Annotated in this window: 48 protein-coding genes (2 of these 48 cut by a window edge); 25 read left to right on the top strand and 23 right to left on the bottom strand. The window is 52.1% G+C overall.

Annotation, left to right across the window (positions count from 1 at the left end; all coding sequences use genetic code 11):
• The 7 genes from GBK04_RS23645 to GBK04_RS23615 all read right to left on the bottom strand — a co-directional run.
• Positions 1–1915, bottom strand: the 5' portion of a protein-coding gene (locus GBK04_RS23645; protein ID WP_373331278.1) for an FAD-binding and (Fe-S)-binding domain-containing protein. It extends 1391 nt beyond the left edge of the window; 1915 of the gene's 3306 nt are visible here — the first part of the coding sequence; the start codon lies at positions 1913–1915; its stop codon lies beyond the left edge, outside the window.
• A gap of 10 nt (positions 1916–1925) precedes the next feature.
• Positions 1926–3014 (bottom strand): enolase C-terminal domain-like protein, encoded by a 1089-nt coding sequence (locus GBK04_RS23640; RefSeq protein ID WP_152763994.1) that lies wholly within the window; start codon positions 3012–3014, stop codon positions 1926–1928.
• 2 nt (positions 3015–3016) lie between these two features.
• On the bottom strand, positions 3017–3427 hold the full coding sequence (locus GBK04_RS23635; protein ID WP_152763992.1) for a DUF6841 family protein: 411 nt from the start codon (positions 3425–3427) through the stop codon (positions 3017–3019).
• Positions 3428–3542: 115 nt separating this feature from the next.
• A complete protein-coding gene (locus tag GBK04_RS23630) occupies positions 3543–5360 on the bottom strand; it encodes a thiamine pyrophosphate-requiring protein (protein WP_152763990.1) in 1818 nt (605 codons plus the stop codon).
• A 247-nt stretch (positions 5361–5607) separates the two neighbouring features.
• Complete coding sequence (locus GBK04_RS23625; protein WP_152763988.1) at positions 5608–7032, bottom strand: cytochrome b N-terminal domain-containing protein; 1425 nt, start codon at positions 7030–7032, stop codon at positions 5608–5610.
• A gap of 156 nt (positions 7033–7188) precedes the next feature.
• Positions 7189–7641: an SRPBCC domain-containing protein gene (locus tag GBK04_RS23620; protein ID WP_152763986.1), complete on the bottom strand. Its 453-nt coding sequence runs from the start codon at positions 7639–7641 to the stop codon at positions 7189–7191.
• Between the two features lie 91 nt (positions 7642–7732).
• Complete coding sequence (locus GBK04_RS23615) at positions 7733–9190, bottom strand: alkaline phosphatase D family protein (RefSeq protein ID WP_152763984.1); 1458 nt, start codon at positions 9188–9190, stop codon at positions 7733–7735.
• 310 nt (positions 9191–9500) lie between these two features.
• On the opposite strand from GBK04_RS23615, the gene GBK04_RS23610 reads away from it, so the two are divergent.
• From GBK04_RS23610 to GBK04_RS23585, 6 genes are all read left to right on the top strand, one after another.
• The gene (locus GBK04_RS23610) at positions 9501–12725 is read left to right on the top strand and encodes a SusC/RagA family TonB-linked outer membrane protein (protein WP_152763982.1); all 3225 of its coding nucleotides are present in this window, start codon (positions 9501–9503) and stop codon (positions 12723–12725) included.
• Between the two features lie 114 nt (positions 12726–12839).
• On the top strand, positions 12840–13625 hold the full coding sequence (locus tag GBK04_RS23605) for a 2Fe-2S iron-sulfur cluster-binding protein (RefSeq protein WP_152763980.1): 786 nt from the start codon (positions 12840–12842) through the stop codon (positions 13623–13625).
• Positions 13626–13642: 17 nt separating this feature from the next.
• Positions 13643–14638, top strand: a complete 996-nt coding sequence (locus GBK04_RS23600; protein WP_152763978.1) for an FAD binding domain-containing protein — start codon at positions 13643–13645, stop codon at positions 14636–14638.
• Positions 14639–14658: 20 nt separating this feature from the next.
• On the top strand, positions 14659–16779 hold the full coding sequence (locus GBK04_RS23595; protein WP_152763976.1) for a xanthine dehydrogenase family protein molybdopterin-binding subunit: 2121 nt from the start codon (positions 14659–14661) through the stop codon (positions 16777–16779).
• A gap of 46 nt (positions 16780–16825) precedes the next feature.
• Positions 16826–18280, top strand: a complete 1455-nt coding sequence (locus GBK04_RS23590; RefSeq protein ID WP_152763974.1) for a SusD/RagB family nutrient-binding outer membrane lipoprotein — start codon at positions 16826–16828, stop codon at positions 18278–18280.
• Between the two features lie 30 nt (positions 18281–18310).
• Complete coding sequence (locus tag GBK04_RS23585) at positions 18311–19672, top strand: sodium:solute symporter family transporter (RefSeq protein WP_152763972.1); 1362 nt, start codon at positions 18311–18313, stop codon at positions 19670–19672.
• Positions 19673–19745: 73 nt separating this feature from the next.
• Here GBK04_RS23585 and GBK04_RS23580 read toward each other — a convergent pair whose 3' ends face one another.
• From GBK04_RS23580 to GBK04_RS23570, 3 genes are all read right to left on the bottom strand, one after another.
• Complete coding sequence (locus tag GBK04_RS23580) at positions 19746–20339, bottom strand: DUF1572 family protein (RefSeq protein WP_152763970.1); 594 nt, start codon at positions 20337–20339, stop codon at positions 19746–19748.
• Positions 20340–20403: 64 nt separating this feature from the next.
• Complete coding sequence (locus tag GBK04_RS23575; protein ID WP_152763968.1) at positions 20404–21147, bottom strand: SDR family oxidoreductase; 744 nt, start codon at positions 21145–21147, stop codon at positions 20404–20406.
• Positions 21144–22109: a ketopantoate reductase family protein gene (locus GBK04_RS23570; protein WP_373331277.1), complete on the bottom strand. Its 966-nt coding sequence runs from the start codon at positions 22107–22109 to the stop codon at positions 21144–21146. The genes GBK04_RS23575 and GBK04_RS23570 overlap by 4 nt, the downstream gene beginning before the upstream one ends.
• Positions 22110–22255: 146 nt before the next feature.
• Here GBK04_RS23570 and GBK04_RS23565 point away from each other — a divergent pair, with 146 nt between their 5' ends.
• Positions 22256–23695 (top strand): aminotransferase-like domain-containing protein, encoded by a 1440-nt coding sequence (locus GBK04_RS23565; RefSeq protein WP_152763966.1) that lies wholly within the window; start codon positions 22256–22258, stop codon positions 23693–23695.
• A 139-nt stretch (positions 23696–23834) separates the two neighbouring features.
• On the opposite strand, the gene GBK04_RS23560 is transcribed toward GBK04_RS23565, so the two are convergent.
• Positions 23835–24776 (bottom strand): NIPSNAP family protein, encoded by a 942-nt coding sequence (locus tag GBK04_RS23560; RefSeq protein WP_373331276.1) that lies wholly within the window; start codon positions 24774–24776, stop codon positions 23835–23837.
• A 127-nt stretch (positions 24777–24903) separates the two neighbouring features.
• On the opposite strand from GBK04_RS23560, the gene GBK04_RS23555 reads away from it, so the two are divergent.
• Both GBK04_RS23555 and GBK04_RS23550 read left to right on the top strand, forming a co-directional pair.
• On the top strand, positions 24904–25749 hold the full coding sequence (locus tag GBK04_RS23555) for a metallophosphoesterase family protein (RefSeq protein WP_152763964.1): 846 nt from the start codon (positions 24904–24906) through the stop codon (positions 25747–25749).
• A gap of 113 nt (positions 25750–25862) precedes the next feature.
• Positions 25863–26273 carry a DoxX family membrane protein gene (locus GBK04_RS23550; RefSeq protein ID WP_152763962.1) on the top strand — a complete coding sequence of 137 codons (411 nt, stop codon included), beginning with the start codon at positions 25863–25865 and terminating at the stop codon, positions 26271–26273.
• 6 nt (positions 26274–26279) lie between these two features.
• Here the strand turns inward: GBK04_RS23550 and GBK04_RS23545 are convergent, their stop codons facing one another.
• Complete coding sequence (locus GBK04_RS23545) at positions 26280–27068, bottom strand: cupin domain-containing protein (protein WP_373331275.1); 789 nt, start codon at positions 27066–27068, stop codon at positions 26280–26282.
• A 182-nt stretch (positions 27069–27250) separates the two neighbouring features.
• Between GBK04_RS23545 and GBK04_RS23540 the strand changes: the two genes are divergently transcribed.
• The 3 genes from GBK04_RS23540 to GBK04_RS23530 are packed head-to-tail and all read left to right on the top strand — an operon-like array spanning position 27251 to position 31230.
• A complete protein-coding gene (locus GBK04_RS23540; RefSeq protein ID WP_152763960.1) occupies positions 27251–29734 on the top strand; it encodes a zinc-dependent metalloprotease in 2484 nt (827 codons plus the stop codon).
• Positions 29735–29742: 8 nt separating this feature from the next.
• Positions 29743–30186: a DUF4440 domain-containing protein gene (locus GBK04_RS23535; RefSeq protein ID WP_152763958.1), complete on the top strand. Its 444-nt coding sequence runs from the start codon at positions 29743–29745 to the stop codon at positions 30184–30186.
• Positions 30187–30225: 39 nt separating this feature from the next.
• Entirely contained in the window at positions 30226–31230 is a 1005-nt protein-coding gene (locus tag GBK04_RS23530; RefSeq protein ID WP_152763956.1) for an endonuclease/exonuclease/phosphatase family protein, read from the top strand.
• A 77-nt stretch (positions 31231–31307) separates the two neighbouring features.
• On the opposite strand, the gene GBK04_RS23525 is transcribed toward GBK04_RS23530, so the two are convergent.
• Entirely contained in the window at positions 31308–31490 is a 183-nt protein-coding gene (locus GBK04_RS23525; protein ID WP_152763954.1) for a hypothetical protein, read from the bottom strand.
• A gap of 361 nt (positions 31491–31851) precedes the next feature.
• Between GBK04_RS23525 and GBK04_RS23520 the strand changes: the two genes are divergently transcribed.
• The 3 genes from GBK04_RS23520 to GBK04_RS23510 all read left to right on the top strand — a co-directional run bounded on the left by GBK04_RS23520 (position 31852) and on the right by GBK04_RS23510 (position 35735).
• The gene (locus GBK04_RS23520; RefSeq protein WP_373331274.1) at positions 31852–33378 is read left to right on the top strand and encodes a DUF4394 domain-containing protein; all 1527 of its coding nucleotides are present in this window, start codon (positions 31852–31854) and stop codon (positions 33376–33378) included.
• Positions 33379–33570: 192 nt separating this feature from the next.
• Complete coding sequence (locus GBK04_RS23515) at positions 33571–34476, top strand: LysR substrate-binding domain-containing protein (RefSeq protein WP_152763950.1); 906 nt, start codon at positions 33571–33573, stop codon at positions 34474–34476.
• Between the two features lie 65 nt (positions 34477–34541).
• Entirely contained in the window at positions 34542–35735 is a 1194-nt protein-coding gene (locus GBK04_RS23510) for a threonine synthase (RefSeq protein WP_152763948.1), read from the top strand.
• A 23-nt stretch (positions 35736–35758) separates the two neighbouring features.
• Here GBK04_RS23510 and GBK04_RS23505 read toward each other — a convergent pair whose 3' ends face one another.
• Both GBK04_RS23505 and GBK04_RS23500 read right to left on the bottom strand, forming a co-directional pair.
• On the bottom strand, positions 35759–37135 hold the full coding sequence (locus tag GBK04_RS23505; RefSeq protein ID WP_152763946.1) for an amidohydrolase family protein: 1377 nt from the start codon (positions 37133–37135) through the stop codon (positions 35759–35761).
• 49 nt (positions 37136–37184) lie between these two features.
• Entirely contained in the window at positions 37185–38357 is a 1173-nt protein-coding gene (locus GBK04_RS23500; protein ID WP_152763945.1) for an NAD-dependent epimerase/dehydratase family protein, read from the bottom strand.
• Between the two features lie 228 nt (positions 38358–38585).
• Between GBK04_RS23500 and GBK04_RS23495 the strand changes: the two genes are divergently transcribed.
• From GBK04_RS23495 to GBK04_RS23485, 3 genes are all read left to right on the top strand, one after another.
• The gene (locus GBK04_RS23495) at positions 38586–39698 is read left to right on the top strand and encodes a hypothetical protein (RefSeq protein WP_152763943.1); all 1113 of its coding nucleotides are present in this window, start codon (positions 38586–38588) and stop codon (positions 39696–39698) included.
• The gene (locus GBK04_RS23490; RefSeq protein ID WP_373331273.1) at positions 39695–40819 is read left to right on the top strand and encodes an Ig-like domain-containing domain; all 1125 of its coding nucleotides are present in this window, start codon (positions 39695–39697) and stop codon (positions 40817–40819) included. Before GBK04_RS23495 ends, GBK04_RS23490 begins: the two co-directional genes overlap by 4 nt.
• A 175-nt stretch (positions 40820–40994) precedes the next feature.
• Positions 40995–43406, top strand: a complete 2412-nt coding sequence (locus GBK04_RS23485) for an MBL fold metallo-hydrolase (RefSeq protein WP_152763941.1) — start codon at positions 40995–40997, stop codon at positions 43404–43406.
• A gap of 124 nt (positions 43407–43530) precedes the next feature.
• Here the strand turns inward: GBK04_RS23485 and GBK04_RS23480 are convergent, their stop codons facing one another.
• From GBK04_RS23480 to GBK04_RS23465, 4 genes are all read right to left on the bottom strand, one after another.
• Positions 43531–43794, bottom strand: a complete 264-nt coding sequence (locus GBK04_RS23480) for a ketosteroid isomerase (RefSeq protein ID WP_373331272.1) — start codon at positions 43792–43794, stop codon at positions 43531–43533.
• Positions 43795–43928: 134 nt separating this feature from the next.
• Positions 43929–44774 carry an alpha/beta hydrolase gene (locus GBK04_RS23475; protein ID WP_152763939.1) on the bottom strand — a complete coding sequence of 282 codons (846 nt, stop codon included), beginning with the start codon at positions 44772–44774 and terminating at the stop codon, positions 43929–43931.
• Positions 44775–45016: 242 nt separating this feature from the next.
• Positions 45017–45760, bottom strand: coding sequence for a LytR/AlgR family response regulator transcription factor (locus tag GBK04_RS23470; protein WP_152763938.1), 744 nt, complete (start codon positions 45758–45760; stop codon positions 45017–45019).
• Positions 45757–46995, bottom strand: coding sequence for a histidine kinase (locus GBK04_RS23465; protein WP_373331271.1), 1239 nt, complete (start codon positions 46993–46995; stop codon positions 45757–45759). The genes GBK04_RS23470 and GBK04_RS23465 overlap by 4 nt, the downstream gene beginning before the upstream one ends.
• 173 nt (positions 46996–47168) lie before the next feature.
• Here GBK04_RS23465 and GBK04_RS23460 point away from each other — a divergent pair, with 173 nt between their 5' ends.
• From GBK04_RS23460 to GBK04_RS23445, 5 genes are all read left to right on the top strand, one after another.
• Entirely contained in the window at positions 47169–50324 is a 3156-nt protein-coding gene (locus GBK04_RS23460) for a ligand-binding sensor domain-containing protein (protein WP_152763936.1), read from the top strand.
• Between the two features lie 284 nt (positions 50325–50608).
• Entirely contained in the window at positions 50609–51496 is an 888-nt protein-coding gene (locus GBK04_RS23455; RefSeq protein WP_152763934.1) for a hypothetical protein, read from the top strand.
• Between the two features lie 13 nt (positions 51497–51509).
• A complete protein-coding gene (locus GBK04_RS31010; RefSeq protein WP_373331270.1) occupies positions 51510–51941 on the top strand; it encodes a hypothetical protein in 432 nt (143 codons plus the stop codon).
• On the top strand, positions 51938–52087 hold the full coding sequence (locus GBK04_RS31005; protein ID WP_373331269.1) for a hypothetical protein: 150 nt from the start codon (positions 51938–51940) through the stop codon (positions 52085–52087). Before GBK04_RS31010 ends, GBK04_RS31005 begins: the two co-directional genes overlap by 4 nt.
• A gap of 48 nt (positions 52088–52135) precedes the next feature.
• A complete protein-coding gene (locus GBK04_RS23445; protein ID WP_152763932.1) occupies positions 52136–52342 on the top strand; it encodes a hypothetical protein in 207 nt (68 codons plus the stop codon).
• A gap of 39 nt (positions 52343–52381) precedes the next feature.
• On the opposite strand, the gene GBK04_RS23440 is transcribed toward GBK04_RS23445, so the two are convergent.
• The 4 genes from GBK04_RS23440 to GBK04_RS23425 form a co-directional block, all read right to left on the bottom strand.
• The gene (locus tag GBK04_RS23440) at positions 52382–52654 is read right to left on the bottom strand and encodes a DUF1398 family protein (RefSeq protein WP_373331484.1); all 273 of its coding nucleotides are present in this window, start codon (positions 52652–52654) and stop codon (positions 52382–52384) included.
• A gap of 281 nt (positions 52655–52935) precedes the next feature.
• On the bottom strand, positions 52936–53970 hold the full coding sequence (locus GBK04_RS23435) for a hypothetical protein (RefSeq protein WP_152763928.1): 1035 nt from the start codon (positions 53968–53970) through the stop codon (positions 52936–52938).
• A 200-nt stretch (positions 53971–54170) separates the two neighbouring features.
• Complete coding sequence (locus tag GBK04_RS23430) at positions 54171–55130, bottom strand: family 43 glycosylhydrolase (RefSeq protein ID WP_373331268.1); 960 nt, start codon at positions 55128–55130, stop codon at positions 54171–54173.
• A gap of 111 nt (positions 55131–55241) precedes the next feature.
• The gene (locus GBK04_RS23425) at positions 55242–55886 is read right to left on the bottom strand and encodes a TMEM175 family protein (RefSeq protein ID WP_152763924.1); all 645 of its coding nucleotides are present in this window, start codon (positions 55884–55886) and stop codon (positions 55242–55244) included.
• 496 nt (positions 55887–56382) lie between these two features.
• Here GBK04_RS23425 and GBK04_RS23420 point away from each other — a divergent pair, with 496 nt between their 5' ends.
• Together GBK04_RS23420 and GBK04_RS31000 are read left to right on the top strand one after the other, a co-directional pair.
• Entirely contained in the window at positions 56383–57285 is a 903-nt protein-coding gene (locus GBK04_RS23420; protein WP_152763922.1) for a c-type cytochrome, read from the top strand.
• A 192-nt stretch (positions 57286–57477) separates the two neighbouring features.
• Positions 57478–57671, top strand: the beginning of a protein-coding gene (locus GBK04_RS31000; protein WP_373331267.1) for a carboxypeptidase-like regulatory domain-containing protein. Its footprint extends 421 nt past the window's final position; the window shows 194 of its 615 coding nt (coding positions 1–194); the start codon lies at positions 57478–57480; the stop codon falls past the right edge of the window.

Below are 57671 nucleotides of genomic sequence, written 5' to 3'. Positions count from 1 at the left end.
TCTCGAACAGCAACCGCGAACGCCCCCGGGTAGAGTCCTCTTCCTCGCGTGTGACCATGTAGCTGGGACACATGGTACCACCCTCGTCGCTACGACATTTGCCTACGCCCACACAGCGCGACACCGCATTGGTAAACGAGAAATTATCATCAGGAAACTGGAAATACGTTTCCTGTTCTTCGGGAGCATAATCAGGCCCCATGCGGAGGTTTTCGTCGGGCCGATAGGGATCCACCACTTTGTGGGGATTCATTTTGTGCTGCGGGTCCCAGATACCTTTGAATTCGCCAAACGCCTGGACCAGTTCGTCGCCATACATGATGGGTAAGAGCGAAGCCCGCGCCTGCCCGTCGCCATGCTCGCCCGAGAGGGAGCCGCCGTACTTCACCACCAGATGCGCCGCACGATTCAGGAACTCCTTCCACTGCTGTACGCCCTGTGTGGTGGATAAGTCAAAATCAATGCGGCAATGAATGCAACCCTGCCCGAAGTGGCCGTAGAGCGAGCAATCGTAGCCGAATTCGTCGAGCAGGTCGCGGAATTCGCGCAGGTACTTACCTACGTTTTTGGGAGCCACGGCCGCATCTTCCCAGCCCGGATGCGTGGGATCCATGCCGGGTACATGGGCGGTTGCCCCGAGGCCCGCTTCGCGCACGTTCCATAGGTGCTTCTTTTCCCATTCCTTGGTGAAAAGCTTCATGGAAGGCGCATCGTCCTTGCCTTTGAGTTCGTCCATGAGTTTCCGGGCCTGGGCTTCGGCTTTGTCTTTGGTGTCATCACCAAACTCTACAAACAAAAATCCTTTTCCCTCCGGCAACATCTGAATATCTTTGGGATGCATCCCCTTCTGCTCCATGTAGCCGATCAGCTTATGGTCGATGCCTTCGCAACCGGTAGGTTTGTGCTGCATGATCTCGGGTACGTGGTCGCCCGCTTCGTAGGCACTGGGGTACCCTAACACCACCAGTACCCGTTCTTTAATATAATGCTGCAATTTTACCTTAGCCGACAGAATTACGACGCAGGTACCTTCCGACCCAACCAGGGCCTGGGCCACGTTGAAATCGTGTTCGGGCAGCAGGAAATCCAGATTGAAACCCGACACCCGACGCGGAATCTGGGGGAATTTTTCCCGGATCAGTTTGGCGTAGCGGTCGCGGATGGCTTTGAGACCCGCGTAGATCTCGCCCAGCCGTCCGCCCTCGGCGATTATTTTGTATAATTCTTCCTCGGAGGTAGCCCCAACGGTCATCCGTACCCCGTCGTAGGTCACGATATCAAGCGATTCCACCTGATGCACCGTCAGCGGACCGTGTCCGTAGAATTCGGCCATCACGGAATGTATTCCGCAGGAATTATTCCCAATCATGCCCCCCAGCGTGTTGTACATGTGCGTAGCGGGATCGGGGCCGTAGGTGAGGTTATATTTTTCCTCAGTCTCAGACCGTAGCGTATCCAGAATACAGCCCGGCTGCACGACCGCCGTTCGGGTCTCAGGGTCGATGCGCAGTACCTTATCCATATATTTGGAAAAATCCAGAATCACTGCCACGTTGCAAGTCTGCCCGGCCAGGCTGGTACCTCCACCCCGTGAGGTAATAGGTGCGCCGTACTGATGGCAAAGACGAACTATTTCCAGCACATCCTGCTCGTCCCGGGGAAGTACAACGCCGATAGGTACCTGCCGGTAATTGGAGGCATCGGTCGAGTAGGTAGCCCGGCTGCCGGCGTCAAAACGTACCTCGCCTTTTATTGATTTGCACAATTCGGCGGCCAGTTCCTGGGCGTAGTCCGGCTGGTCGGGATTGGGACCGCCTTTTGCCCTCACGGTGATCATCCCCTCATAGTGGGTGTATTTTTTTTCGTATTCTACCGGTGGCAGGGTAAAGGTTTCTTCTTGCTGTTCATTTTTCATATCTCAAAATTCAAATCTCAAACCTCTCGGCGTCTTTTCTTTTAAACTCGAGCCCTAATCCAGATCGGGAAAGGTCAGGCGTTAGTACTCCATTTTTGGGTTCGGCTACCCCGTCGAAGAATATTTTCTCGATCCGGACGTGGTCGTAGAAATATTCGGCTATGTAAAAATTGGGCAGCGACATAGCCGGGTGCAGGTGCAAGGCCGGAGCACAATGGGAAGAAAAAGGTACATGATGCGCCTGGCAGATGGTGGCTGCTTGCAGAAAGCCAGTGATGCCCCCACATCGGGTGGCGTCGGCCTGCAACACATCCACGGTACCCGCATCCAGCATACGCTCAAAGTAGCTCAGGTTAAAGCCGTACTCACCAGCCGCAATATTCATAGCGCGGGGTGCATGCTGACGAATAAATTGCAATCCCGCCAGGTCATCAGACGAAACGGGCTCCTCGAACCAGGTTACACCCAGCGCATCGAACTGATGCGCTTTTTCGATGGCTTCTTTCACGGAGTAAGCCCCGTTGGCATCGACGAAAAGGGTAGCTTTGTCGCCAATGGCTTCCCTGGCGGCTCTGGCCCGCGCCACATCCTTTTCCGGCTCGCGGCCTATTTTCATTTTTACATAGCGAATGCCCGCATCGGCCCAATCGCCGAGTTGTTTCTGCAACCGATCCGTCGGGTAGGAAGTAAAGCCGCCGCTGCCGTATACCAGCATTTCGGTTTTGGCCATACCCAACAGAGTCACCAGCGGCAAATCCAATAGTTTGGCCTTCAAGTCCCACAGCGCCACATCGATGGCCGCGATACCCATGTGCGTCAGGCCGCTGTTGCCGTTGTTACGGATGGCTTTTACCATTTTCTGCCAGATTGCCGGAATCTGCAACGCGTCTTCACCCTCGACTACTTTCCGCAAAGTCTTATTGATCAGTACCGCCACTGAAGCATCGGCGTAGGTGTAGCCGATGCCGTTTTTGCCACCCGCCTCCAATTCAACCAGCACCATCGTGGTACTGTCCCACTCCAACGTCCCGTCCGATTCCGGACCATCGGTTGGAACGGTGTAAGCACTTACTTTAAGTTTTTGGATTAGAATACTCATGCTTATAATAGCCCAAGTTCTTCCATTTTCTCCTGCTCATCCGTATGGGTGATGAACATGATAATCTTTGGCTCACCCCCTGTATCTTGTACAATGTAGCTTATATCAAATTCAACGGGTTCATCTCCGGTTTTTTCAAAAGTAACCCCCCAATGTACCTCAACCCTCGAATATTCATGACTGATGGGCTCTTCTTTCATTGTGAGTACTTTGGTGGATTTTTTGCCGATACTTCTATAAAACTCCCCCGCCTTCGATGCGAATTCAACAAACTCGTCTTTGGAGTGCGTGACGATACCTTTCGGTCCCGCGACGATAAAAGAATCCCCAAAAAGAGCGGCCTGGGCCTGAGCGTCAAGCGCGTCAAAAGCCCTTTCGTAGGCTCTCATTAGTTTTTCGATGCTCTCTTTCATTTTTATTTTTGGTTTGAGGTTAGAAAATAGCCCGGCAGCCCCCTAGCATGGGGCGGATGAATGCTTAGCGTTAATCCGCCCCATGCTAGGGTACCACCTCTCAGTCACGCATTAACTAATCGTCCAATCCCAACTTGTGACTTACGGTACCCGCCACGTCGGCTACCACGCCTTTGACGGCCTGTTTGAAGGCACCACCTCGCTCGGGATCGCCACCCTGGAGCATGGCGTAGGTAAAGTTTTTGGCTTGCTCGAAGGAAATATGCGGAGGTAGCGGCGGTACGTTGGGATCGGTCATCACGTCCAGTACCACGGGTTTTTTGGCGGCAAAAGCCTCCCGCCATACGTCCTCCAGCTTTTCGGGATCATTGACCCGGATTCCGTGCAGACCCAGCGTCTGGGCGTAGGCGGCATAATCCATCGGTTCCAACTTTTGGGAAGTATCGTAACGCGGATTCCCGTCCTCAATACGCATTTCCCACGACACCTGCGCCAGGTCGTCGTTATGCAGTACCATGACAATGAAGGTAGGATTGCTCCAGCTTTCCCAGTAGCGCTTGATGGTAATCAGGCCGTTCATCCCCAGCATTTGCATGGCCCCATCGCCGATGGTACAAATGACCGGACGTTCCGGGAAGGCAAATTTGGCGGCGATGGCGTAAGGCATGGCTGCCAGCATGGTAGCCAGGCGGCCCGACAAGTTGCCCATCATCCCCCGTTTCATATGCACATGGTGGCCGTACCAGTCGGCGGTGCTACCCGCATCGGCGGTAATGATGCTGTTGTCGGGCAACTGCTTATTCAGTTCGTAGTATACCCGGCGCGGGTTGATGGGGTCGGCTTCCACCATCGCCAACTTTTCATTGACCGTTTTCCACTGCTTCATGTTTTCGATGATATCGTTCTGCCAGCTCAAATCCTCCTTCTGTTTCAGGAGGGGTAGCAAAGTGGCCAGCGTTTCCTTCGAGTCGCCCCAGAGATTCAGTTCCATCGGGTAACGTAGGGAAAGGTGACGGGGCAGCAGGTCGATCTGAATGCCGCGTGCCTGTCCGGTTTTGGGCATGAATTCTCCGTAAGGAAAATTGCTCCCTACCATCAGCAGCGTGTCACAGTCCATCATCATATCGTAACTGGGCTTGGTACCCAGCAACCCCAGGTGGTGGGTGTGGAAAGGCACATCGGCAGGGACAGCGGCCTTGCCCAGCAAAGCTGTGATGATACCCGCGCCGGTTTTTCGGGCCACTTCAATGATTTCATCCGTGGCATTCAGCGCACCCTGCCCTACCAGCATAGCCACTTTTTTACCCGAATTAAGTATATCAGCAGCTTTCTGGAGTTCGTCCAGCGGTGGAACGATGCGGGTCGAGGCATGACCTACCCCCGTCCGTGAAACGAAGTGCTCCTGCGTGGGCTCTTCAAAGTCTGCTTTCTGAATATCGTTGGGCAGGATAATGACACAGGGTCGCAGGGTAGCTTTGGCAATACGGAAAGCGCGGTCGACCACGAGTTGCGCCTGCATGGGCGTCGTAACGGTTTTGACAAACTCGGCCACGTCGGCAAAGGTAGTTTCCAGGTTATTTTCCTGTTGGAAATCGCTACCCAGGGCTACGCGCGCCTGCTGGCCCACAATGGCTACTACGGGCTGATTATCCATTTTAGCATCGTATAGGCCATTGATCAGGTGCATGGCTCCGGGCCCGGAAGTAGCCACGCACACGCCTACTTCGCCGGTGAATTTGGCGTGGGCTACGGCCATGAGGGCGGCCATTTCTTCGTGGGTGGGGCGAATGAGCTGCATGGGTTTTTCGGCTTTCTCGGCTTTTTCCAAAGCCCCGAAAAAGCCGCCAATGCCATCGCCGGGGTAGCCGTATATCCGGTGGATACCCCATTCGATCATGCGGTCTATGATAAAGTCGCTTACGTCTCTTGCCATGGTTTAGGGATTTTGGTGGACAATTTGTTTGCAGAAAAAGTCCAAAAAACTACACCAGTCATCGGCCATTCCGGTGTATCGAAGCAGTATGAAGAATTGCAGAAGCCGGTGGTAAAAACGGGAAGGAGCGGGCTGAGAGGTATATTGGCAAGCACGTACTACGGATTGCCTTTGAAATAGCAATCCGAGACTAAGGCCAAGTTTTAATAAGATTTTAATAGTGGCTATGGCTGGCGAGGTACCTGGTTCACAGGGCTGTGGAAGCACTTTCCCTATTCGCTGAGGCCCGCCGGGTATTCAGGAAGTCTAACAGGGCCGTTAATTCCTGCCTGGAAAGCGAACCGCCAAAGGCAGGCATATTGTACCCTCCGTTGACTATGCGAATGGTCATTTGCTCGGTTGTAAGGCGGGTGGCCACCTCCGACAGATCAGGGCCCCGGCTTCCACCCTGCCCTTCCATCTGGTGGCAATACTGACAGCCTTTTTCGTAGAAAACCCGATAGCCCAACGCCACCTCCGGCGCGGATGATGCGAATGCAGCTACCTGTTTGGTCTCGAACTCCGGGGCCCAGGGTGCTTCCAATCCCATGTAGGTAAGCGAGACAATCGCCGCGAGCGTAAGTACCACTCCCGCGATGGCCCAGGGCCGCCGGATCGGTGCGCGCTCGCCTCCTAACGAAAGGAAGGGTACGGCAAAAAGCAGCCCGAAAAGCACGGTCGGCATCAGGAACATCACGTACGATTCCAGCGCGTAAGGCATCAGGGCGTACAGAGCGTCGGGCCATAACAGGAACCAATCGGGATGTGGCTTCACGTCTACCTGGGTAGGATCGGCAGGCCCCACCAGTTCGGGGGCTCCCACAAAAATCGCCAATGCTACCAGCGTAAGAATCACGAGCACGCTGAATACCACATCGCGCCAGGCGGCATCGGGCCAGAAGGGTACCCCTTTTTTATCCAGCAAATCCTGGTACCATTGGCGGTAGGTCTTCTTGTCTACGGGTCGCCCGGCTTTAGCGGGCTCCGAGATACCATTGCGGATCACCAGGTACAAATGAAAGCCCACGATGCCGAAAATGAGGGCCGGCGTGATGAACACATGGTAATTGAAAAACCGCATGAGGGTTTGGCCGTTGATGGTCTCGCCGCCAAAAATGAAATAAGCCAGCGCCGGGCCAATGAACGGGAATCGCGCCAGTTGCTCGGCCCCCACCAACGTAGACCAGATACCGTTGCTATCCCAGCGCAAAAGCTGGCCGGTGAAGGCCATGACGACGGTCAAAATAAACAGCAGGACGCCCGTGACCCAATTCATTTCGCGGGGGAATTTATAGGCCGCCGTCAGGTACACCCGGATCATGTGGACACCGATCATGACGATCATGCCGCAGGCACCCATATAATGCAAGCCCCGCAATAAAGCCCCTAGTGGCGCCTGGTAGGTAATGTACTGGAGCGATTGATAAGCTTCGCTCGAGGTAGGCTGATAAAGCAAAGCCAGACCTACCCCGGTAAATACCTGCAACAGAAAACAAAACAACGTGGCACTGCCGAACACGTATGCCCACCGGGAACCAGGGGGTACCTTGTGTCTGGCCAGAGGGCCAATGGTGGCCGACAATCCGGTGCGGTCGTCGATCCATCGCCACAATCGTTTGAAAAGACTTCTCATCCGTCTGAGTTTATGGAATGGCAAGGGATACCCTACCCCTCTCCATTCTCATGCCAGCAGATTCGGGCAGGGATTTCTATTGCTGCCCCGGCGCAAGATTCACAGAGCCTGGGGTAGCTCATTAGACCTATTCCAGTTCCCTACAAAAAGTATTTTCTATTTCACCTCAGCAATTTCCTTGATCTGCACCAGAATCGGGTTCCAGCCCTCGCCGTTGTTGCTCACATCCTGGTAGCGTTTCTCTCCCTCGGCGGCCCCCTCGAATCCGTCCTGCGTCACGGTCAGCGTCGTTCCGTAGGCGTCTTCTTCCAGCGTGTAGGTCACATGGAGGTAGTTTTCGGGAATGTCGGGATAGGGAGCAAAGGGGTCGATAACAGTATATTTCAATACTTCATAGGGCTCAATTTCCAGAAGGGTACCTTTCACCGGGATTATTTCCTTGCCCTCATGCATCATGCGCCATACCAGCGGGCTCCCCACCTGCCAGTCTGATTCGGCGGCGCAACCGAACATATATTGACGGGTAAATTCGGGCTTCACCAGCATATCCCAGACCCGGGCAGCGGGCGCAGCGATGTGGATACTGTTTTCTACGGTAAGTTTTTCCATTACAAAAATTTCAGGCTTGATACATTTTATGTCTGTTGTTCCAAAGGTACCCGGGGCTAGTGACAACCTACTGTCAGCAGGGATTTAAGAATTATACCGCTACCCGCTTTTCCTCGTGGGTCGGGTGACCATCCACATCGTAATGCGTAAAAACGGCCGTTGGGCTACCATCCTTCCGAGAAATCTTCACACCCAGAAACCCGCCTTTTACGCGTAGAAACCGATGTTCGGGCCGGACATCATCCTCGGGCCAACCCTGCGCGTGGAAATCGCTGACCGGGCCGGACCCAAATTCCATCAGGCCGGTTTCGGCATCCACCGACACGTACTGCCAGTGGCGGTCGCCGTTGACGACGTACATATTTTTTTGGGCAGCAAGGTACCCTCGCAGCCAGTCACCTTCGGTCTGGAATGCGGCGTTAGCGTGGTTGTCGGTTTTCTTTTCGCGGTCTGGCCCCACGATGGGGGTAGGTGAAAACAGGATTTTAAACGTCGCGTCCGAAGCTTCCACCGTTTGCTGAAACCATTTTTTCTGTTCTTCACCCCAGATCGTCTTGCCGGGGTTGTCAGCCGTTTTGTTGGGCGTGCGGTATTCCCGGCCCTCCGCCAGCCAGATTTGCAGGTCTTTACCCCAGCGAAAGGTACGGTAGGGTTTGTCGGCCAGCGGTACATTTTCACGCCACACGTTCAGGCCGTCCTCAAACGAAAGCTCCCCGTAGGCCGGGGAGTCGGGATCGGCATCGTCGTCGAGCAAGTCGTGATCGTCTTTCAGCATGTAGACAGGTACCTTTTGATAAAAATCCCGTAACGCGGGCCAGGCATCCATCGCGTGCCATTTGTGGCGGGCTTTTTCAAGGGTTTTCGCCAGCGGGCCGGGCTTGTCGTAATACACATAGTCGCCCGTCTGGACGAAGAAATCCGGATTTAGGCGGGCCATACTGTCGTAGGTTTTAAAACCGCGTTTGGCGTCATCATGGCTCCAGAAGTACTGGCAGGTAGAAGTTACGAGTTGGATAGGTTTTTCTACCAAGTCCAGTGACGGAGTCGTAAAAGCACTTTGGATGGTGGTCAATGGCCCGCTGCCGGCGGCTTTGGCTTCCCAAAGTACCTCGTATCGGGTGGCGGGTCTTACCTTATCAATCGGTATTTTTACCGTAAAATCACTTTCGGTCAAGGCTTTTTGCCAGTCCGAGCGGATCGTTTGATGGGTACTTTTCAAAGTAACCCGTACCTCTCCTTCCCTACCCGCTACCCCGCCATCCATCTGGGCAACGGGCATCATTTCATCAAAGTCAATGGGATGCCTGAAAACTTTTTCCTGCCGCTGATGCCTGACCGGGTTCGGCTTGGCCTGCGCGCAGAGCCGCGTCCAGAAGATGGCGGAGGTAGGTGTGACTTCGGCCATTTTGCAGCCGGTAGTAAAAAACACACCGTTCGGAGCCGGAATCCGGAATTTATCGGTGGGAATGAACAAAGCCTTTCGAAAAGAGATGGCCGCTACGCCGATGCCCGCCTTTTTCAGAAAAAGCCGACGACTGTTTATTTTCATTGAACTATGGGGTTCAGGTGAGGAGGGTACTGTCTGCTTACAATAAAAATCAACTTTAACCCATAAAATACCCCGCTATCCCGCAGAATTTTTCCGGTATTCCTCCTGCTCCCGAATTGAAGGAGCATGCGGAGAGGCAGGTCGGGCTCTGGTATCAGTCATCCGGCCTGTGGACGGGCGCCTGACCATCTTCTTGCCCAAAAGTTAAACACCTGGACCCAAATCTGGTTAAAAATGAATCCCTGCGCTTCTAATTTGCGTACATCCCCCTATAAAACCATTCGGTACCCCTTACCACAAACCCATTTGCATGAAACAAGCGATACTTTCGGTGATCCTTCTACTGATTCACCTACCCCTATTTGCGCAGAATCTGACCGGGCAGGTCACTGAAAAAGCCTCGGGGCAACCCATCGAAGGGGTGAGCATTCAGGTAAGAAGTACCCAAACTGGTACCCTCACCGACGCTAACGGCAATTTCAGTCTCTCCGGTCTAGGTACGAATGATGTGCTGGTTTTCTCATACATTGGATTCCGTACGCAGGAAATCACCTACACGGGGCAAAAAAACCTGACGGTATCGCTTGAAGAAGGACTTTCACTCAACGAAGTGGTCGTGACGGCCCTGGGTCTGGAACGTAACACCCGCAACCTGGGGTACTCGATTCAGAAAGTCGAGGGTCGCGAAATCAATGAGGTGAAAGCACCGAATTTTCTGGACAATCTGACCGGAAAAGTGGCGGGCGTCACCATCAATGCGGGCTCCACGGGGGTAGGTTCATCATCGAAGATCACCATCCGGGGCGAGTCGTCTTTTACCAATAACAATCCGTTGTTTGTGGTAGACGGCATCCCGATCAACAACCGCACCATCGTCAACCGCGTGGACGACGACGCCAACGGCTTCCAGGAGATCGACTTCGGCAACGGCGGCATGGAAATCAATCCCGATGATATCGCCTCGGTATCGGTGTTGAAAGGACCCGGCGCGGCGGCGCTGTATGGTACCCGCGCTTCCAATGGCGTAATCCTGATCACGACCAAGGATGGCAGTGCCAACGCCACCAACGGCAAAGGTATCGGCGTGAGCTTCAACAGTACCTTCTTCGCCGAGCGGCCGTTTCAATTGCCGCAGTTCCAGAATAGCTACGGGCAGGGAAATAGCGGAGCCTTTAAGTACGTCGACGGATTGAGCGGCGGGATCAACGACAATATTTCGTACAGCTATGGCCCAAAACTGGATCAGGGTACCCTGATCCAGCAGTACGACAGCCCCGTGCCCCTACCCGACGGACGCGTGGTGCGCGGCGGCGATGTGAGCGTACACGGCGGGGCGCCCATCACGCCTACACCCTTTATCTCGCATCCCGACAATCTTAAGGATTTCTACCAAACGGGGCATACGGCCATCAACAATCTGGCCATTTCGGGCGGCTACGCCAAAGGCAACTACCGGCTTTCCTACACAGATCTGAACAGCCATTCGACGATTCCGGGCGTGGATTTGAAGCGGAAGACGGTGGCAGCGCGGCTGCAATTTCAGCCTATTAAACGACTGAAATTCACTTCGTCCATCAACTACATTAACTCCAACAGCGATAACCGGCCCGCCACCAAGTACGGCTCCGAGAACATCAACTATGCCCTGAGTGCCTGGCTGGGGCGCCAAACGGACATCGACCCGATGAAGCAATACTGGCAGCCCGGCCTGGAAGGCGTGCAACAGTACTCCTATAATTATACCTACTTCGACAACCCGTACTTTACACTGTACGAAAACCGAAACTCGTTCAACCGCGACCGCCTGATCGGCAACCTGGCCGTGACTGCCGACCTCACGCACGACCTGCAGCTGATGGTACGTAGCGGGATGGACTATTCGAGCGAAAAGCGGCAGTTCCGGCGGGCCTACAGCAGCAACCGTTTTAAGAATGGCGCCTACGCCGAAAACAATGTCTTTTTCCGGGAAGTCAACACGGATTTCCTGCTGAACTACCGGAAAATGCTGGGTAACTTCTCATTCGATATTTCGGCGGGTGGCAATCGCATGGACCAGACGGCGTCTTTCGATCAATACCAGGCCCTGTCGCTGGCGCAGCCTGGCGTATTCAAGCTCAACAATGCGGCTTCGCCCGTGGAAGCCTACCAGAATGCCGCCGAAAAACGGATCAACAGTTTGTATGGTTTGATCAAACTGGGTTTTAAGGATGTACTTTTCGTAGACATTACGGGCCGCAACGACTGGTCGAGCGCACTGGCTACCCCTACCTCCACGGCCAATGTTTCGTTTTTCTATCCGTCAATTTCGGCCAGTTGGGTACTTTCCAACCAGTTCGACCTACCCTACGCCTTGTCTTTTGCCAAAGTACGGGCGAGTGTGGCCAATGTCGGTAACGATACCAGTCCCTACCAGACTTCCGGCGTGTTCAACGCCAGGACGCCCGTCTACTCGCAACCTACCTTCAGCGACCAGAGTTTTATCGCCAATGCTAACCTGAAACCCGAATCCACAACTTCTTATGAAGTGGGCGCGGATGTGCGCTTCTTCGGCGACCGGCTGGGTTTCGACCTGACCTACTACGACGCCCTGACCACGAACCAGATTCTGTCGGTACCCATTACCCTGGCCACGGGCTACAGCGAGCGGGTGATCAATGGCGGGTCGATCCGGTCGCGCGGCGTGGAGGCTATCGTGACCTACGTACCCGTACTGACCAAGGACATTCGCTGGAATGTGAACCTGAATTTCAGCCGTAACCGCACTACCGTCGAGTCGCTGCCCGACGAAGCAGGTACCCTCACGCTGGGCTACAACCGGATTTACGACAACGTGAACCAGACGGTCTGGTACCAGGTGCGCAAAGGCGACCGCATGGGCGATATGTGGGGTACGGGGTACCTTAAGAATGAAAACGGCGATTTTATCGTGGGGACCAACGGGAGCTATATTGTAGACAACACCCTCAAAAAACTGGGTAATTACAATCCTGATTTTATGGTAGGTCTGTCCAATCAGCTACGGGTCAAAAACTGGAATCTGGGTTTTCTGCTCGACTGGCGGCAGGGCGGTATCCTGGTATCGCGGACGCTCGCCCTGGCGGGCGTAGCCGGCCAGTTGATCGAAACCGCCGACCGCCCCGACGCGGGCATCGTAGCCGCGGGTGTGGTCAATACCGGTACTGCCGAAAATCCTACGTATGTACCCAATACGAAAGCGATTCCGGCCGAAACGTATTACCGGATGTACTACGACCGTAACCACGAAGAAAACAACGTGTACAATGCTTCCTATGTGAAACTGCGTGAGCTGAGCATTGGGTACACGCTGCCCGCCACCGCCGGATTTCTGCAAAAACTACGGATGCAGAACCTGACCGTAGCCCTGGTGGGCCGCAATTTGTACGCACTCTCGCACATTCCGCACTTCGACCCGGAGCAGACTTCCTTTCAGGGGCAACAGCTACAAAGCGGGGTGGAAGATATGACCTACCCCACCAGCCGGAATGTAGGGGTGAAATTGAGTGTGAATTTTTAAGAATGGGTTAAATGACCTCCTTTGTGGCATACTTCTTTTTCTAGAAAAAAACGAGCCATTAAGTTGAGTCCCTACTGATTAACTACTGCAAGAACCTATTTTTCAGCTAGTCGCATGAATCCAGAAAACGAACAAACGCAACTGACCGAGGACGAAAAGAAACTGTTCGAGGACCTGATGCCTGAAGACCTGCACGAAATTATGGATACCGGGGTCAGCCGACGGCATTTTATGAAATTGCTGGCTCTGGCGGGCGGCGGGATGCTGGCCTACCAGTCGGCCGCCGCCGAGCAGGTACTGACCCGCCCACTAAGCACAACGACACCGGCATTGGACCCGGCTTCCCTGGAAAACGGCGTCAATGTCGCCTTTCAAGTCAATGGTGCGGCGAAGAAGGTACTGGTCGACTCCCGTATGACTCTGCTGGATACCTTGCGCGAACGTCTGGAACTTACCGGTTCCAAAAAAGGCTGCGACCACGGACAGTGCGGAGCCTGTACCGTCATTGTGGACGGCCGGCGGGTACTTTCGTGCCTTACGCTGGCTGCCAGTTGCGAAGGCAAATCGGTCAAAACCATCGAGGGCATCGCTCAGGGCAATCAGTTGCACCCAATGCAGGAAGCTTTTCTCAAGCACGACGGTTTTCAGTGTGGTTTTTGTACTTCCGGGCAAATCTGCTCGGCAGTCGCCCTACTGGACGAAGCCAAAAAGGGCGAAGCCAGCTACGTAACTGAAAACGTACGCAAAAAGCCAACCCCGGTTTCGCTTTCCGACGAAGAAATCCGGGAGCGGATGTCGGGGAATATCTGCCGCTGCGGGGCTTATCCCAACATCGTGGCGGCGATTCAGGAAGTGCATAGCGGAAAACCCGTCGAGCAAACCTGGCAATTTGCCGGTTAAATCATACAATCAGTCCTATGAGACCTTTTAAATATTCGAACGCCACCGATGTTGCCACCGCTACCCAACAGCTGGCTGCGAATCCTAACGCCCGATTTCTGGCGGGGGGTACCAATCTGCTGGATCTGATGAAAGAGGATGTCGAGCGTCCCGATGAACTGATCGATATTACGCGGCTTAACCTCACGCAGATCAAATCTCTGTCCGGTGGCGGCCTGTCGATTGGGGGGCTGGGCAAAAATACCGATGCAGCCAATCATCCGCTTGTCCGGCAAAACTACCCCCTACTCACACAGGCGATTTTGGCCGGAGCATCCGGACAAATCCGGAACATGGCGACCAATGGGGGCAACCTACTGCAACGTACCCGCTGTCCCTACTTCTACGAGACCTCCATGCCCTGCAACAAACGCGAGCCAGGCTCGGGTTGTGGTGCCCGGGAGGGCATCAACCGCATGCACGCGATTTTCGGCTGGTCCGACAGCTGCGTGGCCGTGTACCCTTCCGACATGTCCGTGGCTCTGGCGGCACTGGATGCGATTGTCCGGGTTAGGAACGCCGGTGGGCAGGAACGCACGATTCCGTTTGAGGATTTTCATCGCCTGCCCGGTAGCACGCCTGAAAAAGACACGAATCTCGAACATGGCGAACTGATCGTGGCCATTGAGCTACCTAAGAACAATTTTGCCGAAAAGTCCTACTACCTCAAAGTCCGCGACCGCGCTTCCTATGCTTTCGCCCTGGTTTCGGTCGCCGCCGCGCTCGAGATGGACGGTACCCGCATCAAGCAGTCCCGGATCGCGCTGGGTGGGGTAGCTCATAAGCCCTGGCGGGCGCTGAAAGCCGAAAAAATGTTGGTTGGAAAAGAAGCGACCGAAGCAAACTTTGTGGCTGCCGCCGCCGCTGAAATGGCCGATGCCCGGCCGTTGGAGCATAATGCCTTTAAAGTGGAGCTAGGTCGCCGGAGTATCGTGAGAGCTTTACAAATGGCCCTGGACGGAGGGAAGTCCTGAATAGTAAGTCATTCGATTTTATGGAAGATAAAAATAAAATAACCGGTACGCCCGTCACTCGCATCGACGGTATCTTGAAGGTAACAGGAAAAGCCGATTACTCGGTGGATCACCCTGTGAAGGACCCCGCCTACGCCGTATTGTTCAAGAGCACCATTGCGTCCGGGAAAATCGTGTCGATAGATACTACAGCGGCCGAAAAATCGCCGGGGGTACTGGCTGTGATCACCCACAAAAACGCGCCGAAGCTGAATGAAAAAGGCGGTATCCGGGGTGGTGCCATGCTACAAAGCCCGGAGATCGAATTCTTTGGGCAACATATAGGCCTGGTGGTAGCCGAAACTTTTGAACAGGCTATTCATGCCTCGCGACTGGTGAAAGTAGAGTACAAAAAATCGGAGCCACGGGTAGATTTTGAAAAATGGGCCAAAGAAGCCAAAAAGCCGAAAGATCAGGAAGACCAAACACGGGGGAACGTGAAAGCTGCCCTCGACGATGCTGTTTATAAGGTTGAGGAAGTGTATAGTACCCCCATCGAGCACCACCACCCGCTGGAGCCTCACGCCACCATCGCCGAATGGAACGGGGACAACCTTATTTTATACAACAGCGCCCAAATCGTGAATGGCGCGCAAAGCGCCGCCGCAAATACCTTAGGCCTCAAACTGGAGCAGGTCAGGATCGTTTCGCCCTACATCGGTGGGGGCTTTGGCTCCAAGGGCGGGCAATGGGCCAACATGGTGTTGGCCGCGGTGGCCGCCAAAACGGTAAAGCGTCCGGTGAAACTGGCCTTGACGCGCCACCAGATGTTCAACTCGGTTGGACTGAGGCAACGCAACCTTCAGAAAGTAAGTCTGGCGGCCACGAAAAGCGGAAAACTCACCGCCCTGGCTCATGAAACAACCACCCACTGCGCCATCGAAAACGAGTTTGTGGAGCCCTGCGGCGATTGTTCCAAAGTCATGTATGATACACCCAATTCGCTGATCAGCTACCGGGTGGTACCCATGCACCTGATCCTACCTACCTACACGCGGGGACCAGGAAAATCGACGGGCAGTTTTGCGCTCGAATCGGCCATGGACGAACTGGCCCACAAACTGAACATGGACCCGATTGAATTACGGATTAAAAACGAACCCGAACGCGACCCCTCCAACGGCAAACCCTGGTCGTCACGCGCCACGGTACAATGCCTACGCGAAGGGGCCAAGGCTTTTGGTTGGGAAAAACGCAAGCCGCAACCCCGCCAGAACGAGCAGGGCAACTACCTGATCGGCTACGGGGTAGCGTGTGGTACCTACCCGGCGCACCAGAGGCCAAGCTCGGCGATCGTGAAGTTGAACCGGGAGGGCAAAGACGTAAAAGCCACCGTAGAACTGGCCGCTGCCGACCTGGGCACGGGTACCTACACCATCCTGGCCCAAACGGCCGCCGATGCACTGGGGGTGCCTTTGAATAAAATAACCGTCAAAATTGGCGATTCGAACCTACCTCCCGCGGCGGGTTCGGTAGGTTCGGTAGGGGCAACGAGCTATGCCAATGTGGTGCATGATGCCTGTAACAAAATCACGGATGAGCTGATCGCCAAATCGGGCAAGCAGTTTTTTGCTCGCCCGACGGCAGCACAGATGATGCTTTCTGAAAACATCGATACATTCCAGACCCGCGCGGATTCTAAAGCTCCCGAAAGTGCAGAAAACTATTCGTCCCACAGCTTCAACGCCAACTTTGCCGAGGTGTGGGTGGATAAATCCACCGGCATGGTACGGGTGCATCGTTTTTTGGCGGTAACCGGAGCCGGCAAAATCCTGAATCCTAAAACCGCCCGCTCGCAGGTGATCGGCGGCAACGTGTGGGGCATCGGCATGGCGCTCACCGAAGAATCGGTGGTCGATCCGCGCCTGGGAAATTTCGTAACCCGCTCCCTGGCCGACTACCATGTACCGGCGAATCTGGACATAGGCGCTATGGAAACCATCTTCATTCGCGAAGAAGAAAAAGCTTCCAACAATCTGGGCGTCAAAGGCCTGGGGGAAGTAGGCATTGTGGGCGTGGCTGCGGCGGTGGCCAATGCCGTTTTCAATGCCACCGGAAAACGAGTCCGCGAATTGCCCATTACCCCTGATAAACTGATCTGATTACCCGTACCAAACTTTCCTGCTCACTCTATCTTTATACAACCTAATGAATCATAAAAGTCTGTACATCAAGGTACTTTTTATCACGTTGGTGAGTTTTACCCTAAGCTGCACCAAGGATTTTGAGGAAATAAATACCAACCCCAATGCACCTGTGGATGTGCAGCCCTCGCTGCTGCTGCGGAAGGTACTGTTCGACTACAACGAGCAGATGTCGTACGAAGGATTCGTGGCGGGGAATCTGTTGGGCCAATATTTTACGGCCATCGACTTCAACCTGTTCGACCGGCATAGCCTCACCGAGCCGCAGTACGGCGGCAACGCCTGGCCGTTTATCTATACCAATTTGCGCGATAATGAGATCTTGTTGCAAAAGTCGCGAGCTAATCCCGCTTTCGCCGTGTACGAAGGCCCGGCTTTGGTACTGAAAGCCTATATGGCCGCTGCCCTTACCGACTTGTACGGTGATGTGCCGTATAGTGAGGCGCTTTCGGGAAAGTCCGGAGTTATTCTCCCAAAATACGACACGCAGGAATCCATCTACACCGCGCCTGGCGGTATTCTTGATAATTTAGACCAGGCCGTGGCGGCTCTGAAAAATTATAAGGGTGCCACCAAACTGGACGGAGACATTCTGTACAGCGGCAACTTGTCGAAGTGGGTGCTGTTTGCCAATTCATTGAAGATCAAGTATCTGATGCGTATTTCGGGTAAAGCCGACGTCAAAGCCCGTTTGCAGGCCGTTTATAACGAGGGTACCTTCATCAAAGCCAGTACCGACAACGCCACTTACAAATTCACGGCTTCGCAGCCCAACAATTTCCGCATGGCTACGGCCCGGATTGGTGATTACAATCTGTTCATCATGTCCAAGACGATCGAGGAGATTTTGGCCAATCTGAACGACCCGCGCGTGGCAGTGTACTTCCGGCCTACAGCGGCTGACCCGAAGGTATACAAAGGCCTGCTGAACGGCCCGGATGCTTCCAAGCTGTCAATTTCCGTTTCCAACTACTCGCTCTCAGGAGCTATATTCCGCGAAAATTCCGACAAACTGAATGCTAACTACATGACGGCCTACGAAACCAGTTTCTGGCTGGCCGAAGCCGCCGAAAAGGGTTTGATCGACGCCTCCGCAAAGGAATGGTACGAGAAGGGCATCACGCAGGCGTTTGCCTATTGGCTCACGCCGCTGCCCGCCACCTACCTTACGAGTGACAAAGTAGGCTACAAAGCCAACGGTCAGAACCCCATCGAACAGATCATCACCCAGAAATGGCTCGCCAGTCTTGACAATGGCTACGAGGGCTGGATCGAGTGGCGGCGCACGGGTTTTCCCAAGCTGAAAACCATTTCGGCTAGTCTGAACAACAATCTGATCCCCGTGCGTCTACCCTACCCCGGCAGTGAGGCCGCCCTCAACGGTGAAGCCTTCCAACAGGCCGCCGCCAAAACAGACAACAACAGCGTCAACGTACCTACGTGGTGGGCGACGAAGTAGGTGGGAATAACGATAGAATGAGAAATTGACTTGATCACTATACTGCAATGGTTTCTCGTGCTGGCGTCGAGCGTGGGGCTGTATTTTGTAGCGCCTCTAGCACGCACAGCCGACGAATTTTTCCGGGGTAGCCGCCGCGAACAGGCCCCCAACGCGCTGTTCCTGACGAGCAGCCTGGTCATTTCGTGGCTTTTTGCCAAATCCATTACCAACGCCGCCAACTTGGGCCAAAGCTTTGGGCTAGTGGGCGGAGTAGCCTACGCAGGGTACTACCTGTCATTCGTAGTAGCGGGGCTGGTCATCATCAGATTGCGTACCCGAGGGGGGTACCTTAGCATCCATCACTTTCTCGAAACCAAGTTCGGGCGGGGAGCCATTGTGGTCTTTACTTTCCTGATTATCATCCGGTTGTACAATGAAATCTGGTCCAATACGATTGTCATTGGCAGCTACTTCGGTGCCACGGGTACACTACCCTACTATGTGGCCATCGTGGTGTTTACACTGTTGACGCTGGCCTATACCCTCAAAGGCGGCATGAGCAGTTCGATCATGACCGATGTGATTCAGATGGCGCTCTTCGTCGTATTGCTGGTGGTCATTCTGGGCTTTATTTTTCCTGCTCAGGAAGGAGGCATTCAGTCCTTCGCCACAAGTGGTACCTGGGATTTGGCCCACGGCCTCGACCTGTTGCTGGTGGCCGTCATCCAATGCTTCAGCTACCCCTTCCACGATCCCGTTCTGACCGATCGGGGCTTCATTTCCGCCCCCAAAACTACCCTGAAATCCTACCTCTGGGCGGGTTTGATTGGGGCGCTGTGTATCGTCTTTTTTAGTTTTGTGGGTATTTTCACCCGATTACAAGGTCTGGAAGGCGAGGCTCCCGTAGCCGCAGCCCGGTATTTCGGCGCTCCGATGCTGTTGCTGATGAACCTGATTATGGTTACGTCGGCATCCTCCACGCTGGATTCAGCGATGGCATCTTTTTCCAAACTGGTGAGTATAGACCTCAGCCGTTCACCCCTCCCCAAAGTATCGACGGGCCGTCTGGCGATGGTAGCGTTGACGGTGCTGGGTACCATTCCCGTTTTCTTCGACCCCACCATTCTCTCCGCCACAACCGTCAGTGGTACCGTGGTGCTGGGGCTGGCGCCCATTTTCTTGTTTTGGAGCGCCAGGGTACCCCGCATCGCTTTTCATTTATCGGTGGTGGGCGGATTATTGCTGGGGGGTACCCTATCGTTCATTACCCTGCCCGACTGGCTTATATTTACCGAAGGCAAATACGCGGCGCTGCTCAGTACCAACGTGATTACCAGCGTATACTGTTTTTCGGTGTTTGGGATAAGTTGCCTTACTGGCCGAATCCGACGGGGCCATAAGGCTATTTAAAGTTGACCAATCGGTATGTTTCAAACTTATCGGTTCAACGCAGACAGAACGACTCTAATAGCTTCGCCTTTCTTCAATCTTCTCCATCGGCCTCCGAAGGAGTATCCAATGCCTGCACGTTTTCCGTAAAATGCCTGATTCCCCTTTCCAGGCCAAATTTCCGGGTATTATATTCTTCTGACCTATGGCGAGGAATCGACAGGCTCTTCCATCCTTCCCCCCTGACCATCCGGGCTATGTAGACGATCTGGCCAATGTGGTAGGCGTAATGAGCCAGCTGGCGATTTAGGGCCTCTGTTATCGTATGCTCCTCGTTGCGGATATACACAATATCTTCAAGTTGATCCTCTCTGATACCATTCAGGGTCTCCAAAAGGCGCTGCCAGCCCTGATCCCAGTAAGCGAGCAATTCCGCGCGACTGGTAAAGCGATTTTCAAACTCCCCATCGCGGTTGCGCCAGGGTTTTTCCCCATCCGTGGTCAGAAAATCGGTGAAACGGGAAAGCATATTCCCCGCCAGATGATTCACTATGACCGCAATGCTATTGCTCGCCCCATTGTATTGCCAGAAGAGCGCCTCATCGGCCAGCTGTTCCATGGCCCCCTCTCCCAGCTTTTTGTAATATTCAAATTGCCTGATCACGCTTGTCAGATAAGATGTGTTCATGGTTTCTGTAGTTTTTAGTGTTCGCCGCTTTATGTTTTACCGCCTCCGCCCCGGTATCCTAGCGCTACCGGCCACCCGTTACATCGATGAAGGTGCCGGTCGAATAAGAGGATTTATCCGAAGCCAGCCACAAAATGGCCTCGGCCACTTCGCGGGCCGTACCACCGCGTTTTAAGGGAATACTGTCTTTCAGACGCTCGATGCGACCCGGTTCTCCGCCCTGGGCGTGGATATCGGTATGGATGAAGGCCGGCCGCACGCCGTTGACACGGATACCCTCCGCGGCCACTTCCCGGGCCAGGCCCATAGTTAGGGAGTCCAGGGCACCTTTGGAAGCCGCATAGTCGACGTACTCGTTGGGAGCCCCTGTTTTTGCCGCCAGCGACGACACATTGACGATCGTTCCACCGTACCCGCCGTACTTGGTCGACATCCGCCGCACCGCTTCCCGGGCGCAGAGGAAGGGGCCGGTGATGTTGGTGGTGAAAACCCGATGCAGGCGGTCAACCTCCATCTCGTCCAGTCGCATCTGCCGCTCCAAAATCCCCGCGTTGTTGACCAGGCAATCCAGCCTGTCCAGTTGCCGGGTTGTTTCTTCAAACAAATGCCGGATCTCCTCCTCCCGGGAGGCATCGGCCCGGATGGCCACCGCCTTGCCACCCCGGTCCGTGATGCCAACGACCAGCCGTTCAGCCGCCTCCCGACTGCGGTGAAAATTAACCGCCACGGCAAAACCATTTTCCGCGGCCAGCTGCGCCGTGGCCGCGCCGATTCCCCGGCTGGCCCCCGTAATGAGCATTACTTTCATAGTCTTGTGGTTTGGTTAGGCATTTCAAGTACCAGTTTTGCTTTTAATCCCGTCAGTTCCCCGAGCAGTCCGGTCTCCCGTACCCGGTTGTCCAGGCCCAGGCTCCGGGCGATCCGCACGATTTCAAAATTCAAGGTATCTATTTCAACCGGCCTGCGGCTGCGGATATCCTGTAGGGTGGAAATGAGCTGTCCGTCGGATGACCTGCTGATTCGCAAAAGGCTCTCTTCCACCTCATCAGGCCCGATCATGATCCCCTTTGCACGGGCCACGGCCGTGCATTCAGCGATGATCCGCCGGGCCAATTCCAAAGCTGCTTCATTGCGGTGGAACAGGCCGTTATCCGCCTCCAGCAAGGGGCAGACCGAGTTGAACACGCAGTTGACAATCGCCTTTTGCCAGATAATGGGCTGAATGTTCTCTTCACTTTTAAAACCAAAATCGGGGGTATTGAGCTGCCGGACGATGGCACTGAGCGCGGTGACTTCACCTTTTTCCACCCCGATGGGCGAAACCGCCACGGGTCTGAACCGGACAGTATCCTCGCTGAGGCACTGGCTCGTCACGAACAGTATGGCCCGGTACACCTGCGGGAAGCCCCGTTCAAGGAAGGGGCGCTCGACGCCCAGGCCGTTCTGCAGCAGCACCAGGGGTGAATCCCCGATTTTGTCCCGGAGCAGGTCGGACAGGCGCTGGTTGCCGTAGGACTTGGTAGCCAGTACGACGAGGCCGTTCAGCGTGGAAAATTCATTCAGGGTAGCTACCTCAATGGAAGCCTCCCGCAGCGTATCTCCGGCGGCTTCTACCCGGAGGCGTTCGATCTGGCTACCGGCTTCGTCTACGCTTCCACGGACCAGCACCACCTTCCGGCCCGCTAGTTTGAGAAACACCGCAAGGGCTTTGCCGATTGCGCCAGCCCCTATAATGAATACGCTCTCCACATTGTAAGCCATACGCTTCATTGTTTTACTTTGAATGTCGCTTGGGTAATTCTGCCGTCGTTCCCGTTTTGAGGGCTGGTGCAGGATAATAGAGCAAAGTTGGGTAGTAACGGAATGCGATAGCAGAGGCAGTTTTTTTATTTTTGCAGGGAGCAGTTTGTAAAATAATGAGTAACGATATTCAGAAAAACCCCAGCTTTTTGTATGCGCGCATCGCCGGCGTCATTCAACAACAGATTCTAGACGGCATCCTGCGTACTGGGGATAAGCTACCATCCTTACGCACGATTTGCCGTGAATACGGAGTAAGCCAAAATACCGCCATGAGCGCTTACTATGATCTGGAAAGCAAAGGACTCATCGAGTCACGCCCGCAGTCCGGCTACTACGTTCGCTACCCCCGTAGCCGTCGCCCCTCCCTTCCCAACGCCACTACCCCCTCATCAATGCCCCACGATGGAGACCCCGACGCGCTGGTTAGTCAGGTATATGGCACTCTGGGCGAACCGGGTAGCCTTCCTCTTTCTCTGGGTACCCCAGCCAATGAGTTGCTGCCCATTGCCAAGTTGAACAAGGGGCTAATGCTGGCTACCCGATCACTTACGGGTAGCGGTATAGCTTACGACAAAGTGGAAGGCAGCGAGCGGCTGCGCCGTCAGATCGCCCGCTGGGCTTTTGCCATGGAGTGCAATCTGGGGATGGATGATGTGATTACCACCAGCGGCTGCCTGAATGCTCTCTCCTACTGCCTGATGGCTGTGGCCGACAAGGGTGACACTATCGCTATGGAAAGTCCCGTATCCTTCGGCATGCTCCGGCTGGCGCAGGCGCTGGGCCTGCGGGTGCTTGAATTGCCGATGCACGCACAGACTGGAGTGGACCTGAACGCCTACGAACACGCACTACGAGAAGGCCGAGTAAAAGCCAGCCTACTGATCCCCAATTTCAGCAACCCGCTGGGCAGTTGTATGCCCGACGAACATAAGCGGGAAGCAGTGCGCCTGGCCGAGCTATACAATGTACCACTGATCGAGAATGACCTCAACGGGGACGTCTACTTTGGTACGCAGCGGCCCAAATCCTGCAAAACCTACGACCGTAGCGGCCTAGTGCTGTGGTGCGGCTCTGTTTCGAAAACGCTGGCTCCGGGCTACCGGGTGGGCTGGGTCGCCCCCGGCCGGTTCAGAGAGCAAGTCCTCCGGATGAAGCTGTATCACTCCATCTCGACTGCATCGATTACACAGGAGGTCGTCGCCGGCTTTCTGGAGACCGGCCGGTATGAGAACCACCTCCGTAAGCTAAGGCGCACTCTGCACGCCAATCAGTTGAACTTCGCCCGCGCCATTGCCGACTACTTTCCCGAAGGAACGAGGGCCAGCTGCCCTCAGGGAGGCTTTGTACAGTGGGTAGAACTGCCCCGGCACGTTGACGCGCTTGAACTATACGGCAAGGCACTTTCTCACAAGATCAGCTTCGCTCCCGGTCGGATCTTCACCCTACAGAACCAGTACGGCCATTGCCTGCGGCTGAACTACGGCCTGCTGTGGAATGATGAACTAGAAGGTACCCTCCGGCGACTGGGAGAGCTGGCCAAAGCGGAAGTATAACACTACTACTGGCTGATATTTTTATTGCTATGCCCGAAAGAATCCATTCAGTACGATAATTCAGGCATCCGTATAAATGCTACCGACTGGCCTTACCCACGTATTGGGCAAAACCAGTCGGTAGCCACTCAACAGCTTCTTAAATCTGAGAGAAAGCCGTGGGGACTAGAAACATGCGGTGAATGTTAGAAATAATTTTAGCATTGGCATAGTCCGGTATCGCACTGACTTTTTTCCACTCCGGATCAGCAGAAAAGGTTTTCCAGCTTTGGTCGTGATCAGCCATATCGTCGAAAGTTAGCATATACGTCAAATTGGGTCGTAGGGGACCAATTAAGGTTTCACCAAAAAAGACGGGTGTCAAGCCTGTACGCTTAAAAATGGAAATTTCACCGCCCTCGTTAAACATTTCTATTTTCTTTTTTCCAGCCGCTTCACCCGGGCTTTCATACCGGCGCAACTCAAAAATCCGTGCCTTTTTTTCGGGCACCTCCAGCTTGGGCATCATCGCAAATGATTGTAGCAGAGAGCTTTCTATGCGCTCATAGGCTGGGGCAGAAGATCCATCAGCCGTCAGGTAAGCCGCACCGGCTTGCTGGTAGGCGGTATCATTGGCCAGCTGATCGTTGACTTTAAGAAAGGCATCTATGGAAGCATAAGGAATGATCACGACCAGTTTGGTAAAGCCCTCCGCCAGATACTCTGTAAACACTCCGATGTTTTTGCTACCCAATTTATTCAAGGCAGGAATAGCCGCCTGTTTGAGGTAATCTTGAACCAAACTTAGTTGTCGGCCATTTTTCATGGTGTAAATCCGGAGTTCATAATACTCTAAATCAGCTTGCTTTGAACTGGAAGTTGATTTATTACCAACTGAATTTGTGAACTGTGCAGCAACCGGAGTAAGTAGTGAAGCTTTAACAAAATGGCGTCTTTTCATGATAAAAATTGTAAAAAGGAAGTAGGGTTCTTCAAAAATAGGAATAAAGGCTAAAAAGGAATGGAATTGTTCTCCAATTATTTGACCCATCAGCGTATCTTTCCTGCTGTTCAGAGTATTTAAAGAAAGTCCTGGAAACAAGTAGCTCGACTTCTGGGGTATACTATACTATGCAATATAGTTGCCTAATCTTGGAATCAGACCAGGTTCTGAACCCGCAGGGCCAGTCACTCTGTTTATACCAGAACTTCTTTCATCGGAAAAGTACATGAATAAAATACCATACGCCCAATACCTCGGCAAACTTACCGGTAAACTTCTCGTTTTTGGCGGCCCCTATTCCAACCTACAGGCCCTGACGGAATTACAGCACATCGCTACAAACCAGGGAATCCCGCCTCAAAACATTATCTGCACCGGCGACGTGGTGGGCTACTGCGCCCAGCCGGAAGAAGCAGTGCAATTGGTAAAAGCTTGGGGCATTCATTGCATTTCCGGCAACGTGGAGCAAAATATCGTCGGCGGCGAGGACGATTGTGGCTGCAACTACCGGGAAGGTGGCCGCTGCGATCTGTTTTCCCGTACCTGGTTTCCCTACGCCGTCCGCTCGCTCTCGGCCAATGCGATCCAATGGATGGCCGATCTACCGCAGCATCTTACTTTCCAGTATGCGGGTAAGTCCGTAGCCGTCGTCCATGGGTCTCCCGCCCATGTGTCGGAATACGTCTTCGAATCCACACCCTGGACCACGAAGGAAAGGCACTTTCAAACTACGGGTGCCGATGTAATGCTGGCGGGCCACGCCGGGCTACCCTTTGCCGATGTGCGGGATGATTGCTTCTGGCTCAACGCCGGCGTCATCGGGATGCCCGCCAACGATGGTACCCCCCGCGTATGGTACCTTTTGCTCGACGACTCCTACGGGGGCTTTTCCTATTCTTTTGAATCCTTCACCTATGATAATGCCCGGGCAAATCGGTTGATGCTGGAAAATCACCTGCCCGAAGCCTACGCCAAAACATTGCTAACGGGGATTTGGGATAATTGTGAGATTTTGCCGGAAGCGGAGCAGGAGCGGCAAGGCGTAGCGTTGATGCACCAACTTCCCTCTTGAAATTTAATTTATCAATAAATTCGATCTTTCTGCTCGTATGAAGTAGGTACAACCATCGGCTTGGTCTGATTTTTTCGTGCGTCTAGACCAAAAGCTACCAACTTGAAAATCCTATGAATAAGAAAGACGCCCAAATCGCCTACCTGCTCATTCGCCTCACGATGGGACTCAACTTCTTCATGCACGGAGTGGTCCGTATCTTCGGCCACCTGGACAAATTCCGCGAGAAAACGGTAACTGATTTTCAGGAAACCTGGCTGCCTCAGCCGTTGGTGGATGTGTTTGCGACTATTCTTCCTTTTTTTGAGGGTACGATTGGACTTTTGCTGCTTTTAGGCTTATTCACCCGTCAGGCAATCATGGCAGGAGCCGTGGTCATGATGGTGCTGATCTTCGGGACCTCGCTTCGGCAGGACTGGGCTTTGGTAGGTTCGCAGATCGTCTACTCCCTGTTTTTTTACTTCCTGATGCGTTATGCGGCCGACAATGCCTGGTCACTGGACAGTCGGCGAAAGATAGCCTGACCTACCCTACTCAAACTGAAAAGCAAAGTACGTTGCGGAGCCCTTGCCCGTATTGCGAAGCGCGTGGGGTACCTGCGATTGCAGGAAGATAATATCCCCTATCTGGGAGGTTTGCCACGTCCCATCGATGCTTTCTTCGGCTTCGCCTTCAATCAACAGCAGAATTTCGGCGGCTTTGTGCGTGTGGGGCGGGTGGCTCATTAGCCCTTCGTTGAGGGTCGTAATGTGCATCTCGAAGCGCTCGGACTGGGTCGTGGCGGTATCGAACACATTGCGTCGTCCGCCTTTGTCGTGGGTTTTGTATTCCAGATCCTTCCAGTGCCTTACAAACGAGCCGCCGGCTTTGGTACCCCGTTCGGGTTGGGGTTGTCCAGTTTCGTACCGCATAATGTAATAGGTTACCGGCTTTTGGCCGCCGTTGGTCAGGGCATGTTCATCGCCCGGCATGATCAGGGCGATGCTACCCTTCTCCAGCGTTTCTTTCTTCCCTTCGATCGTTACAGTCAATTGTCCGTCTTTCACAATGATCAGTTCTTCGTCGGCGTGTTCGTGGCCGGGATGCGGTGCCTCGCCCGCTGCCACCGTGGTGGCGTGGACCTTCATGTGCGTGAACGCCGGAGTAGCGCCTTCCAGGAGTACCCGTTGCTCAGAATTGGCTTTTTTCGTAACCGTAACGCCATTCCAATGGTAAACTGCCGACGGGATTTGCTGGTATTGGGCGGTACCTGCAAACGACAGGCTCATGAGCAGCGCCAAGAGGATAGGACGGATATCGAAGCGGAAGTGAGTGTTCATCAAGCGGTGGTTTATGATTTAGTTTACCAAAGTTCAGGTAGGGCAGAGTCCTACTGATCATGAGTTCAGAATCAACGTCCGGTTATTTGAGCCCATCCTTACTGGGTAGTTTTTCAAAATAGGCCTATATTTAGCCAGTCGAAATGTCAATTTTTATTTTCTCTAAATAATACAATTAACCCATGTCAAAATTTTATCAAGCCGTGGGCCTGGTCTGTCTGATGGCGGTTGTCCAGGTTTCCTGCTCAACCTCCAAAGTAGCACCGGCTACGACTAAAACGGCCACTGCCAAAGCCGACAGCAGCGACAAGGCCAAACCCAAAACGGGAATGAAGGCCTATAAGGCGGTGATTACCAAGGAGGCCGTTTCTGATTCCGGTGTCTTTATGGTCCATAAGGTCGGTGAAAAATACTACTACGAAATTCCCGATTCACTGCTGATGCGCGACTTCCTGTGGGTCAGCCGTTTTGCCAGTCTGCCTTCCGGACTGGGCGGCGGATACGTCAACGCGGGTTCGTCCGTCAACGAACAGATGGTTGTCTGGCAAAAATTTGGCGACAAGATTGTCCTCAAAACCAAATCCTACAACGCCGTAGCGGCCGATTCGCTGCCGATCAACATTTCGGTGCAGGCCAACAACTACCAGCCTACCATCTATGCGTTCGATATTGCCGCCCTCTCCAAAGACTCGTCGGGCTACGTGATCGACGTAACCAAGTTTTTCAGCAGCGACATCAAAACGTTCAGCGGCCTGGACGCCGAAATGCGCAAAAATTACAAGGTGAGCAGGCTGGACGACAGCCGCAGTTTCATCCAAAGCGTCAAAAGTTTTCCGCTCAACATCGAAGTGAAGCAGGACTTCACCTACGATGCCGCCGAGCCACCTTCCAATTCCGAAACGGGCGCGATCAGCCTCTTGATGAACCAATCAATGGTACTTTTGCCCAAGGTACCCATGCAGCCCCGGATCAACGACTACCGCGTGGGGTACTTTAATATCCGGCAGCTCGATTATGGCTCCGAAGCGCTGAAAGCTGACGAAAAATCGTACATCCGCCGCTGGAAGCTGGTACCCAAAGACATCGCGGCCTACAAGCGCGGCGAACTGGTGGAGCCCGTGAAACCCATCGTGTATTATCTCGACCCGGCCACGCCCGACAAACTGCGCCCCTACATCAAAGCGGGTGTGGAGCAATGGCAGGAGGCCTTCGAAACGGCAGGATTTAAAAACGCCATCATTGCCAAAGATCCGCCTTCGCCCGAAGAAGATCCTGATTTCAGTCCCGAGGATGTCCGCTACTCAGTTATCCGCTACGTGGCCAGCACCACCCGCAATGCCGTGGGGCCTAGCGTATCCGACCCCCGCTCCGGCGAAATCATCGAGAGCGACATCATCTGGTACCACAACCACCTGCGTTCCTACCGCAACCGCTACCTGCTGGAAACGGGCGCGGCCAACCCTACCGCCCGCACGCTGGACACGCCCATGGACGACCTCGGCGAGATGATGAAGGAAGTGATTACGCACGAAGTAGGTCACGCCCTGGGTCTGCCCCACAATATGAAAGCCAGTTCGGCCTACCCCACCGACTCGCTGCGCTCGGGCGCTTTCACGCAGAAATACGGCATCGCGGCTACCATCATGGATTATGCCCGCTACAACTACGTGGCGCAGCCCGGCGATGAGAATATCCGCTTCGTGCGGCAGTTGGGCCCCTATGACCACTATGCCATCAACTGGGGCTACCGCTACCTGCCCGAAGCCCGGACCGCCGAGGCGGAGGTACCTACCCTCTCGAAGTGGATCGACGAAAAAACGGGAAACCCCATGTATCAGTTTGGTAGCGGCAGCGGCGGCTACGATCCCGAGAGCCAGACCGAAAATGTCGGTGCTGATTTGGTACAGGCCAGTACCTATGGCCTCAAAAACCTGAAATTGGTAGCCCCAAAACTCTATGACTGGACGGCCGCAAAAACCAACGACTACGACGACCTGGAAGAACTCTACGACGAATTGCTGGGCGTGTGGAGCCGTTACATCGGTCATGTGGTAACCAACGTGGGTGGAGTGCACGAAAACCGCCTGAAACCCAATCAGGAGGGGTACATTTTCACGCCCGTGGACGCCAAAACCCAGGCTACCTCAGTAAACTGGCTGCTAACCAATGCGTTTGCTTCGCCCGACTGGCTGCACGAATCCAAAATCTCGCGCAACATCCACCATGCCAACTACGTGGACGAAATTCGTTCCCTACAGGCCCGTCACCTCAACAGCCTGCTCTCACCTGACCGCCTGGCGCGGTTGATGGAAAATGAAGTCAACGATGTACGGTACAATGCCCTCGACATGGTGAGCCAGCTGCAACGCGGTATCTGGAGCGAAGTGTACAAAGGAACGGAAATCGACATCTACCGCCGTAATTTGCAGAAAGCTTACCTTGACCGTATGAATTACCTGCTCAACGAAAAACCTACCGCGAGTCGCTTCGGGACGCCCGTCAACATCAGTCAGTCGGACATCCGTTCAATCGTGCGGGGGGAATTGGTTAAATTGCAACAACAGTTGAAAAGTGCCCAAAACCGCTACAAAGACGATCTTTCGCGCTACCATGTACAGGATGCGCTCGTTCGGATCGACACGATTCTTAATCCAGCCAAGAGCTGAATATACCTATGAAGCAACTTGCCATTTACCTCGTATTGAGTACCCTGACCCTGCCTTCCGTGCAGGGTCAGGGTACCCCTAGCCAAGCTGATAAAGCGATTTACGACCTGATCGATGCCTACTCCGAGGCGCGGGAAAAACAGGATACAATATTGCTCAAGAAAATTCTGACCACGGACGTGGATCAATTGGTATCGACGGGTGAGTGGCGAACCGGGATCGGAGAGTCAGTGTCCGGGATGATGCGCAGCTCGGCCACCAAACCGGGTACCCGGAGTCTGACCGTAGAAAAAATAAGGTACCTTAACCCGCAGAGTGCATTGGCGGATGCCCGCTATGTGATTCAAAACGACGACCGTACCGCCCGACAAATGTGGAGTACCTTCGTTGTGGTGAAGCAACGGAACCAATGGAAAATCAGCGCCATCCGCAACATGCTGCCCGCCAAATAGCCGTAGCTTGGCCTATCAAGTTTACCGAATCACACCATCATGTCCGTTTTCAGGTCAATTTTATTTTATCTGGTTCTGTTGTTCGGTACGTTGCTCATAGCTGCCACGTTACTTTCCCTTCAGTTGGACAGCCGTTATTGGTACATCAAAATCCTCAATTTCCCCCGTCTTCAGATCACCGTTGCACTGCTATTATGTCTGCTTTTTTACGCTATTTTTTCAAAACCCTGGACTACGCTACGAATCCTGTTTGTAGCTGGTCTCCTTATATCCATAGGCTTGCAGGCAGCCATCTTATATCCGTACCTTCCTTTTGCGCCCAAGGCCGTAGCCTCGGCTGATTCGATCGATGAGAACGAAGGAAAAAGAGAATTTAGCGTCTTGGTAGCCAATGTGTACATGAAAAATCGGCAAACCCAGGGGCTGATACAAAGTATCCAGGATCGGGAGCCCACTTTTGTGCTAGCTTTGGAAGTCGATCGGTGGTGGGTGGAGCAATTGAGTGTCCTGAAAAGCACCTATCCGTATTGTATCGAGAAACCCGAAGACAATACTTACGGCATGGCCTTGTACTCCAGGATTCCTTTGGAAGCATACGAAGTACTGTACCTCAACCAGGCCCATGTACCTTTTTTTCGGGTCAAAGTCACCCTCCCTAACGGTCCCCAAATGCAGCTACTTACTCTCCACCCGGTGCCTCCAAAGCCAAGCGAATACCCAGACAATATTGGGGAAAAAGAAGTCGCCCTCGTCAAAGCCGGTCGAATCATTGCGCAGGACTCACTGCCGACGGTTGTAGCGGGCGATTTCAACGACGTAGGTTGGTCGTATAACTCCCGGCATTTTGAAGCTGTCAGCCGTTTGGGCGATGTGCGGCATGGCAGGGGCCTCTACAATACTTTCAACCCCCAGTCGGTGTTATGGCGTTGGCCACTCGACTATGTGTATGTTTCAAAAGAATTCACAGTACTAGAAGTGAAGCGACTAGCCGAATATGGCTCAGACCATTTCCCCTACTACGTAAAATTGCACTGGACCCCGTAATCGAGCTTTTCGCCCCCCAAGAATCATCCGCGTAGTCGATCTTCCCTGGTGGCTGAATAATCACTCGATTGAACCCGCTACTCATGGGTAGCCTGCAGTAGCTTGATACCGGATGAGAAGAAGACAATTCCCAGGATTCCGGTCACAATCAGGACCTTAAATTGGTCGGAATCATTGTCCATAACCTGGATACCGGTGTAAATCAACGCACCGATACCCAGAACGGTGAGCAGTATACCGAAAATTTGTTTCGTATTCATAGGGATATGACGGTCTTATGAGGATGTTTCGGCATTTCTACTCAATTAATGTACCATGAGATCCACATAGGCAGTATTGTTACTGTAAATAATTAACAATCAATTAATTAGCCTGCACTTTATTACAAAACGATTTTTAGCTGCGGGGTATAGTTTCTACATATTAAAAAAGGAAAACCCAGGTACCCACAACCGCAACACCTTTACCCCGCTTTTTTCACAATTCAAATCTCGGCCTTTACTATCGATTGAATCACACTAATAAAAATTGAACAATTTTTGGTTCGGAGAAATCCAAAAGTAACTCAATGGCGTAATTAGAGAGACATGTCATTTAACACAACCTCTAACTATGTTCCCAATGAGAAAATTTGCCCAAAAGTGGCTCTTACCCGTCATGGTACTGGCCCTCGGATTTGTCCTGCAATCCTGCGAAGATCACCGCCTGCCGCCCGCTGCTCCCCAACTTCCCGACCAGGTATTTTATGCCCTGACCGATGCCAATCAACTCTATGAGCTGAACGTCAAGAACACGGCCTCGCCACTACGCACCCTATCCATTACGGGACTGCAAACTGGTGAGACTATACTGGGCATTGATTTTCGTCCGGCTACCGGTCAATTGTATGGCGTGGGAAGCACCAGTCGCCTATATCATATCAATTTGCAATCCGGAGCCGCCACGGCCCTGAGCATCGATCCATTCACGCCTGCCATTGAAGGTACCATGGTCGGTTTTGACTTTAACCCTACGGTAGACCGCATCCGGCTCGTGACCAATACGACACAGGATTTGCGGCTGCATCCCGAAACCGGCGCCCGCGTTGCCATTGACGGCAACCTGAACGGCTATCCCAATCCGATGGTAACTGCCGTGGCCTATACCAATAGCTTTGCCGGCACTACCAGTACCCAGCTGTACGACATCGACCCCATGACGGACAAACTCTACCTACAGAACCCACCCAACGACGGGGGACTTCAGGAAGTAGGGCCGTTGGGGTTGGATATTACCGCCGCGGGCGGATTTGATATTGCTCCCGACAACAATTATGGCATTGCGTCCGTGCAGTTTGGTGGGAAGTGGGAACTGAATTACGTAGATCTGATGACTGGCAAATTACAAAAGCTAGGCGACCTGCCTTCAGGTACCATCACGGGGATTGCCATACCTACTCGGCCCGTGGCGTATGTGGTCGATGTGGCCAATACCCTGCACATTTTCAATCCCAAAGTTTTACCCCTTACCACCATCCCGAAGCCGATCACCGGTTTGCCAGCTGGCGTAATGATCGAGGGTATCGATTTCCGGCCCTTCAACGGACAGCTGCATGCCTTGGGAAGTGACGGTATTCTTTACACGATCAACCTGTCGAATGGTGCCGCCACGATGCTATCTATTGTGAGCGTACCCCTGGATGGTACCAGTTTCGGCGTGGATTTCAATCCCGTGGCGGATCGCCTACGGATTGTGAGCAACAACCGGCAGAATCTGCGCGTGAACGTCACGACCGGTGCCGCCATCGTGGATGGTACCCTTACGCCAGCTATGGGTATGCCTACTCCCTTTATCAACGGTGCTGCCTATACGAATAGCTTCGCGGGTACTACCTCGACCGTACTGTACGACATCGACAGCCAGTCGAACAAACTGTTCAAGCAGGATCCGCCCAATGCCGGAGGCTTGCAGGAAATCGGTAGCCTGGGTATTACGGTCAATGCCGCCAACGGCTTCGACATCGGGGGTACCACGGGCGATGCCTATGCGTTCCTGACCACGGGCAGCGGCACGGGCTTCTATAAAATCAACCTGACGAATGGCAGTGCTTTCCAAATCGGCGACCTGCCCGTCGGCATAAAAGGATTCGCGCTCGGATTTGGGCTGTAAGACTTGGGCTTTTCATGGCATTAACTTCAAAAAGCGGCAGGAAAAATTTCCTGCCGCTTTTTGGATTAGCGGGTCACCAAATTGAAGCGTTTTCAGTAATTCATTTTTTCCAATCCTCGAGTCTGATGCTACCTTTACCCATTCATGGCCCAACGGGCCGATTTTTCAGCGAATATAATCAATCAATGCACCATGCTTTCCCTACAGCATCAGGTATTTATGGAAGTAGCCCGCCTGCTGAGTTTTACGAAGGCCAGTCAAACCTTTTTTCTCAGCCAGTCGGCTATCAGCAAGCAGATTAAGTCGTTGGAAGAGTACTACAAAACCGGGCTTTTCGAACGGCATGGCACCACCGTCAGTTTAACGCCGGCCGGGCAATTGCTGTACATAAAAGTGCAAGAGGCCACGCAATTGCAGCACGAGCTACACCAGGCGATGCATCAGCTCAACGAAAACTTTCGGCCGCCTACCAAACTGGCCATCGGGGCAAGTACTACTATTAGCCTGTACGTACTTCCTCCCATTTTATCGGCCTATCTGCGCCAGCACCCCACGCTCCAAATCAGCGTCCTGAACCGCAATTCGACCAATATCCAGAAAGCCCTGCTCGACCATGACATCGACGTGGGAATCGTGGAAAGCATGACCCGCATTACCACCCTGACCTATACGCCCTTCATGACCGACGAGGTAGTGGCCGTCTGCTCGGCCAACAGTTCGCTCCGCACCCAGACGCTAACCATCAATGATCTGCCTGCCATCCCACTGGCTTTACGAGAAGCGGGATCAGGTACCCTGGCAGCGGTGGAAGGCGCCCTCAACATGCACGGAATTCAGTTGGGCAGATTACAGATCCGAATCCGGTTGGGAGGAACAGAGGCTCTGAAAAATTTCGTTCTGGCCGATACCTGCCTGTCGTTCCTGCCCCGGCTGGCGATCCAGCAGGAGCTGGCCGCCGGTACCCTGCTTGAGGTACACATCGAAGGATTGAAGATCGAGCGAAATTTTCATTTCATCCAACGGAAAGGTACCGAAAACAACCAGTGGTCGCAGACTTTTATTCGCGCCACCCAGCGTTTCTATTCCTCCATAGAATAGTTTATGCCAAAATACGATTTGCATGGGGCGGGCACAAATGCCACCTTTCGGACAAAATAGCCACCATGTCTACACACTCTACCCCGTCGCTGCTGCGCGACTTGCGCTGTGCTAATTGCGGAAAAACCTATTCGCCGCTAGGCCGGCATACGCTTTCCGACTGTTGCCAGGCTCCGCTCCTTTGCGACTACGGTCTGTATCCAGACCGCATAGCGAAAGCCGATTTACGGTCACGCCCCTACTCCCTCTGGCGGTACGAGGAGGTGCTCCCCGTGTTCAGGCCCGAAAACCGGATCAGTCTGGGTGAAGGTTGGACGCCCTTATTACCGGTTCACAGGCTTGGCAATTCCTACGGCATCCCTCGACTGGTTCTGAAAGACGAGGGTTTGAATCCCACCGGCTCTTTCAAAGCACGCGGGTTGAGTCTGGCGGTCTCCAAAGCCAAAGAAAACGGTGAGAAGGCCTGTATTATCCCCACGGCGGGCAACGCGGGTGTAGCATTGGCGGCATACTGCGCCCGCGCCGGTATGGAAGCCGTAGTGGTTATGCCCCGGCATACCCCCGAGGCCTTCCAAGAGGAATGCAAGGCCTACGGAGCTCGCCTAATCTTGATCGACGGCCTGATTAACGATTGCGCGGCCAAGGTACGGGAAATGAATCGGCAGGCTGACTACTTCGATGTTTCGACGCTCAAGGAGCCCTACCGGGTGGAGGGAAAAAAGACGATGGGCTACGAAATTGCGGAGCAGATGAACTGGCAGGTGCCGGACGTGATCCTATATCCAACGGGCGGTGGTACCGGTCTGATTGGAATCTGGAAGGCATTTCACGAAATGAAAAAACTGGGTTGGCTGGCCCCCGACCTGCCTCTTCCCCGAATGGTGGCCGTGCAGGCTGAGCAATGCTGTCCAATAGTGGAGACTTTTTTGGGAAAGCAGTCCAACAGCAAGCAGTATGTGGGCAAACCCACGCTGGCCAATGGGCTCGCCGTGCCCCGCCCCATCGGAGAGCCGCTGATGCTCGACATTCTGCGCGAATCCGAAGGAACCGCCCTAGCCATATCAGACCATGAGATGGTACGGGGGGTGCAGGAAATCGCCCGGCAGGAGGGTATATTCGTCGCGCCGGAAGGTGGGGCGATTTGGGCGGCTGCTAAAACATTACGGCAACTGGGCTGGATCAGACCCGACGAGCAGGTGCTGCTCTTGAATACGGGGTCCAGCCAGAAGTATCTGGAAAACCTGAAAGGTAGCTGGTGATCGTAGTCAGCCTCCGAAGGTACTCAGCGGCGTGATCGTGGACTTGCCGCGGGACTTGAAGCATGATTTTTCCTCACCGCCGCCAGCATCTTATTTAATTCTTCAGCGCTGAACCATTTTCCTTTTACCATTACTCCCCTGATTTTTCGAGTATTGGCTATTGCTTCCAGCGGATTGGCATTGAGTAATACCAAGTCCGCTGTTTTACCGGGTTCTATGGTACCTATATCATCGGCTCGGTGTAATAATCCTGCCGCGTTGACCGTGCTGGCTTTTAGTACTTCATAAGCGGGTAGTCCGGCGCTGACCAATTCTTCCATTTCGTCGTGCATGCTGAATCCGGCCAGTACGTACGAATTCAAACAATCGGTTCCCACCACGAACCTACCCCCGTTATTGAACATGATCTTCGCCATGTTTTTCTGTAAGGCATACTTGTTTGGGCCAAAGTAGTGGAGTCGCTGCCGCCAGAAATTCAGGGTACCCTCGTCCACATACGCTTCGTAATCGGTGGGGATGGAAGGATCAAGGGGCGATTTTTGAATATTCCGATAAACCAGCAAGGTAGGGCATACCCACTTCCCGGATTTTCCAATCATTTCGCATTTCCTGATCAAAGGTACCTCGGCCGAAATCGGCCGCACGTCGACATGTTCCAGCGAGTATTGACTCAGGGCAAGCGTTTGGTAGAGGGGTACCTGAAAGGGAATATGCCCTACGACCCGAATCCCAACCGAATCGGCCACGCGGAGAATTTCCAAATACAATTCCTTCGGCAGGGTATGGTACACTTTGATGAAATCGTAACCCGATTTCTGGTACTTCAACACAGCAGCGCGCGCTTCCTTTTTCGTGTTGAGGATGGTACTGAACTTCCAGAGATGATCGGGGCCTTCCAGAATCTGACTGGCGACGTAGTAGGTGGGGCCAAGGACTTCTTGCCGGGCGATCTTTTCCCGCAACCTCAGTTGAAGGGAATCGCCCGCCATATTCCGGACGGTGGTTACGCCGTTGGCGATGAAAAGGAGCAGATTGTCCTCGTCGTTCACATGCACGTGCATGTCGTTCAGCCCCGGCATAAGGTACCTGCCGGCACCATCGATTAACGTTGGGTGCCCGGCGGTGTCGATGGGTTCCGAAACCCGGGTTATCTGTTTGATCTTCCCCTTTTCGATGAGTACATTCTGATGGAGCAGCAAGGTATCCCGATTCATGGGTATGACCGCAACGTCCCGCATGAGGTAGGTGTCGGCTTTTTTCCGGGCCATTTGTCCGTACGCGTAGGGAAGTTTGGATTTGAGGTAAGTCGGCGGTAGGGCCTTGGAGCGTGGCCTCACCAGCAGGAAGGTACCTGCCAGCAGGGTGAGGGACAGAAGCAGGTACCCTGCTGTTTTTTTCATTGCCAATCAGAAATCATCATTCATATTTATAAATAGATGCGCAAAAGAATCAGCGCCTTGCTTTCCAGGCAGCTAGAATCTCCGGCTCCCTGGTAGCCAGCGAAGCGGGGCCTGCCAGTAGCTTGCGGCGCTTTTCTTCCGGTACCGCCTCCGAATTCCACCATTCGTGAATATCCCGAACGGTTTCGGCCAGCGGGGTAAAGGTCAGTCCGTTGGCCACGCTGAATGAAAGATCGAGCCGAGCCGAACCCAGGTTGTCGCCAATCGGCATGATCCAGGGAATAGCATCCAGCACCTTGTGTTTCGTCAGAAAATCGTAATCCGGAATCATGACAAAGGAGGCCCGGGAATTGAACGCCGCATGCACCCCGTACACGAAGGCCTGCATCCCCGTGGCTGACGGCGGCCCGACGGCATTGTAAATACCCGCTTTGTGGTTTTCGGCCAGGCGAATCATAAAGCCCGCCACATCACGCACGTCGATGTACTGGACAGGATCGTCGGCCTTGCCGGGTACCAGGATTTCCCCACCCAGGGCGATGCGCTCCGGCCAGTAAGTAAACCGGTCGGTCTGGTCACCGGGGCCGATCATGTAGGTGGGCCGGACGATGATGGCGCGCTCCTTCCCGAAACCATTCATCACCTCGATTTCATTCAAGGACTTCATCACCCCGTAATCATATTCCAGTTTTTGTACTGACGTGATGCCTTCGGGTACCTTTAGCACCAATTTGGTATTTTCGCGAATATTCTGACCGAGATAAGGATAATACACACCGGTGGAGGAGGTATACAGGTACAAGCCACAACTATTTTTCAGGAGCGCCACGGCATCCTTTACCCATTTGATCCGGTTACCCGAATTGTCGATGACCACATCCCACCTACGGTTTTTCAACGCCTCCAGGTCGTTCTCCCGGTCGCCGATGAGCTGTTCCACCTCATCAAAGATGTCTTTTTGTACCTTCGGCTGGGTACGTCCCCGCGTAAAAGTGCTGATGCGGTGGCCGCGCTGTAGGGCGTAGGCGATCTGCTGCGGACCGAGAAAACTGGTGCCGCCCAATACCAGTATCGAGAGTGGTTGCAACGCTTTTGCGCTTTCGGCGGCCGCAGGCTGCGGTTTCTGGGCCAAGCTGCTCAGGGATCTACCCAGCAGTGGCAGCAGGGTACCCAGCGTAATGCCGGTTTGTAGAAATTTTCGCCGGTTCGGTTCCTGGTTCATAGCCTCGTATTTTTTTACAAGGAAAAGTAAGAAATTTGGCATTCATTCAGAAAACTGAATGATGAGTGGTAGGAAGGCGTCGGCTGCCGAGTAGGACACCCCAGGATTTTTACGCCAAAACAATTTCCCGAATAGTAGGTTTTGCAAGATAGACACTTCTACACGAAGTTGCCTAGCATTCTGAATATCATTAAATTAGCTCTTTAAACTCTTAAACTACATAGGAACATGAAAAAAATGTATTATCTACTAGCTGTTGCCTGTGCGGGGTTCGTACTGCTGGCCACGACCCATCGTTCGGTGGAAGGAAAGTACGGGATGGGCGTCGGGTCGCCCGAAATAAAATCGATCAATTCGTTGTCATTCGGGCCGGAAGGCGTATTGTTCATCGGGGATTCCAAGAGTGCGATGATTTTTGCGGTGGACACCAAAGACGCCGCCATGAACGAGAAGGCGGCTAACGTGGACATCAAGAACATCGATCAGAAACTTGCGGCCCTGCTGGGTACCGAAGTACAGAATATTACGATTCAGGACATCGCCGTCAATCCGGTTTCTAAAAGTGTCTACCTCGCCGTTCAGCACAGCGATGGTACCCCCGTGCTGCTGAAAATAGACGGCGACAAAATCACGCCGGTCAGTACCCAAAATGTGGCTTTTTCAAAAATCGCCCTGAACGATGCGCCCGCCGAAGACGCCAAAGATCAGCGCGGCAATTCTATGCGCGTGGCGGCCATTTCGGATCTGAACTACGCCGATGGCACCGTGATGGTCAGCGGCTTGTCGGGCCATGAATTCAACTCGACGTTCCGGCGGATTCCTTTTCCCTTTACCAACAAGCAGGATCAGGCCTCGCTCGAAATATATCACGCCGCGCACGGCAAGTACGAAACGCTATCGCCCATCCGGACTTTCACGACGGCCGAAATCAGCGGCAAGAAGTACCTGGTGGCCAGCTACACCTGCACGCCGCTGGTGCTGTTTCCGATGGATGAGCTGAAAGCCGGACAACACGTAAAAGGCCGGACGGTAGCCGAAATGGGCAGCGGCAACCAACCGATCGACATGGTCACGCTGACCAAAGGCGGCGAGTCGTACCTGATGATGGCGAATTCAAACCGGCCGGTTTTCAAAGTGAATTACAAGAGCATTGAAGGCTATCAGGGTTCACTGACAACGCCGGTGGAAAAAAGCTTTGCTACCGCCGGGGTAGACTTTGTGTCGTTACCCGTAACAAACGTGCTTCACTTGGCCAAGCTCGACGATTCCCGCATGGTACTTCTGCAACGCCGATCCAACGGCAACCTCGACTTGTGGACTTCGAGTGAGCGGTATTTATGATTGGAAGGAAGTTTTGGAATCGGATCAGACCGTACTGCGCGTACGGTCTGATCTTTTTTGTTTTCCTGGGTACCTGGGGCTGTTCTTCTTCCTCCCAAAAGGCCGAAATCCGTATTCAGTGGAAAGGCAAAACGGCGGTTGGCGTTTCTATTCCCATTGCGCTGGCCAAGGGGGTACCTTCCGATTCCATTCCCAATCTGCTCCAAATAAAGCTGATCGGTTCCGATTCGCTGGTGTCGATTTTGGGTAATTATTCCGTTGGCTCCGACAGCATTTCCTTCGTTCCTCTCATTCCCTTCACCCGGGGCTTACACTATGAGGTCAGGCTGCGCAACGTCCGCATGGGTACCTTTGCCATTCCCCTGGCCGATGCCGCCGATGCGCCCCGACTCCTGGCTATTTTTCCTTCACAGGATACTTTGCCCGAAAATTTGCTAAAGATATACCTCCATTTTTCCCAACCCATGCAGGAAGGAAAATCGAATGAATATGTGTTTTTGATTAAGAATGACTCCGATACGGTGCAGGGCGCTTTTCTGAATTTACAGCCGGAACTTTGGAACCCGGAACGTACCGTACTCACGCTGTGGCTAGACCCCGGCCGAATCAAACGTGATTTGCACCCGAATACGCTATTGGGAGCGCCTTTGCAGAAAAACGGGCGCTATCGAATAGAGATTTCATCCCAATGGAAGGATCAGCAAGGTACCCCCCTACCGCAGTTGTACACCAAATCATTCGTAACCAGTAGGCGGGACAGCTTGTCGCCCGTACCCGCAAAATGGGCACTGGTACCTCCACTGGGAAGTACAACCCAACCGCTGAAAGTCGATTTTAAAGAGTCATTGGATCATAGTCTGATTACCGAGTCATTGCGTGTTCAGGACGAAAACGGCCAGATGATCCGGGGTACCTGGCAAGTGGGCGAAGAAGAAAAAACGGCGTATTTCAAACCTTCCGAGACCTGGAAAGCTGGAATCTACACGCTAAGCGTACGGACGATTCTGGAAGATTTGGCTGGGAATAACCTGAATCGCCCCTTCGACCGGGATGTGACCCGGCCAAACCCGAAGGTACCTACCGATGAATTCATGGAAATTCCATTTGTGATTGCCCGGTAGGTACCCCGCTGCTTCCTTTATCCTTTCGTTTCTGATTTCCGTTAAAGAACGTTAATTTCTTCCCGCACCTAAAACGGCCAAAGTCATTTCCCTACATTTGAATACGGGGAAGGCTTTTTTTTGGTCTTATTTCAGAGAGCCTAGCCTTTCGGCGTTCAAAAATCAGGGTACCCGCGTGAGGAAGGAAAGCTACTTTTTTGGCATATTTTTCGTCGGCCTCTACGTCGTGGCTACGCTTTTCCAAATGGTGCTTCGCATCCAGCTGGGTCCCCGCATTTTTACGGTACCCGCCTACCTACCCTGGTTCTCCCTTACATTTTTTCTGGATTTGATAGCATCGGGCGCCCTGTTGAGTTATTTTCACTACAAGAACTATGGGCTGGCTCTTTCAGCCGGGATACTTTCGTTACTCGCTTTACTTTGCCAGGATTTTATCATTTATTCCTTACTCGCCCGGAGAGAATTAGGAGAATACTACCAATCGGCAGTTTTTGCCGTGCTGGGCACGGCCGTATTGTACGGAATAAGCCTTACTTTTTCCCAAGCGAAGGAGCGCGTTTGGTTGAAGGCGGTGGGGATTTTCATGCTATCATCAGGTTTTATTCTGACCGCCATCTGGACCTGGCAGCTGAATACGCTGGACGCTTCGCTCAGAGGTACCCTTGAGAACGTACTTCAAGGAATTTCCCGGGCAACCGTTGTGATTCCGATGCTGTTCATTGTTAATTTTTGGCATGAACTGAAAACCGCAAAAGTTGAAGGGAAAAACAGTCCGCTGAGCCCATGGCGAACAGGACTGATGGCCCTAGGTACCCTAACTGCGTTAGTATCATCAGTTCTCCTGGGCCAAAGACTGCTTTCGGATAGCCTTATGCCGGTGCAGCCCCATGCGGTGAGCGAAAAAGCGAGAGCGCTGGCGGCCCGGTTTGAAGCCCGAATGTATACCAACAGTCAGAGCGATACACTGCGGTACCGGCTCATGCCGCCGTTGGATTACGACCCTACCCAAAGGTACCCCCTCGTGCTATGTCTGCACCACGGGGGTACCCACGGCGTCGATAACATCAACCAGGTGGAAGGTTCCTTCGCCCCATTTCTGGCAAATTATAACAACCGCAGAGCCTATCCGGCTTTTCTTCTGGTACCCCAATCTCCCCAGGGTACCAGTTTCCTTGACCCTACCATCGACAGACTGGTGCTGGAAACGATTCAGGTTTTGGAAAAGGAGTTTTCTATAGATCCTAAACGACGGTACGTGATGGGACTATCCGGCGGCGGTTTTGGATCGTGGCACTTCATCACGGCGCATCCGAAAATGTTCGCGGCGGCGGTGCCGATCTGTGGCGGTGGTGATTCCAGGCTGGCCCCAGCCATCGTCGACGTACCTGTGTGGGCTTTTCACGGTGAAATCGATGAACTCGCGCCGGTACGCGGCTCCCGGGATATGATCGGGGCGATCAGGGCCGCCGGAGGTACCCCCGCTACACCGAGTTCCCAGGGGCGGGGCATGACATTGGCGGGCAGGTTCAGAATACGCCGGGCCTGCTGGACTGGCTTTTCGCTCAGAAGAAAAAATAGACCTGTGGCATACTCTTTTAGGCAGTATCTACCCAACTACTCACTAAAATCCACAATTCACATGGAAGAAACCAAAACCGCCGAACCAGAAGTAAGACCTGACGTCGCCAGCGGCGTCTGGATGATGACCGACATTTTCGTAAACCTGTATTTTGTGCAGGACCAAGACAGCGACCGCTGGGTGCTGGTCGATACGGGTACGGCCCTTGCGAGTTCACGCATTCGGAAAATGGCCGGTAAACTTTTTGGCAAAGACACTCGCCCCGAAGCTATCATCCTCACGCACGGCCATTTCGACCACGCCGGATCGGTGAAGGAACTGGCTGCTAGCTGGGATGTGAACGTATATGCGCATCCGATGGAAATGCCTTACCTCACGGGCCGTTCGGCCTATCCACCCGCTGAACCTGCCGTTGGGGGCGGGCTGATTGCCTGGTTGTCGGGCCTATATCCGCTGACGCCTATCGATATTCATCAGTACGTACGGCCGCTGCCGCAAGATGGCAAGTTACCCGGCCTTTCAGGCTGGAAATGGCTCCATACGCCGGGTCACGCGCCGGGTCATGTGAGCCTGTTCCGCGAAGCGGATGGCCTGCTGATTGCCGGAGATGCCCTGGCCACCACAAAAGCCGAATCGGCAGTGGCTACCCTATCCCATCAGGAACATCTCAGCGGACCGCCCGCCTTTGTGGTATATGATTGGGGAGCCGCCGGAAAATCGGTAAAAAAGCTAGCCGAACTCCAACCCCAAATAGTAGCTTCGGGTCACGGCCCGGTGATGCAGGGTGAAGATTTACCCCAAAAACTCAACCAACTAGCCGACGATTTCCAGCAGCTGAGCGTACCCCAGCACGGTAGGTACCGAAATCGTCCGGCTGTGGTGGGTTCGGGCGGTGTGGTGTCGGTGCCTCCCAAAACCGAACCCACCTACCCGGCCGCCCTCAAAATCGCGGGACTGGTAAGCGTAGCCGGACTGGCGCTGCTGGCCTATGGAAAATTGAGAAAGTAAGGAATGCGTGGGGTTGAGTCTTAGGATTTTAGTCTCACGCGTTTTTTCTTGAATTGTTTGAATGGCTATCCGACTGTATCCACGCTTAGGCCTATTTCTGCTAGGCCTAAGCGTGGATACTTATCTACTTAGTATCTGCCAATTCAATATCCATCGTTTTTATTAAGCCATTCTCAAAAGTATAAATATGTTTTACCATTCCATTATATATTAAATTGTCGTGTAAATCTTTTACTTTTTGATGAACTTCGACCTCTAAATCTCCATTCTGCCTTTCTTTAAACCCGATTGGATTGACCTTTGGATTTATTTCAGTCCATTGTCTTGTCCAATACTGCTTTATTTCACCATGTCCGCTTATGTGGCCCCCTCCCAGGCTTTTGACCATTGCACATCGGATTGCATGGTTGAAAGTGCCTTATCAATATCTCTTTCGTTAAAAGCAGTATAAGCCTTTATAATCAAATCTTTGTATTGTATTATCATATCAGGCAAGTCTTTTTTCTGGCAAAAAGATATTTATTATTCAGTGGTCTTGGCATTTAACCAGCTTAGAATATCATTCATTACAATTTCTTTGTCTGTATCATTCAATAAATCATGGTAATGTCCTTCATAAAATTTTAATGTCTTATCCTCTGAAGACGCACTGTCATAAAAATATTGACTTCCGCTCGGTTTAGTTGCTTTATCTGCCGTACCGTGAAGTATCAGTAACGGAAGTTTTATTGCCGGCATTTCTGCTTTTAATTTTTCATCTGCAAGAGACAATTGCTGTACTGTTCTAGTAGGTTGAACTTCATTGGCAATGAGTGGGTCATTATTCATAAAGTCGACAACCTCCTGATTGCGGGAAAAATCTTCATTTTTCAATCGCAGTACATGGGCGTGGGGAAATACATGGCTTATTCCTCTTAAAACAGCCACTGCGAAATCGGGGGCGGGTACCTGAAATGCAAAACTTTCACAAATAAAACCCCTGAGCTTATCCTGATGTTTCAAGGTATAAATGGAAGATAAAACACCGCCTGCGCTATGCCCTAATAAAAATGTTGGCAAATCCGGATGTGCTGCTTTTGCAATATTCACTAACTTGTCGAGTTCTATGACAAATTGTTCATAGTCGGCTATGTAATACCTTTCTCCGTCAGAATTTCCTCTTCCGGGAAAGTCAATCCCATAGACTTCGTAATTCTGAGCCGTTAATTGCTCGGCAGGCCATTGGAAATAACCGCTATGCGAATTAAATCCATGGGCAAATACCACAATAGCTTTTGGAATTTCTTTGGATTTCCAATTTTTGTAAGAAATATTCAGGCCTTCTTCCGATATGAAAGTACCCGTTTGCGGTTGGTTATTGTTTTGCATTTTATAATGATTATTTTGATTAATTAGTCTATCTATTCAGTTGTTGAATTGTTGATGTTGTACCTGTCTTTCCTTCAGCCCTGGCAGTTCATAACCGATCGTTGGTCGTAAGTGGTTAAACCTCAACAATGTCTGTGACTCCACAAATATCCGCCCGCTTACCTTTTTAAGTGTGTACTCAAAAACCGGTACGTAAATATCCCATTTACGCATCAGAAAATCTTCATTCTTACGCGATTTCTTTAAATCCTTTCGAGCAGATTCAAAAACTCCTGTTTTTTATTCCTCGACACCGGAATATTTTTATGATTGGCCATAATTACTTCACCTCCATCGCCCCGGATATATTTCTGGACATACCTGACATTGATCAGGAAACTGTGATGCACCCGGCAAAATCCCTTACTTTCCAGCACTTCTTCCACTTCTTTCAGGGTCTTTGAAATCAACACGGTTTTTCCGTTGGTCAATACGAAGTGGGTGTACCCGCCGTCCGATTCGCAGTAGTAGATCTCGTCGCTTTGGAGGATCTGCAAACCTTCCATTGTCGGTAACGCAATCCGGTCACCCGACTTCTGGCGATTTAGAAAAGCTACAAATTCGTCGACCGAAGACGGTGATTGAACGGGTACTGATAACTTTTCGGCTTTCATTACCGCTTGCCTCAGCTCGTCCTTGTCGATGGGTTTGAGGATGTAGTCGAGCGCGTTGTTACGAATGGCTTGGATGGCATACTCGTTATAAGCCGTCGTGAAAATGACCTGGAAACCCGTGTATTGACAAAGCTTTAACAAGTCGAATCCGCTCATGCCCGGCATTTCGATATCCAGAAAAAGCAGGTCGGGCCGGTGCTTTTCGATAGCCGTCAAACCATCTTGACCGTCGGTACAAGCGGCCAAAAGGGTAACCTGAGGGCAGTACCTGGCCAGAAGCAGGGACAGGACATCGCGGCAGTGCCGCTCATCGTCAACCAAAATCGCCTTCATGGAGTAGGTAGTTTGAGGGTAAAGTTCACGCAGGTACCTGCCGGATGCTTATCACCCGAGTAAAGGTCTGTGCTTGTCATTCGTGCATCCAAGTCGTAAATTTCATTCATCAATCGAAGCCTTTCCCGCACTAGTTTACTCCCGAAATGCGGCGGACTGGTGCGCAAACGAGCCGCGGCTGCCCGGCCGATCCCACTATCTATGATTTCGATTACCAACTGGCCGCCCTGTTCCCGACAGTGAATCGCCAACTTCCGGACGCCTGCTTTCTTGGGCAGTAACCCATGCCAGATGGCGTTTTCCACGTAGGGGTGAATCATCAGGGGAGGTACCTTGACCCTATCCTGATCGAGGGTATCACTGATTTCGAAAGCTATTTCAAAATGATTGTCGCACCGCAGGCGTTCCAGTTCTATGTACAGCTGCAACGCATGAAATTCATGGCGTATCGAAACCCACTCGGTTTGGGTATTGTCCAGTATCTGTCGCATCAAACGAGAGAATTTGGTCAGCATGGCTGAGGCATTTTCCGCTTCGTTTTGCAAGATAAAACTATTGATCGAATTGAGGCTGTTGAAGATAAAGTGCGGACTCATCTGAATGCGCAGCGCCAGTAGTTTGGTTTCCGCCACCCGTTTCCTGGTTTCGGCTAGTTGTCGCTCGGTTCGCTGATAGGCCTGTTCTAAGGTCATCTGCTTGACCTTTTGGGCGCAAAGGGTAGCTACGGTACTCAGAATCTTTAGGTGCCGGGGTTTAAAAAAATCCAGCTCCGAATGCTCGGCGTCGATTACCCCCAGCACCCGACCATCCAGAAGGATCGGTACCGTGATTTCGGACAGACGGGCGCAGTCGTCCTTGATATACCGGCCATCGAGCGAGGTATTCCCGATTCGTTCCGCCTTTCCGCTTAGGGCCACCGAACCCACGATTCCCTGCCCCAGCGCAATTTCGATGGGCCGATCGATAAGATAATTTGCCGGGCTTTTTGGCCCATAGGCGGCTTTTTGCAGAAGGACGCCCCGTTCCACATCGAGCCAGTAGATGACGCAATCGACAAAATTGAGCCGGCTGATGCAGTTCCTGACCACATCCCAAAGTACCTCTTCCAGGGTTGATTGGGTAAGCAGGGAGGTCGCAAAATAGGTGATGGCTTTTTCGGCTTCCAGCTCTTCGAACAATGCTTTCAATCCCGGCAGGTTGCGATTGGGAGCGTCATCCAGCATCAATCTTTTCATTTGCGTATCTGCGATATTTTACGTGCAACTACGCGAATCAGCGAATAGATTAAAAGTTAAACTGAATAACAGGAGGTTGCCGGCCGATAATTATCGAAAATAGACTATCATTGAGTAAATATTACCCAGACTGCCGTCTTATAACAGGAACCTACCTCCCTCTAAACGCCCCTTTGAAAACTCGTGTCTTTTTTACCCTCCTGGTGTTGTGTGGACAAGCGGTAAGCTGGCCTTTTATATCACTGGCCCAACCGCCAGTGCCGGCTCCCTCCCTCTGGTTTCAACATCTTACGTTGCGGCAGGGACTGGCGGCCAACTTCACTACGTCGATCACCCAGGACAATCTGGGCTTCATCTGGATCGGGACGGTCAATGGGCTCACCCGCTTCGACGGCCGGAACTGCCGTACGTTTACGCGTCAGAGTGGCGATTCGGCCTCGCTTTCCCATCGGGTAATCAGGTCGGTATTCACTTCAAAAAAAGGTACCCTTTGGGTGGGGGCCGAACAGGGCCTTAACCGGTATGACCCCATCAATCAGAAGTTCAGGCGGTATTCGTTTGAAGGATTTGGGGTTGGCAGCAATTTCATCCGCAACATTACGGAAAACCACGACGGAATTTTGTGGTGTGGTACCAAGGCGGGCCTGCTTCGCTTTGATCCGGTAGCGGGAAAAGCCCGACTCCTCCGCATTCCGGCCGATTCAGTTTCGCAGGCAGGGGCCAATGCGATTCGGGCACTTGTCCTGGAAGGTACCACGCTCTGGTTAGGTACTCAGGCTGGTCTGTATGCCTACGACTTGCAAAAAAAGCGCGTGAAGGCTTACCGATCCAACCCGGAATCGCCCACGTCCCTGCCCGGCGATTACGTAGCCGCCTTGGCCCGGTATTCGCCCACGGGCGAGCTGGTTGTGGGGACCGGCAATGGCTTTGTCGCGCTGCTGGACTCTGGCAAAGGAACCTTTCGAAAACTACCCCTCAGCGCGGGCAATCAGGCGGTGGCCTCGCTGTTGTGTGCCAGGGATGGGGATCTTTGGGTAGGTCTGGGCAGCGGAGGACTCCACAAGTTCAATCCGGGTTCAAATACCTTTACCAGCTATTTGAGCGATGAGCTCAATCCGCGCAGCATGGGGTGTAATTGCGTAAGAGGACTGTTTGAAGACCGGAATGGTATTGTTTGGATCGTCACGGACGACGCGGGGGTAAACTGGTTCAATCCTTCCACCGAGAAGTTTCATCTGGTGTATGACGAGATAGGGTACCATCCTGCCACATCGCTGGGGCTCGATGCGATCAAACTTTCCGTTGATCGCCAAAACAACCTTTGGGTAGCCACCCATGGAGGACTTCTGAGGGTTGATCCGCAGAAACCGGGGTATCTTCTTTATTCACACGATCCCCGAAATCCGAATAGTCTGGGAACCGATTTTTTATATGCGGTACTTGCCGACCATAAGGGACGTATATGGGCCGGCGGTAGTGGGCTGACCCGCTTTGATCCGCAGGGTACCCTTTTCGAGCAGATTCTGTGTTTAAATACGCCCACAGAAGCCCGGTCTGCCCGACGCGATTTTGTGGCGGGCGATCAGATATATTCAATTCTTGAAAACCGCGATGGGCGCATTTTCATGGGTACCAATGAAAAACTCACTATTTATGATCCCCAAACCGACACCTACCTTACCCAGTATTCGGATGAGCGTATCCGCAAGCTTCCCGGCAAAAACTACAACACTATGTACCTCGACCGACATGACAATCTGTGGATAGGAGGATTCGGACCGGTCTATAAAATCAGTCCTGAGTTGCGGGTATTGGCCCAGTACAATCGTGCGGAAAACGATCCGCACAGCTTGCCCGACGAGGGTGTAACGGGTTTTGCCGAAGATACCAAAGGGTACATGTGGATAGCCACGGATAATGGTCTGGCGCGATTAAATGTACAAACGGGCCGTTTCAAGACTTTTACCACCCAGGATGGCTTACCTACCAACGATATTTCGGCGTTGCTGGTTACGGGCGACACCTTATGGGCCAGTACAAGTAAGGGGATCGTTTGCATCGATACGCGAAAGATGCGGCTTACGGTTTTTGACGAGGACGATGGGCTGCCAGCCTCTGAATTTGAATCCGATGCCGTAGCCCGTGATTCCACCGGACGCATCTATTTTGGCGCGGTTCACGGCCTGGCATCGATTCACCCTAAGTCCATGCGCCTGAATCGCTCAATTCCGCCTGTATTCCTGACCTCCTTTCGGGTAGAGGAACACGAGTTTCTACGGGGGCAAGTCGCTAATCCAGCCCCCCTTGTCCTGAACTACCGACAGAATAGTTTTACGTTTGACATGGCCTCGCTGAATTTTGACAATCCGGCTGATAATCAATTTGCTTACCGGCTGGAAGGCTTCGAGGAGCGTTGGCATCAGGCAGGTACCAATTCCTCCGCCAGCTACACCAATATCCCGCCCGGCGACTATGTACTGCATAGTATCGCTTCCAACAACGACGGTGTCTGGAACCGGCAGGGCTATCGGCTGCCGGTACATATCACCCCGCCCTTTTGGCAACGCTGGTGGTTTCGTCTGGCTGTTTTGGCCGCTTTGATTGCTTCAACCGTGGTGACTGCCCGTTGGCGCGAACAGCGGCTGGTGCGTGAACAGCAAGAAAAAAGTGCCCTGCGCGAACGGATTGCGGCCTCCGAGATGAAAGCATTACGTTCCCAGATGAACCCCCATTTTCTGTATAACTCCCTCAATGCGATCCGGTTGTTTGTATTACAAAACGACAGTGACAACGCGGACAGGTACCTGGTAAAATTCTCCCGCCTTATGCGGCTTATTCTGGAAAATTCCGGGCAGGAATGGGTGACCCTCGCGGATGAACTCGATCAGCTGCAGCTATATCTGGAACTGGAACAGCTGCGGTTTGATCATACATTCGACTTTTCCATCGATACCGATTCCAGTGTTGCCCAAGAAAAGATTTCGGTTCCGCCCATGATCATTCAGCCCTATATCGAAAACGCCATTCTCCACGGTATTGCGCACAAAACGGGTCGGGGGAAGATTCAGGTGCAAATCAGATCCTCTGGCGAGCGCCTGGTTTGCCGGATCGAAGACAACGGGGTAGGTCGACAAAAAGCGGGTGAATTGAAAAGTAAAACCATTTCGTCGCACAAAAGCATGGGCCTCCAGGTAACCCAGGAGCGGCTGCAGCTGATCAGCCAGCGCTATGGTACCGAAAACGGAATCATCATTACTGACCTCTTCGATCAAGATCATCAGCCGAGCGGTACCAGCGTCGTGATCCAGCTACCCATTTTGCCTGCGTAAATCATCTTCTTGAATTCGTAACTTACTTACAACAATCTCCCGCTTCCAGGTAGCTTCTGCGTAAAAATACGCCTCCACGTGCTCTGGGTGCGTATTTTTACGTACTGTCTACTTTTGGTTTGCCCAATGTCTCCCTGTTTCCACCCGTTATCAAGCCAAAGCTTCCCGTTATTAATTCGGGCTGGCGTGCAGGGGTACCCTATCCTACCTTTGAACCATCAAAATCAAAACAGGGGCCGCCGAAAACCATAGAGTAGGCACACAAATTTCCCAATCGATTAGCCATGTTTATAAGAATTCCCCTCCTAGCCCTGTTCACAGGTACCCTGTTTATGTTGGTTTCGTGTCAACCCAACGACACCGTTACTCCCGCTCAGTCCGGTTCGGTTTCCAGCCAGAATCTGCGGGAAGGTTTCCTGCCCACATTTCCCAAACACTACCAACTCACCAAACATGGCGAGGCTACGCTGTCGTACTTTGACGATGGCAGGTTGCGGAAAGTGGTGCATACCGGCACCTCGGTTCGGGGTGGTATGGGCTTATACACGCTCTATATTTATTCGGCGCATTCCGTTGTCACAAAAACCTACAATGGGAACAGTTTCATTCAGGAAATAAAGTTTTTACTGGATGCAAATACGGGCTATTGCTACGAGTCGCAACAGATCGATTACATTCCCTATGGTCCCAATACCACCCTGGCACAGGAAACCGGGTACCTGTACCAGTACGACGGGAATGGGCGCTTGAAAAGTCGCACCAATAAAAAGTACACTTACGAAAAGACGGATTTTATCTACAACGCAGGCGGAGATTTAAGTAAAATAATCAGCTATGACAAAGCCAATGGTAATCCTGGGGTAGTTGTCGTGTCCGAAGCCGCCCTTTCCTACGACCAACCCACGGGCGACCCTATCTTATCGGATCTATATCCTCTCAATGGAGAAGCGGCTAATCTTCCAGACACGTACCTCAGGATTTTTGGCAAGTCCGGCAAGCATCTGGTGAAGCTCGTCACCGAAAAGTATTCCTCAAAGGGCCAATACTATACCTATGTGCTGAATTCTGACGGATATGTGACAACGCGTAATACTTACAACGTATCCGGCGGAACACTGGCGAACACCCAGGCATATGAGTACCTAGTGACTAACCTGGTAGTTCAATTATAATCGGTACCCTGCCATGAAAAAACTAACCATTTGCAAATCGGCTACGTTGTTTTTTGGTCTGCTGGCCGTCGGTCTGCTTACCCGGCTCGATTCGGTAAATGAGCATTTGCGCCACGGCGATATGATCGGTGCCGCGCTGGGGCTGCTTAGTGCCATCTTTGGTTCCCAATGGGTCGAGTACCAGCGGCGGCAGGAAGAGGCTTCGGCCAGACCTATCTGGCCGGGTTGGCTCCGGTACCTGCTGTTTTCGGGGTTGTTGCTCATTTTATCCGCCGAAACCCAGGCACAGACCAACAGTATTGTCAAAACCAGCCATATTTTTACTGTGAATACTGGACAGCCCAATACAATGGTTGGGATCGATGCGGGTAAAGTCAAGTTAGATGAATCGAATAGATTCCTCGGGTGCCGCGTAAATAAAGTACCCCTCTGGCTAAAGACTTGAAACGGTACGGAATCGCTCAGGGTACCCTGAGTACTCTTCTGCTGCAAAAGGTAGAAGAACTCACTATGTATCTTATTGAACAAAATAAGGAGATAACCGCTCTGCAACAACAGGTACTTCGCCTGTCCAGCGTTCACCAACCCTAGCCTTGCTCTGACCATTCAATTTCTCAGGATGAACCCGATGTAAATATCATGAAATACGTGGCTATTGGACTACTCGCGGGCCTAGTTGGCTATGTTACTCTCGCGGTATTAAGTTATTATTTAATCGGCAAGTTTTCTTCCAATAGTCACGACCGGGGCGTGGAGGCCAGTATGACCAGCATTTTTGTGTTCGGCCCCATCGGTTTCGTGCTGTTATTCATTGTGGGCTATATAATGGCTAAAAAGATGTTTTGAGCCGAATTTTTGGTAGGAGAATGGGCTGGGCGAGCACAATCATTCGATAATTTCCACCAGCATTTCACGCCCGTCCAGGTCGTAGTACGTAATGGTCATTTTATCCGTATCGAACGTCCATTTTTCTGTTCCACTTTCAGTCAGGCCCCGGCACATTTCCAGATAGTCCGTTTTTCCCTGCGCATGTAAGTCCAACTGTTTTTGTAAGATTTTCCGGTTGCTTTTGCTGGCAATGATGAGCTTTTCATGTACCGGAGGAGAAATCAACTTTTGGCTATCTTTTCCAAAATATTCTGAATGTCCATCCGTGATGAAGGAGCCGTAGGTATCTACCCCAAAATTGCTTGGAGCGCCCGTAAATAATCCGGCAAGGTCGCCTGTTTGCCCAGGCGGTCGTGGATGTTGTTGATTTGATCGAGAGTGAACATGGGTTGGTTAATTGTGTACTCCTATTATGTTTTCAGACCGGTTATCAATCGTTTAAAATAGTATAAGACTACCGCTTCACCCGCTCCGGCGTGAACATACTCAGGTCCCACTCTTTGTACCAGTGAGGCTCGTGTTCCTCAATCTGTAAATTTTAGCAATCCATTTTAACGAAAAGAAAACGAGGCAAGCAGCATGAGTGCATTGGATGAACCGATGTGAGTAGCTTGGTCCTGGACGGTGTGCCAGTGATACCTCAGTTCAATATTGATTGCTTTAGATTTTGTAACGTATTTCTCTCCGCCTATTCCAACTGAGTATCCAGAACCCAAGCCTTTATTGAAGCGATAGTCATAATCTCTTGAATCGGCATAATGAACATTTACTCCAAAACGGAGAGGATATGAAAAGGTAGGTCCTGCTTTGATAAATGTACGTACATCTCCATCGGTCAGGACATACCGTACCAGCGGCGAGAACATTATATACTCTTCCTGAGCTGATACGCTTTGGTCTTCAGAAGCAATATCGGTCACGATCTTATACTTTCGCTGGCCGGAGTATTTATTGTACATTAGTTCGGCTACTCCTGACAATCGTTTATGAGGCATAATAGTGTATGAAATCCCGAATGGCACAAAATAATAGGCCTCGAGTGGGCCTTCTACGGATGGTTTGGCAAAGACACTGGAATGAAACGAATAATGCCAGCCATTCCGAGCAAAACCGGCTATTAACTCGAAGCTATCCCGGTAGCGATTGGCCATAATGGTCGGTTCTTGCTTATCCACACAGAAATTATATCGGCGCAATATCTTTTCAAAATAGCTATAAGAATACACAAAATCTCGCGATTCCATCATTTTATGAAGTAATTCGTCCTGGCAATCTCCCAAGTTTAGAGTAAGAACCCGATATGCATCGTTGCCCAAAAGCGGAAGTAATTCGCCTTGATGGTTTTGGAGAACATATTCCCAATCATCCTCCTTGGAAATCAGCTCGTACAAGCTAAGTCTACCCAACAAGCGCGCTTTCATAAAGTACCGCTTGTGATTTTGGTTCTGAGGAATTTCCTGGGAAATCCGTCGAATATCATCTACAATGTAAAATTTCAGGTCATCGGCGGAATAGCTGGTAATTTCACGGTTGGTGTTGTTTCTGAAGAGTACCTCGAAATTACCTTTCGCCTTTACTTCACCCATTAGGGTATCATTCTGATTAGTGATAATCAAACCCGGAACGAAGTGTTTTTGAGCCCGGGCAGAGAGACAACTCATGATATGTAAGACCATGATTAGCCTGACTTTAGTATAAGTATGCATAGGAGTATCGAAACTTAAAAACCTTATCTTGCCGTTTCTGGCAATTAAACATAAACAAAATTCACTACTCCACCAATCCCCTACCGCTTCTCCCGCTCCGGCGTAAACATACTCAGATCCCACTCCTTGTACCAGTGCAGTTCCATCTTGCCATCTTCGGTAATCGTGATCGGCAGAAATACATACTGCGAATCGGGACGGCCGCCGCCGTTCCAGCGGTCGCCCATGTAGAGGTAGGCATCCCTATAGCCCGGAATTTTGAAAATGTAGCAGGGCTGCGAATTGAAGGAATTGTTGCCCGCGTCGCCCACAAACGGATTGCCCTGTTTGGTATACGGTCCCAGAATATTCGTGGCGGTGTAGTAGGTAGCCGGGTTGGGCGTCCAGCCCGAGCAGCCGCTCGTGAGCAGGTAGTAGGTACCCTTCTTCTTCAAAATGCCCGGCCCTTCGCAGTGCGCTTCGATGTCCACATCGTTGGTGGTGGTGCTGAGGTAGTCGCCCGATAACTCCACCATCCGAATGGTGCGGTTCGTATGATCGGCGGCATAGCCGATGTAGGCTTTTTTAGTTTCGGGATCGACGTACATACCAATATCCCGCGACTCGTGGCCGTTGGGCCGTTCATGATGCTGCACCACGAACGGCCCGGTGGGTGATTTACTGACGGCCACCCCGAGTTCGGCGAGCGTATAGCGGTTACCGTCGAAATGAAACCACATCACATACTGATCTTTCGTAGCATCATAGACTACCTTAGGCCGCTCGAAAGTTTCGATGGTACCTTTTTCCAACACTGCCCCTTCATTCTTCCAGTTATACAAATCCTTCGACGAATAGCAGGAGGCCCCGCGCGGCACGCCACGATGCTCGCCGTACCAGTAATAGGTTTTCAGGGAATCGACATAGATGATGTTGCCGCCATGACAGTCGATGTGCTTGCCGTCGGTGTCGAGCCACTCGCCGCCGGGTTTGAAGGAAGTATAGGGGGTAGGTTGCTGGGAATAAACGGGATGAGTTGATGCAAATAATACAAAGCCCAAAAGGTAGAATGCTCTAAATGCAGGGAGACGAAATTTGTATAACATGAAATTCTTTTGGACCTTTTTCATTAGTTGATTTACTAGTTATGCTATGTGATTTCAGACAATGTTTTAAAAACCTCCCCTTCTGTTTTTGGCTAATTTTATTTTTTTGGGCAGGAAATATAGTCTTGCCAATACGATCATGGGAAGTTTGGTAAACAGCAGGATAAATGCCAAGCCGGGACTGTAAAAGGAAAGCACAATGGCAATAATCGCATTGATCATATCCAGATTACAATACAGTCGGATCGGTACATGCGAGAGGGTAAGTACCTCTTCGCCATCCTGTTTGATAAAACCCAAGGTAGTAGAATAATCCCAAATGTTGTTCTGGAAGATCGATACCATCAGCAAATTGGTGCTGTATAGGATGATTGAAATTTTATCAAAAAAGTACCCGCTTACCAATGAAGTAGAAAACGGGAGTAATACGATGAAAAACAACCAGAAAATATTGAGCCATAGTAGTTTTTCGTCGATCTTCTTGATATGTGTAAAGAAGGTATGGTGCGTTTTCCAGTAGTTCGCGATATTGATGAATGACAACAGAAATGCGGCAAAGGATTTCCATTGACTGGTAATATCCGAAAGTTGCAGATGGTCGGTAGAAGTTTTTTCAACCTTGATGTCAAGCGCCAGCAGGGTTATGGCAATGGCCACGACCGCATCACAGAAAAATACCGTACGTTCAAGTTGCAAATTTTTGTCCCCCATTTTACACAAATATTTGGTATTCAGCAATAAAAGCACCGCACTTGCAACTTCATTCTAATTTGATACCCATTAGTACCGGCCCAATCAGCATTCCAAGGTACGCGAACAACAGGGTACCCTAGCTCCGGAAATCTCAATATCGTAAAAGTCTGTGACTTTCAGTTTTTCCCTGTGTCTGGGTACCTTGGGTTCAGTAGAAAAATCCTGCCGGCTTACCTAAGTCTGGGGCTGTAAATCCTGATAACCGATAGAGTACGTTTGAACCAGAATTTTCAGAATGTCAGATTTTTACAATACTCCCCCTGCCACAGTCCTTAACTTGTGGATCTGAAACAAATCAGGACGACTAGTCACCCAACACCTGAACCTCGTGCCGCTCTATCGATATATTCTAAGACCATAGGAGAAAACTCATAATTTATTGAACGGTAGGCAATTACGGTCTATTCTGATTTAATTTTATACACAATTACCCTCAACTTAAACCCTTTACATCATGAAAAAAATCTTAAAATGGACGGGTATCGTCCTCGTAGCACTGCTTGTCATCGTGGCCATCGCCGGAGCTTATTTTGCCAATAATTTCGAAAATCGGCTGGCTAAAACCTATGAAGTAACGCCCGCCCGGGTACCAGTCCCGACCGATTCCGCCCTCCTGAGCGAAGGCGAACGTCTGGCAAAAATCCACTGCATCGCCTGCCACGGAAAGGACCTGGGAGGAACTGAATTTTTCAATGACGCGGCCATTGGATCGGTACCTGCTTCTAACCTTACAGCGGGACAGGGAGGCAAAGGCCGCGAATACGATGAGGTGGATTTTATACGTGCCATTCGGCATGGAATCAAGAAAGACGGAACACCGGCTTTCATTATGCCCGCCGCTGAGTTTCAACATTTGAGCGATGAGGATTTGGGAGCCATCGTGGGGTACTTGAAGAGTGTCCCCCAACAAAACAGAAACTGGTCTGGCCCCCAAATCACCTTTTTGGGAAGGGCACTCGCGGGAGCTGGTTTGTTTGGCGATGTAATCAACGCTGAAAATATCGATCATGCCGCCATAGCAGCGGTTAGCGCTCCGGTTCGCGGAGCAACGGCGGAGTACGGGCGTTATTTGGTCAAGACGAGCGGTTGTCCGGGCTGTCATGGCAAGGAACTCAACGGTATGCAGCCCGGCGAGCCGGGAGCCCCCTTCGCTCCCAACCTGACTCCCGGGGGCAATGTAGGAAAATGGTCGGAAGACCAGTTCAGGGCCGCCCTTCGGACGGGTGTTACACCCGATCAGCGCCAGCTCAATCCTAGTTTTATGCCCTGGCCCGGCTTCGCGTACCTGCACGATGATGAAATTTCGGCCCTGTACAAGTACCTCCAGGCTCAGCCCGCACTGGCTAGTGCAAAATAAAAGATTCTTTTAGGCAGGGGTACCTTGCCTAGGCAATTGCGGTTTAGATAGTCAATTCTTCTGGCGATTAACTAGCTAATCGACAATAGACTTTCGAATTTATTTAGATTAATTCTAAGTAATACCTTGACTTGTATAGTAGCTCGCTATACATTTGTGCCAGTTATTTGTAATTAATCTAAATAAAAATACATGAAATTTCGATTACTGCTATTCGTAGGAATACTGAGCAACACGGCGCTTTTGGCCCAGAAAGGACAAATACAAGGTACCATCAGCAGCCTCGATGGCCAACCGGCAGAGTTTGTCAATGTGATGCTACGTGAAACGGAAAAAGGTACCATCACCAATACCAGCGGCCACTTTTCCTTTGATAATCTAAAAGC

This window comes from Salmonirosea aquatica, from assembly GCF_009296315.1.
GTDB lineage: Bacteria > Bacteroidota > Bacteroidia > Cytophagales > Spirosomataceae > Salmonirosea > Salmonirosea aquatica.
Note: the sequence above shows the minus strand (reverse complement) of the source record. Positions and strands in the feature narration are given on the sequence as shown.

Excerpts from the sequence above, each read along its gene's own strand:
- GBK04_RS23640 (WP_152763994.1), bottom strand. The coding sequence starts at position 3,014 with ATGAGTATTCTAATCCAAAAACTTAAAGTAAGTGCTTACACCGTTCCA.
- GBK04_RS23635 (WP_152763992.1), bottom strand. The coding sequence starts at position 3,427 with ATGAAAGAGAGCATCGAAAAACTAATGAGAGCCTACGAAAGGGCTTTT.
- GBK04_RS23630 (WP_152763990.1), bottom strand. The coding sequence starts at position 5,360 with ATGGCAAGAGACGTAAGCGACTTTATCATAGACCGCATGATCGAATGG.
- GBK04_RS23625 (WP_152763988.1), bottom strand. The coding sequence starts at position 7,032 with ATGAGAAGTCTTTTCAAACGATTGTGGCGATGGATCGACGACCGCACC.
- GBK04_RS23620 (WP_152763986.1), bottom strand. The coding sequence starts at position 7,641 with ATGGAAAAACTTACCGTAGAAAACAGTATCCACATCGCTGCGCCCGCT.
- GBK04_RS23615 (WP_152763984.1), bottom strand. The coding sequence starts at position 9,190 with ATGAAAATAAACAGTCGTCGGCTTTTTCTGAAAAAGGCGGGCATCGGC.
- GBK04_RS23610 (WP_152763982.1), top strand. The coding sequence starts at position 9,501 with ATGAAACAAGCGATACTTTCGGTGATCCTTCTACTGATTCACCTACCC.
- GBK04_RS23605 (WP_152763980.1), top strand. The coding sequence starts at position 12,840 with ATGAATCCAGAAAACGAACAAACGCAACTGACCGAGGACGAAAAGAAA.
- GBK04_RS23600 (WP_152763978.1), top strand. The coding sequence starts at position 13,643 with ATGAGACCTTTTAAATATTCGAACGCCACCGATGTTGCCACCGCTACC.
- GBK04_RS23595 (WP_152763976.1), top strand. The coding sequence starts at position 14,659 with ATGGAAGATAAAAATAAAATAACCGGTACGCCCGTCACTCGCATCGAC.
- GBK04_RS23590 (WP_152763974.1), top strand. The coding sequence starts at position 16,826 with ATGAATCATAAAAGTCTGTACATCAAGGTACTTTTTATCACGTTGGTG.
- GBK04_RS23580 (WP_152763970.1), bottom strand. The coding sequence starts at position 20,339 with ATGAACACATCTTATCTGACAAGCGTGATCAGGCAATTTGAATATTAC.
- GBK04_RS23575 (WP_152763968.1), bottom strand. The coding sequence starts at position 21,147 with ATGAAAGTAATGCTCATTACGGGGGCCAGCCGGGGAATCGGCGCGGCC.
- GBK04_RS23570 (WP_373331277.1), bottom strand. The coding sequence starts at position 22,109 with ATGAAGCGTATGGCTTACAATGTGGAGAGCGTATTCATTATAGGGGCT.
- GBK04_RS23565 (WP_152763966.1), top strand. The coding sequence starts at position 22,256 with ATGAGTAACGATATTCAGAAAAACCCCAGCTTTTTGTATGCGCGCATC.
- GBK04_RS23555 (WP_152763964.1), top strand. The coding sequence starts at position 24,904 with ATGAATAAAATACCATACGCCCAATACCTCGGCAAACTTACCGGTAAA.
- GBK04_RS23550 (WP_152763962.1), top strand. The coding sequence starts at position 25,863 with ATGAATAAGAAAGACGCCCAAATCGCCTACCTGCTCATTCGCCTCACG.
- GBK04_RS23545 (WP_373331275.1), bottom strand. The coding sequence starts at position 27,068 with ATGAACACTCACTTCCGCTTCGATATCCGTCCTATCCTCTTGGCGCTG.
- GBK04_RS23540 (WP_152763960.1), top strand. The coding sequence starts at position 27,251 with ATGTCAAAATTTTATCAAGCCGTGGGCCTGGTCTGTCTGATGGCGGTT.
- GBK04_RS23535 (WP_152763958.1), top strand. The coding sequence starts at position 29,743 with ATGAAGCAACTTGCCATTTACCTCGTATTGAGTACCCTGACCCTGCCT.
- GBK04_RS23530 (WP_152763956.1), top strand. The coding sequence starts at position 30,226 with ATGTCCGTTTTCAGGTCAATTTTATTTTATCTGGTTCTGTTGTTCGGT.
- GBK04_RS23525 (WP_152763954.1), bottom strand. The coding sequence starts at position 31,490 with ATGAATACGAAACAAATTTTCGGTATACTGCTCACCGTTCTGGGTATC.
- GBK04_RS23520 (WP_373331274.1), top strand. The coding sequence starts at position 31,852 with ATGAGAAAATTTGCCCAAAAGTGGCTCTTACCCGTCATGGTACTGGCC.
- GBK04_RS23515 (WP_152763950.1), top strand. The coding sequence starts at position 33,571 with ATGCTTTCCCTACAGCATCAGGTATTTATGGAAGTAGCCCGCCTGCTG.
- GBK04_RS23510 (WP_152763948.1), top strand. The coding sequence starts at position 34,542 with ATGTCTACACACTCTACCCCGTCGCTGCTGCGCGACTTGCGCTGTGCT.
- GBK04_RS23505 (WP_152763946.1), bottom strand. The coding sequence starts at position 37,135 with ATGAAAAAAACAGCAGGGTACCTGCTTCTGTCCCTCACCCTGCTGGCA.
- GBK04_RS23500 (WP_152763945.1), bottom strand. The coding sequence starts at position 38,357 with ATGAACCAGGAACCGAACCGGCGAAAATTTCTACAAACCGGCATTACG.
- GBK04_RS23495 (WP_152763943.1), top strand. The coding sequence starts at position 38,586 with ATGAAAAAAATGTATTATCTACTAGCTGTTGCCTGTGCGGGGTTCGTA.
- GBK04_RS23490 (WP_373331273.1), top strand. The coding sequence starts at position 39,695 with ATGATTGGAAGGAAGTTTTGGAATCGGATCAGACCGTACTGCGCGTAC.
- GBK04_RS23480 (WP_373331272.1), bottom strand. The coding sequence starts at position 43,794 with ATGGTCAAAAGCCTGGGAGGGGGCCACATAAGCGGACATGGTGAAATA.
- GBK04_RS23475 (WP_152763939.1), bottom strand. The coding sequence starts at position 44,774 with ATGCAAAACAATAACCAACCGCAAACGGGTACTTTCATATCGGAAGAA.
- GBK04_RS23470 (WP_152763938.1), bottom strand. The coding sequence starts at position 45,760 with ATGAAGGCGATTTTGGTTGACGATGAGCGGCACTGCCGCGATGTCCTG.
- GBK04_RS23465 (WP_373331271.1), bottom strand. The coding sequence starts at position 46,995 with ATGAAAAGATTGATGCTGGATGACGCTCCCAATCGCAACCTGCCGGGA.
- GBK04_RS23455 (WP_152763934.1), top strand. The coding sequence starts at position 50,609 with ATGTTTATAAGAATTCCCCTCCTAGCCCTGTTCACAGGTACCCTGTTT.
- GBK04_RS31010 (WP_373331270.1), top strand. The coding sequence starts at position 51,510 with ATGAAAAAACTAACCATTTGCAAATCGGCTACGTTGTTTTTTGGTCTG.
- GBK04_RS23445 (WP_152763932.1), top strand. The coding sequence starts at position 52,136 with ATGAAATACGTGGCTATTGGACTACTCGCGGGCCTAGTTGGCTATGTT.
- GBK04_RS23435 (WP_152763928.1), bottom strand. The coding sequence starts at position 53,970 with ATGGGTGAAGTAAAGGCGAAAGGTAATTTCGAGGTACTCTTCAGAAAC.
- GBK04_RS23425 (WP_152763924.1), bottom strand. The coding sequence starts at position 55,886 with ATGGGGGACAAAAATTTGCAACTTGAACGTACGGTATTTTTCTGTGAT.
- GBK04_RS23420 (WP_152763922.1), top strand. The coding sequence starts at position 56,383 with ATGAAAAAAATCTTAAAATGGACGGGTATCGTCCTCGTAGCACTGCTT.